This is a genomic window from Luteimonas sp. MC1782, assembly GCF_014164605.1.
GTDB lineage: Bacteria > Pseudomonadota > Gammaproteobacteria > Xanthomonadales > Xanthomonadaceae > Luteimonas.
In genome coordinates this window covers 1,869,272-1,926,942 of sequence record NZ_JACJFT010000001.1, presented here as the reverse complement: position 1 = coordinate 1,926,942, position 57,671 = coordinate 1,869,272, and the positions used below count along the sequence as shown (strand labels likewise).

Here is a 57,671-nt window from a genome sequence, read left to right as displayed (position 1 = left end):
AGAGCCCGTGGTGGCCGTGACGCCTTCGCGGCTCATGTCCCCCGGCATCCGCCTGGCGGCGGATACCTCCTCCTTGACTTCCCCGCGAAGGCCTCACGGCCACTTCGGGGCTCTGCGCTGTGCTGCCAGTAGCGTGACCGTGCGCGAAATTGCGGGCTGTGGCTTTGCTCCTCAAAACCACCGCAGTGCGACGTACCGGGTGCCAATGGCCTTGAGAGCGAAGTAAAGGAGGAGGCGATGGCCGCAAGGCCATCGCCGGGGGACATGAGCACTCAAGGCCATTGGTACCCGGCGCAGGCGCGCGCACAAAAAAAACCCCGACCTTGCGGCCGGGGTCTATGTCGCACAGCGGGGAGAGAGTCCCTGCGCGATTTCCCATGGAACGGTGTTACCAGGTGAAGCGCGGGCCGACGAACCACTCGGTATCGCCGCCGGCGAACTTGACGTCACCGTTGATGCCCCAGTTGGGGTTGAACTTCAGGTTGGCGCCCAGGCGGCCGTAGAAATCGCCGTCGATGCCACCGTCATAGTCTTCGTAGCCGGCCAGCGCGTAGCCGTCGAAGTTGCGCGCAAGCGAGCCGCGCACGCCGACTTCGGTGCTCCAGCCGTCGAATTCCAGATCGGTGCCGAGCACGCGGCCCGCATCGAGCTTCTGGTAGGCGACGCGGGCCAGCAGGTCCGCGCGCGGCGAGATCTCGAGGTTGTAGCCCAGGCCGACCTTCAACTGGTCGACGTCGAGGCTGGTGTCGTCGATTTCCTGGCTGCTGTAGCCGCCGAAGACGTGGAAATTGGGATGGAACGAGAACGAGCCGTTGACACCGACGCCGTCGGCATCGATGTCGCCGTTGGTGGCCTGGTAACCGGCCTCGACGTAGTTGTAGGTGACGCCTTCGGCGGCCGAAGCGGCAAACGGCAGCGCCGCCGCCAGGGTCAGGGCGATCAGGGAACGCTTCATCGGGGGAGGACCTCGTGCTTGCTTGTTGTTATAGGTCCGGCCATGGACGGCAGGGGAGGGGAGAGAACCGATCGGGGAAATCGGACCCGCCCATGGCCGGAGCACGTATTCTCGACATCGCGCGACAACACAGGCTGAATACTGAACTGGACAGTGCAGGAACTTTCGTGCAGTGCACGGGTCGGGATCACGCCGCGCCGTCGAACCCCAGTTGCCGCCAGGCCTCGTAGGCCACGACCGCCACCGCGTTGGACAGGTTGAGGCTGCGGTTGCCGGGGCGCATCGGCAGGAACAGGCGGCGGTCGGCGGCAACGGATTCAAGCACCGCGTCGGGCAAGCCACGCGTCTCGCAGCCGAACAGGAAGGCGTCGCCGGGCGCATAGCGTGGCGCGTCATGGCGCACCCGCCCGCGCGCGCTGAGCGCGAACAGCCTGGCCGGTGCGATCGCGGCCAGCGCCGCGGCCAGGTCGTCGTGCACCGCCACCCGTGCGTACTCGTGGTAGTCCAGCCCCGCACGCTTGAGCTGCCGGTCGTCCATGTCGAAGCCCAGCGGCCGCACCAGGTGCAGGCGTGCGCCGGTGTTCGCGCACAGGCGGATGGCGTTGCCGGTGTTGGGCGGGATTTCCGGCTGGAACAGGATGATGTCGATCATCGCGACGGGGACGCGGCATGTGGCGCCGCAGGATAGCCGCAGCCGCCGGGCGCATGGCTACCAGGCCATCGCCTCGCCGCGCCAGTCGAGGAAGCTGCCGCTCGCCGCCGGCGCAAGCCCGGCGATGACATCGAGCAGGCCACGTGCCGACGCGTCGACAGGCTCGGTCGCCTGCGCGCCGCCCATGTCGGTCTGCACCCAGCCGGGATGGCATGCGACCACCACGATGCCGCGCTCCGCCAGCGCCTGCGCCAGCAGCCGCGTCGCCATGTTCTGCGCGGCCTTGCCGAGCGCGTAGCCCGGCGTGCCGAAGCGCGTGGTGCCGGCGATGGAGCCGAGCTGCGACGACAGGTTGGCAACGCGCGCGCCGTCGGCCAGCAGCGGGGCGAGCGCCTCGGTCACCAGCAGCGGGCCGAGCGCGTTGATGCGCAGGCTGTCCTCGAGCTGCGCCTGGTCGAGGCGACCGAAGCGTTCGCCGGAGTGCAGCACGCCGGCGTTGTTGATCAGCAGGTCGATGCGGCCGTCGTCGCCGAGCACCAGCGGCAGCTCATGCGCCAGGCGCGCGCGCGCCTTGCCGTCCGCCACGTCCAGCGGCAGCACGTGCAGGTGGCCGGGATGCGCGCCGGCCAGCGCATTCAAGGCGCTCGCCTTGCCGGGTTGCCGGCAGGTGGCGACCACGCGGTCGCCGCGTGCCAGCAGCTGGCGGGTGAGTTCCAGGCCGAGGCCACGGTTGGCGCCGGTGACCAGCGCATGCAGCGGAGGAGTGTCCATGCGGCGAGCATGCCCCAGCCCGCGTCGGCGTGCCGTGGCCACCCGGGACCAATGGCCCGGGGGCCGCGGCTGGCGGGGGCGCTACCATTCCCGGTCCGGACCGTACCCAGGATCACCACACCATGCAGATGCCCACGCGCATGCCGCGCCGCGCCACCTTCCTCGCCCTGGCCATGGCCGCTGCACTCGGCACGCTCGCCCCGGCCGGCTACGCGAAGGTGCCGCAGGCGGCCCCGGCCGCGGTGGTCGACATCCCGTATGAAACCTTCACCCTGCCCAACGGCCTGCGCGTGGTCGTGCACACCGACCGCAAGGCGCCGATCGTCGCGGTCAACATCTGGTACCACGTGGGCAGCAAGGACGAGCCGGCCGGGCGCAGCGGCTTTGCGCACCTGTTCGAACACCTGATGTTCCAGGCGTCGGAGAACCACCAGGGCGAGTTCTTCACGCCCTTCAAGCAGATCGGCGTGACCGACCAGAACGGCACCACCAACACCGATCGCACCAACTACTTCCAGAACGTGCCGACCACCGCGCTCGACACCGCGCTGTGGATGGAATCCGACCGCATGGGGCATTTCCTCGGCGCCGTCGACCAGGCCGCGCTCGACGAGCAGCGCGGCGTGGTGCAGAACGAGAAGCGCCAGGGTGAAAACCAGCCCTACGGCCAGGCGTGGGAGAAGCTCAACAAGGCGCTGTATCCGGCGGGCCATCCGTACCACCACAGTGTGATCGGCTCGATGAACGACCTCGATGCCGCGTCGCTGGAAGACGTCAAGACCTGGTTCCGTGCCTGGTACGGCCCGAACAACGCGGTGCTGGTGCTGGCCGGCGACATCGACGTCGCCACCGCGAAGGACAAGGTCGCGAAGTACTTCGGCCACATCCCGGCCGGTCCGACCATGGCGCAGCCGAAGGTGGACGTGGCGCGGCGCACGGCGTCGACCCGCGAGACCATGCACGACAAGGTGCCGCAGCCGCGCGTCTACCGCCTGTGGAACGTGGCCGAAGTGACCGATGCCGACCTCGACCGCCTGCAGCTGCTCGGCCAGGTGCTGGGCGGCAGCAAGTCCTCGCGCCTGGACAAGCGCCTGGTGCACGAGGAGAAGCTGGTCGACAGCATCAGCGCCGGTGCGTACGGCAAGCAGCTGGGCTCCAACTTCATCGTCATGGCGCAGGTCAAGAAGGGCGTCGACCCGGCCCGGGTCGAGGCGATCATCGACGAGGAAATCGAGCGCCTGCTGGCCGAAGGCCCGACCGCCGACGAGCTCGAGCGCGCACGCACGGTGTTCCGCGCCGGCTTCATCCGCGGCATCGAGCGCATCGGCGGCTTCGGCGGCAAGGCCGACGCACTGGCCGAATGCGCGGTGTACACAGGTGACCCGGGCTGCTTCCGCGAATCGCTGGCCGTCATCAACGCCACCTCGGCGAGCGAGGTGCAGGCGGTCGGCCGCACGTGGCTTGGCAGCGGCGACCACACCCTGGTGATCGTGGAGGGCGAGCGCACGCCGCTGGCCGAGGAGCCGGCCGGCACCCCCGCGCCATGGCAGTTGCCGCCGGTGGATGCCGCCTGGTCCACCACGCCTGCGAGCGTCGACCGCAGCCAGGGCGTGCCGATGCCCGACGCGTTCCCCGACCTGGTGTTCCCCGCGCTCGAGCGCGCGCGCCTGTCCAACGGCACCACGGTGATCCTCGCGCGCCGCGCCGGCCTGCCGGTGGTGCAGATGGACTACCAGTTCGCCGGTGGCTACAGCGCCGACGCCGACGGCGCCGCCGGCACGTCCAGCTTCACCATGGGCATGCTCGACGAAGGCGCGGGTGACCTGGGCGCGCTGGCGTTCGCCGACCGCGCCGAATCGCTGGGCGCGCAGATGGGCGCCGCCGCCGGGCTCGACAGCGCCAGCGCCTGGTTCTCGGGCCTCACCGAAAACCTCGATGCATCGCTGGCCCTGTATGCCGACCTGCTGCGCCGCCCGCAGTTCAGCGCCGCCGAGATCGAACGCGTGCGCGCCACCTGGATCGCCAACATCGCCCAGGAGAAGGCACGTCCGCAGACCGCGGCGATGCGCGTGCTGCCGCCGCTGCTGTACGGCGACGGCCACGCCTACGCGATGCCGTTCACCGGCTCCGGCACCGAGGCGTCGATCGCGGCGCTCGACCGCGACGACCTTGTCGCGTTCCACCGCGCCTGGGTGCGCCCCGAGGGCGCGACGCTGGTGGTCGTCGGCGACACCACGCTGGAGCAGGTGGTGCCGCTGCTCGAGAAACACTTCGGCGACTGGCGTGGCACGGGCCCGGCGCCCGCCGCGCAGTCCGTGCCTGCGACGGTCGCGCGCCCGGCGCAGGGCCGCGTGTTCCTGGTCGACCAGCCGGGCGCGGTGCAGGCCAACATCTACGCCGGCCAGCTGGTGCCCTCGACCACCGATGCCGGCGCGGTGCGCTTCGACATCGCCAACGGCGTGATCGGCGGCGACTTCACCGCGCGTCTCAACATGAACCTGCGCGAGGACAAGCACTGGTCGTACGGCGCGCGCAGCGGCGCGTCGGGCGCGCTCGGCCAGCGGCCGTGGCTGGCGTCGGCGCCGGTGCAGATCGACAAGACCGCGGAGGCGATGGCCGAGATGCGCCGCGAGATCGGCGCCTTCGCCAGTGGCGAAACCCCGCCCACCGCGGCCGAGGTCGAACGCATCCGCGCCATCAACACGCTCAGCCTGCCCGGTGCGTACGAGACCGCGGCCTCGGTGGCGTCGACGATCGGCGGCATCGTGCTGTACGGCCGTCCGGACGACTACGTGGTGCGCCGCAAGGCGGAGATCGAGGCGATGACGCCGGCGCAGGTGGCCGAGGCGGCGAAGACGCTCGACGCCGACACCCTGACTTGGGTGGTGGTGGGCGACCTGTCGAAGATCGAGGCGCCGGTGCGCGCGCTCGGCTTCGGGGAGGTGACGGTGATCGACGCCGACGGCAAGCCCGTCGCCAACCGTTAAGCCGCGAGCGATACGCGGTGCCGTGCCATCGGCGAAGATGGCCGGCACCGCCATTCACGGAGCCAGATCCATGCGCAAGTCGTTCGCGTTCGTGCCGTTGCTTGTCCTCGCCCTCGGCGGGTGCACCTGGGTGCACATGGCGCCAGGCGCGTCGGCCGTGCGCGTGGTGGCCTCGGCCCCGACCGGCTGCGAGAAGCGCGGCGAGGTCGAAGTTGCGGTGAAACACAGCGTCGCGTTCATCGAGCGCAACGACCTGCGCGTGCGCGAAGAGCTGGAGACGCTGGCCCGCAACGAGGCGCCGGGCCTTGGCGCCGACACCATCCACCCGCTCGGCGGACCGCTGCGTGGCGCGCAGCGCTGGGCCGCCTGGCGCTGCGGAGGCTGAACGGCGTGGCTCTTCGCAGGCGTGCGGGCCGTCACGTGGCGGCCCGCAAGTGCGCGGGGGGCGCTAAGCCGGTAATCTAGACGGCCTTTTTTGCACATCCCATCGGCGGCCAGCCCATGTTGTTCCAGCACGTAGCCATTGCCGGTCTTGCGCACATCGACGCCCCCCGGCGGCTGTCGTCCGACGAGATCAACGCGCGCCTGAAGCCCACGCTCGACCGCCTCGGCATCAAGACCGACGTGCTCGGCGATGTCGCCGGCATCCACGCCCGCCGCCTGTGGGACGACAACGTGCTGGCGTCCGACGCCGCCACCCTCGCCGGGGTCAAGGCGCTGGCCGATGCCGGCATCGATCCGTCGCGCGTGGGCCTGCTGGTCAACACTTCGGTCAGCCGCGATTTCCTCGAGCCGTCCACGGCGTCCATCGTCAGCGGCAACCTCGGCATGTCCGACACCTGCCAGAACTTCGACCTCGCCAATGCCTGCCTGGCCTTCATCAACGGCATGGACGTGGCCAGCCGCATGATCGAGCGCGGCGAGATCGACTACGCGCTGATCGTCGATGGCGAGACCGCCAACCTCGCCTACGAGCGCACCATCGAACGCCTGCTGCGCCCGGATGCCACCGAGGCCGAGTTCCGCAACGAGATGGCCACGCTCACGCTTGGTTGTGGCGCCGCCGGCATGGTGCTGGCCCGCGCCGAGCTTGCGCCGGGCGCGCCGCGCTACCGCGGTGGCGTGACACGCGCCGCCACCGAGTGGAACGGCCTGTGCCGCGGCAACCTCGACCGCATGGTCACCGACACCCGCACGCTGCTGATCGAGGGCATGAAGCTCGCGCAGAAGACCTTCATCGCCGCGCGCCAGGCGCTGGGCTGGGTGGTGGAGGAGATGGACGAGTTCGTCATCCACCAGGTCAGCAAGGCGCACACCGCGGCGTTCATCAACGCCTTCGGCATCGATCCGAAGAAGGTCATGACGATCTTCGGCGAGCACGGCAACATCGGCCCGGCCTCGGTGCCGATCGTCCTCAGCAAGCTGCGCGAGATGGGCCGCCTGAAGAAGGGCGACCGCGTCGCGCTGCTCGGCATCGGCTCGGGGCTGAACTGCTCGATGGCCGAAGTGGTCTGGTAACCGCTGCAACACAATGGAGTTCGGACTGGACGTGCTGGCGCTGCTGGCACTGGTGGCGTTCGTTGCCGGCATCATCGATGCGATAGCCGGCGGAGGCGGGCTGATCACCATCCCCGCGCTGATGGCGGCCGGCATTCCGCCGGTGCAGGCCATCGCCACCAACAAGCTGCAGTCGAGCTTCGGCACCGCCGGCGCGGTGCTGGCGTTCGCGCGCAAGGGGCGCATCGATTTCCGGCGTTTCCTGTGGCCGGCGGTGGCCGCGTTCGCGGGCTCGGTGGGCGGGGCGATCGCGGTCCAGCGCGTGGATCCGTCGTTCCTGGCCGGGCTGGTGCCAGTGCTGCTGGTGGCGATGGCCGCCTATTTCCTGCTCGGCCCGAAGGCCAGCGAGGCCGGACGCCACGCGCGGCTGGGTCACGCGGCGCTGGTCACGCTCATGTTCGCACTGGGCTTCTACGACGGCTTCTTCGGCCCCGGCACCGGATCGTTCATGGCCACCGCGCTGGTGGCGCTGTTCGGCATGGGCCTGGTGTCGGCCACGGCGCACACCAAGTTCCTGAATCTCGCGAGCAACGTCGCCGCGCTGGCCACGCTCGTCATCGGCGGGCAGGTGCTGTGGCTGGTCGGCCTGGTGATGGCGGTGGCGAGCATCGCCGGCGGGCAGGTCGGCGCGCACCTAGCGCTGCGCGTCGGCGGCCGCGCGATCCGGCCGCTGCTGGTGGTGATGTCGCTGGCGTTGACGGTGAAGTTGCTGGCCGATCCGGGGAACCCGCTGGTGGAGTGGGTGAGGTTGATCTGGTAGCGAGAAGCGCACATTCGCATCAGAATTTTCCTTTCATAGGCGCTTCTGGAAAGTAAAGAAAGAAAGTGGTACTTAGTTTTCCTTGTTCTCACCGCGGGCGTCCGCAAGGAAAGCTGACCATGGCCACCAGAGTCACAGGCCACTATGTCACCGGCTCTTTGGCCGGCAGTCGCTACCAGGCCTTCATCCCCGATCCACTGCCGCCGGAGCCGCCGCTCGACTTTGCCGCAGGGGATCTGATTGCGCGCAAGGAGCGCGCCGATCAGGCGCTTGGGCGTCTGGACGGCATCACTCTGATGCTGCCGGACCCGGAGCTGTTCCTGTATCAGTACGTGCGCAAGGAAGCGCTGCTGTCCTCGCAGATCGAGGGCACCCAGTCCTCCCTGTCCGACCTGCTGTTGTTCGAGGTCGATGCCGCGCCAGGCGTGCCCGTCGACGATGTGGAGGAAGTCTCCAATTACGTGGCCGCGCTCAAGCACGGCCTGCGCCGCCTTCGCGAAGACGACTTCCCGCTTTCCCTGCGCCTGATCCGCGAGATGCATGCCCTGTTGCTGCGCGGCGGGCGTGGCGCCACCAGGCAACCCGGAGAGTTCCGCAAGGGACAGGTGTGGGTCGGCGGCCCGTCGCCGGCATTGGCCCATTTCGTGCCGCCGCCACCGGAGGCCCTGCCCGACGCACTGGCTGCGCTGGAGCGCTTCCTGCATGAGCCGCCAGGCCGGATCCCGCCGCTGGTGAAAGCCGCACTCGCGCACGTGCAGTTCGAGACCATCCATCCCTTCGGTGATGGCAACGGCCGCCTCGGTCGCCTGCTGATCGTGCTGATCCTTTGCAATGAAGGTGTGCTGCGTGATCCCAGCCTGTACCTCAGCCTCTACTTCAAGCGCCATCGTGCCGACTACTACGACCGCCTCAACAGCGTGCGCGTGCGCGGCGACTGGGAGGGCTGGCTGGGCTTCTTCCTCGACGGCGTGGCCGAAACCGCGCAGCAGGCGGTCGACACCGCGCAGCGCCTGCTGGCGCTGCTGGCAAGCGATCGCGCCCGCATCGCGGCGTTGGGGAAGCGTGCCGGCAACATCGGCCTGGTGTTCGACCAGTTTGCCCGTCGCGTGATACTGACCGTACCGCGCGTCGCTCCTGAGCTCCCTCTCACCCCGCCCACCATCCGCGCGGCGGTGCGCGCGCTGGAAGAACTCGAGATCGTGAACGAAGTAACCGGGCAGCAGCGGCATCGCGTGTTCGCCTACAGCCGGTACCTCGACATCCTTAGCGAAGGAGCGCAGCCGCTGTGAGCACAAGCTGCTGATAGCGCCCGAACAGCCGTCCCAAGTGGAACCTGGGCGTTCGCGCATCGCAGGGCCGCTTGAGATGATGGTGCAGACGCCGCCGATTTCCCGAAGCGAGGAGATTGGATGTGAAGAAGTGGGCGAGCGCGACGGCCGGCCGGATCCGGCCTACATCCGCTTTGGGTCGAACGCTGTCCCCCGCGACAACCCTGTTCAATGGCCTGATCCATCAACGCGAGCAAGCTCCCGCAGCAGATCCCGATGAAACCGCTCCGGGTCCTGGACATGTGGCGAATGCCCGAGATCCTCGTACTCGACCAGCACCGCCCCCGGAATCGCTTCCGCAGCCCGCCGACCCAGCGCCCGATAGTCGCCAAGCCTGGCCTGCACCTCCGGCGGCGCCGCAGCCTTGCCGAGCGCGGTCCGGTCATGCACGCCAATGAACAGCGTGGTCGGAACCCGCAACAGCGGCAGCTCGTACACCACCGGTTGCCACATCAGCATGTCGAAGGTCAGCGCCTGGTGCCACGCCACGACATCGCGGCCCGGACCCGCGTACATGCCGGCCTGCATCCGCGCCCAGCGCTCGAACTCGGGCCGCCACTCGCCTGCGTAGTACACGGCGGTCTGGTAGTCGCGGATGCTCTCGTAGGTGGTGCGCAGTTCCGATGCATGGACCTGTTCCACCGGCTGGTAGGGCACGCCCATCGCCTTCCAGTCTTCCAGGCCGATGGGGCCCACGAGGGCCAGGTGCTCGACGGCGTCGGGATACATCAGCGCGTAGCGCATCGCGAGCATCCCGCCCATGGAATGCCCGACCACCACGCTGCGCTCGATCCCGAGGGAGGCCAACAGGCCGCGCGTGTTGTGCGCAAGGCCGGCGAGCGCGTACTGGTAGCCGTCGGGCTTGCTGGACTTGCAGAAGCCCACCTGGTCGGGCGCGATCACGCGGTATCCCGCCTCCGCAAGCGCGGCGATGGTGCGCTCCCAGGTGGCGGCGCAGAAGTTCTTGCCGTGCAGCAGCAGCGCGGTGCGGCCGTTGGCCTCGCCGGTGGGCGGCACGTCCAGGTAAGCCATTTCGACCTGCTGGCGCTGCGATTCGAACGCATGCGTGCGGAGCGGGTGCGGATAGTCGAAGCCTTCCAGTCGCGGGCCGTAGACGGCGCGGTCGTCCGCGGACGCGGCGGCCATCCCCGCAATGCCAAGCAGGCCCGCGAACAGGAGCGCCGCACGGTTCGATCCGCACGGGCGGCCACGCTCCGCGCGCCGAGGTTCGCCGGCATGGGCGGTGATGGGTAGGCGCCGGCTCATGGCTGGTCTCCGGAGCGTGCCGCCGCCGAGCGCTCGATCGCCTCCAGCGTTTCATGCAGCGCGACCGCATCGCCAAACCCCGGCGCAAGGCGCGTGCCTTCGCGGATGTCGCGCGCCACCAGCGCATACGTGCGCGCCACGTTGCGTGCCACCGGCGTATCGGTCCAGCCTGCGTAGGCCTCGGCGGGCGGCATGGGTTCGCTGAGCTCCGTCGCGTCGCCCCTGGGGCCCCGGACCGTCAGCTGTTCGTCGGCCAGGGCCGTGAGCGCCGGCATGTGCGCCATCGCGGCCCAGTGGATGCCGGGGTTGAGGCCGATGATTCCGACGCGGATGGGCTTGGTCATGTCCTGCTCCTGAAAGGGGTCAACACCTGCATGCGGTGGTGGTTGGCGTCGACCATCATCCCCCAGCGGGCGGGGGCCGCGGGCTACCATCGGCGGATGGAGTTTCCCGGTCATCCCGCCACCAGCCCGCGCCGCCCGGGCAATCCGGGCGACATGGGCGACATGGGCGAGCTGCGCAGCAGGTTTTCGACCGCGATCGCGCGGGGGCTCGCCGCTGCGCCGGAAGCCGCGCATGCCACGATGGCACTCGCCGTTGTCGACGACTGGATGCCGTGGCTTCCCGAGGCCGGCCAACTGCTCGACGCACGGGAACGCGGACGCGCCGGACGCATGAAGCGTCCGCGCGATGCCGCCGCGCGGACCCTTGCTTACGCCCTGCACCGCCTGTTCCTCGGCGCCTTGACGGGCATCGATGCACGCGACCTGCCGCTCGGCCGGGATGACCGCGGACGTCCTGTGCTCGGAGGCGATTGGTGCACCAGCCTCAGCCATGCCGACGGGGCGTTCGCATGTGCCGCCCTGCGCGCGGCGCCGGTCGGCATCGACCTCGAGCGTCGCGATCGCGCCGCCGGCATCGCCGACATCGAGTCCGACATCTGCCATCCCGACGAATCCGCCGCGCTGGCCGGCCTGCCGGACCACCTGCGCGCGCACGCGCTGCTGGACGCCTGGGCGAGGAAGGAGGCCTACCTGAAGGCCTCGGGCGTCGGCCTGGCGCATCCGATGGCGGCGTTCGCGTTGCCCGAGGGCGGCATCCTGCCGCTCACCGGCGACAGCGACACCGCGCTCGACGTGCAGACCGGGCTGGTGGCGCTGCACCCCGATTACGTCGTCGCGCTGTCACGACCGCCGGGCACGCCGGTGCACACCATGCGCCTGCTGCCCGACTGAGCGTCACCAGCCGGGCCGGGCCTGCGCGGGCAGGCTGGCGGCGAGCGCGGCGAGCACTTCGGACCTGTGCGTTTCGATGAAGAAGTGACCGCCGGCAAAGGCCTGCAGCGCGAATGCGCCGGTGGTCGCGTTGCGCCACGCGGCGAGCGTGTCGCCCGGCGTGCTGGGGTCGGCGCTGCCGGCGAACACCGTGACCGGGCAGTCCAGTACCGCACCCGGCGCGTAGTGGTAGTCGTCGAGCAGGCACAGGTCGGCGCGCAGCGCGGGCAGCACCACGGCGCGGATATCCGGATGCGACAGGCTGGTGCCGAGGCTGCCGAACCTGCGGTCCATCGCGGCCAGCAACGCGTCGTCGCCCGCGGGCCAGGCGGGTACCGGCGGGTCCGGTGCGCGTCCAGGCCAGGGCCGCGCCGACACGAACAGGTGGTCGACCGGCGACGCCCCGCGCCGCTGCAGCGCGTGCGCCAGGTCGAACCCGATCACGGCACCGAGGCTGTGCCCGAAGATCGCAGTGCGTTGCGGGGGCAGGGCGTCGATCGCGGCCAGCAGCGCATCGCGCATGGCTGCCCAGTCGACCAGCGGCGGATCGGCCAGCCTGTCCTCGCGCGCCGGCAACTGCACGGCGAATGCTTCCACGTGCGCCGGCAACGCGTCGCCCCAGCCGCGGAACACGCCCGCCCCCGCGCCGGCGAACGGCAGGCACAACAGCCGCAGGGTGGCCATGGGCCGCGGTGCCAGGCACTTCAGCCGCACGCTCACGCACACGCACCGGTGAAGCAAACCATGCGCACCTGCTGTGTCCTGTCGCGGCCCGGAACCGCGTTTTCCTGATCATACCTGCAGCTCCGCCGCCAGCCGCGCGCCAGGACGCACCCCCGGTTCCGCACCGCGAAGCGCCGCCGCGGATGGCAGGCGCGTCGCCATCGCCAAGGGGGAAAGATGTCACTGGCGCGACCCGTAATCGCCTTGTCCGGCACCTGGACGCTCGACCCGCTGGCTCCGGTCGTCGGCTACTGGTTCGACCTGCTGCACGTGGATGCCGACGTGCGCCTCGCGCCGTATGCGCAGGTGTTCCAGCAGTTGCTGGATCCCGACAGCACGCTGCGCCGCAACCACGCCGGCGCCAACGTCGTGTGCCTGCGCTGGGAGGACCTGCTGCCGCACGGCAATGCCCCCGGCGCCGACAACACGCCGGCGCTGCTTGCCGCGCGCATCGACGAGCTGCACGCCGCGATCATCGCGCTGCCGCATCACGTGCCCTGCCTGGTGGTTGTCGGCCCGGGCGATGCGGCGAACCGCGTGTTCAACGAGGCGACGCGCGCGCTGTCGGCGCGCCTGGCGGGCATCCCGGAGGTGCACGTGCAGGATGGCGCCGACGCCATGGCGGGCTATCGCGTGGGGCGCGTGCAGGACGCGGCCTCCGACCGCTTCGGCCATGTCCCCTATACCGGCGACGCACTGGTCGCGCTGGGCACCGCCATCGCGCGCTGGTATGCGGCACGCGTGCGCCCGCCGATCAAGCTGTTCGCGGTGGATGCCGACCACACGCTGTGGTCGGGCGTGGTGGGCGAGCAGGGCGTCGACGGGCTCCGCGTCGACCCTGGCCATCTCGCGCTGCAGCGTGCGCTGGCCGCGCAGGCCGGTGCCGGCGCACTGCTGGGCCTGCTCAGCAAGAACGAGGAGGCCGACCTGCGCGCGGTATTCACGCAGCGCCACGACCTCGCGCTGGGTTGGCAGGATTTCATCGCGCATCGCGTCGACTGGAATCCGAAGCCGGACCACCTGCGCGACATCGCCGCCGCGCTCGGGATCGGCCTGGACAGCGTGGTGTTCCTCGACGACAACCCGCTGGAATGCGCCCAGATGCGTGCCGCATCGCCGTCCACGTTGACCGTGCGCGTGCCCGAAGATCCGCAGCGCCTCGAAGCCTTCGTCGAGCACCTGTGGTTGTTTGACCGGCACGCGGTGACCGCCGAGGACCGCGACCGCGCGGCCATGTACCGCGACAACGCCGCGCGCGCCGATGTATTGCGTGGCACGACATCGCTGCAGGCGTTCCTCGACGGGCTCGAGCTGGTCGTCGACATCGACCCGCCGCGTCCGGGCGATCTGCCGCGCCTGTCGCAGCTGACCCGGCGCACCAACCAGTTCAATGCCAGCCTGCTGCGGCTGCAGGAAGGCGAGCTGGCCGCGACCGGCGCGCACGCGTTCCACCGCGGCGTGCGCGCACGGGACCGCTTCGGCGACTACGGCCTGGTCGGACAGCTGCGCGCGTCGCCGCAGGGTGGCTGCCTGCTGGTGGACCTGTTCATGCTCAGCTGCCGGGCGCTTGGCCGCGGCATCGAGCACCGCATGCTGGCGGCCGCGGGCGCGCACGCGCAGGCGCTGGGCCTGGCGGAGGTTGCCGTGCGCTTCACTGCCGGCGAACGCAACACCCCGGTGCGGCGCTTCCTGGAAACGGTCTTCGCCACCGCGGCGGACGGCGACGCCTGCGTGTTCCGCATGCCGGCGGCGCAGGCCGCGGCGGTCGCGTTCGATGCCTCGGCCACCGACAACGGCGATATCGACGACGGCGCGCCGGCGGCCGCGGCACCGCCCGTGCCGGCGGCCAATGCGGCCCGCGACGGCGGGGCGGTCTACGAACACATCGCCCACCACCTGGCCACGGCCGCCGATATCGGGCGTGCCATCGCCGCGCGTTCGCAGCCGCGCCCGGCGCTGGCGACGGGCTTCATCGCGCCCGCGCCGGGCCTGGAACATGCGATCGCGGCGATCTGGCGCGAGGTGTTGCGCATCGACGCGGCCGGCGCGCAGGACCCGTTCCGCGAGCTCGGCGGCAAGTCCATCCATCTCGTCCAGGTGCACCGGCTGCTGCTCGAGCGGCTCGGGGTCGACGTCGACATCACCACGTTGTTCCAGCACCCCACCGTGGCCTCGCTGGCCGCACACCTGTCCACCCGTTCCGCGCCAGCCGGCGTCGACGCCGCGCAGCAGCGCGGCCGGCGCATGCGCGAGGCGCACGCGCGGGCCGCGCTGCTGGCCGCGGCGCGGAAACACCGCCTCGGCAATGGAGAACCCGCATGAGCCATGAAGGCATCGCCATCGTCGGCATGTCCGGGCGTTTCCCGGGCGCGCCCGACGTGGACACGTTCTGGAAGAACATCAAGGACGGCGTGGAGTCGGTGACGCACTTCGATCCGTCGGAACTCGAGATCCCGCTGGCGCCGGATACCGGCGACGACCCCAATGCACGCTACATCTGCGCCAAGGGCATCCTCGACGACGTCGACATGTTCGACGCGCGCTTCTTCGGCTACCTGCCGCGCGAGGCGGAGCTGATGGATCCACAGCACCGCATGTTCCTGGAAATCTGCTGGGAGGCGATGGAGCGCGCGGGCCACGACCCGCAGCGGTATCCCGGTGCCGTCGGTGTCTATGCCGGCTGCTACATGGATACCTACCTGCTGTGGAACCTGTGCTCGGATCCGACCTTCCTGGCGCGGTTCGTGGAATCCATCCAGGTCGGTTCGCTGCAGACCGAACTCGGCAACGACAAGGATTACCTGGCCACGCGCGTGGCCTTCAAGCTCGGCCTGCGCGGCCCGGCGATGACGCTGCAGACCGCGTGCTCGACATCGCTGGTCGCCATCGCAACCGCCTGCCAGGCGCTGGCGTCCTACCAGTGCGACATGGCGCTGGCCGGCGGCGTGACCATCGTGCTGCCGCAGAAGAAGGGCTACTTCTACCGCGAAGGCAGCATGCTGTCGGCGGACGGCCACTGCCGCACGTTCGACGAGCAGGCCGCCGGCACGGTGTTCAGCAACGGCGCGGCGGTGGTGCTGCTGAAGCGCGTCGAGGACGCCATCGCCGACGGCGACCGCATCTACGCCGTGGTCCGTGGCTTCGCCGTCAACAACGACGGTGCCGGCAAGGTCAGCTACACCGCACCCAGTGTCGACGGACAGGCGGACGTGATCTCGATGGCGCTGGCGGCCGGCGACATCGACGCGCGCAGCATCGGCTATGTCGAGGCGCACGGCACGGCCACGCCGATGGGCGACCCGATCGAGATCGCCGGCCTCACTGCCGCCTACCGCGCGCACACCCTGGACCACCAGTACTGCGCGATCGGGTCGCTGAAGGCCAACCTGGGCCATCTCGACGTGTCCTCCGGCGCGATCGGCCTGATCAAGACCGCGCTGTCGGTGGACGAGAACCTGCTGGTGCCGTCGATCAACTTCACCCGGCCCAACCCGAAGATCGATTTCGCGCAGAGCCCGTTCTACGTCAACACCGAACTCAAGCCCTGGCCGCAGGCGCCGTGGCCGCGGCGCGCCGGCATCAGCTCCTTCGGCGTCGGCGGCACCAATGCGCACCTCGTGGTGGAGCAGGCGCCCGAGCCGCCACCCGAAGGAAACCGTCGTTCGCACGCCCTGCTGCTGCTGTCGGCGCGCAGCAAGGAGGCGTTGGCGGCGCAGGCCACGCGCCTCGCGGACTGGTTGGAGGCGAATCCCGCGGCCTCGCTCGACGACGTCGCCTACACGCTGCAGGTCGGGCGCCAGCAGTTCGAGCATCGCCGCATCGTGGTCGCCGCCGAGGTCGCGGAAGCCGCGGTGAAGCTGCGGGCCGCGCCGACACCGGTGGAGGCGGCGAGCCTGAAAGCGTCCGCGAAGGCGATCACCTTCATGTTCCCCGGCCAGGGCGCGCAATATCCCGGCATGGCGCGCGAGCTGTACGGCTGCGAGCCGCTGTTCCGCGAGGTGATCGACCGCTGCGGCGCGGCGCTGTGCGAGGCGGGCGCGGCGGAGCAGGATCCGCGCCCGCTCCTGCTGTGGGATGCGCAGGCGTCGCCCCTGGATGCCGCCCAGGCGACCGCCGCGCTGGCGCAGACCGCGATCGCGCAGCCGGCGATCTTCGCGATGGAAATGGCGCTGGCCACGCTGCTTGGCAGCTGGGGCGTGAAGCCGGATGCGGCGCTCGGACACAGCGTCGGCGAGTTCGCGGCGGCGTGCATGGCCGGGGTATTCGCGCTGGACGACGCGGTGCGGCTGGTCGCGACCCGCGGCCGCCTGATGCAGGCGCAGCCTCGCGGCACGATGCTGGCGATCCGCGCGCCGCGCGAACAGGTCGAGCCGCGGTTGCCACGGGATGTGGCGATCGCCGCGGTCAACGCGCCCGGGCTGGTCGTGGTGAGCGGCCCGGTCGGTGCCGTGGATGGCCTGGCGAAGGCATTGGCGGCCGAGGACATCCAGGCCACCCCGCTGCTCACTTCGCACGCATTCCATTCGCGGATGATGGCGCCGGCACGCGCCCCGCTGGTCGAAGCGGTCGCTGCGGTCCCGTCCCGCGCGGCATCGCTCCCGCTGGTCTCCACCGCGACCGGCGCCACGATCGACGCCGAGGGCTTCCGCGAGCCGGGCTACTGGGGCGATCAGCTGATGCGTCCGGTGCTGTTCGCCGAGGCCAGCGCGACGGCCGCCGCGGACGGGGCGCTGCTGCTGGAGGTGGGGCCGGGCCGCACGCTGACGACGCTCGCCAGGCAATCGCTGGACAAGCCCGGGCCGCTGGCGGTCCTCCCCTGCCTCGGCCCGGTGCAGGCGCCCGGCTCGGATGTGCAGAACCTGCTGCAGGTGGTCGGCCAGCTGTGGCTGGCCGGCGTACAGCCCGACTGGGCGGCGCTGCAGCCCGGCCGCCGCCGCCGGGTGCCGCTGCCGACATACCCGTTCGAGCGCAAACGCTTCTGGGTCCAGCCGATTCCGCCCGGCCCGGCCACGCAGCCCGCGCCCCGGGCGGCTGCCTGTGGCAGCGCCGTTACCGGCGCCCGGTCGGCAGCGGTGGGGGTCCCGAGCGACGTCGAGCAGCTGATCCGCATGCAACTGGCCCTGATTTCCGAGCAGCTGGGCGTGATCGGCGGGCTGGGCGGGACCGGTCGCGGCGACCGATGACGTTGTTGACAGGGATGGAACAGGATCCGGAGAGGTAGGCATGGGGACGATTGGGCAGTTGCGGGTCGCGAAGATCGTCGATCGCCTGCGGGCGGTGGCAGCCGACCTCTCCGGTTACGAGCCGGCCGATCTGGTGGAGACGACCACGTTCCTCGACCTCGGCTTCGACTCGCTGTTCCTGACCCAGCTTGCTTCGGCGTTCCAGGGCGAATACGGCGTCAAGATCACCTTTCGCCAACTGTTCGACGAGCTGCCCACGCTGCATGCGATGGCCGAACACCTCGACCGCACCTTGCCGCCGGATGCCGTGCCTGCGCATGCACCGGGCGCTGCCACGGCCGCACCGGTCGAGGCGATGTCCGGCGAAGGCGTCGTGGCGGAGCGCGTGCCCGCGGTCGAGCCGCCCGCATTGGCGAGGACGGATTTCGCCGCGTCGTTCGCGGCAGTGTCGAATGCCCTGCCTGGTTCCGCAGGCGGGTTGCAGGACGTGATGGCGCAGCAACTGCTGCTCATGTCGCAGCAGATCCAGCTGTTGCAGGCGCTCAAGGGCGGCGCGTTGCCGCATGCAGCGCCAGTGGCCGCACCCGCTGCCGCCGCCGCACCGCAACCCGCGGACGTCGCCGTCGCGCCGCATCCGGCTGCGACACCGCAGGGCGGGACCGCCGCCGCCGCGTCGGCCATGCCCAAGGGCTTCGGGCCGCAGGTCAGCCGCGAAGAGCGCGTGCTCACGCGTCGCCAGCGCGAGCACATCCAGCGCCTCACCGCGCGCTACAACGCGCGCACCATGGGCTCCAAGCGGCACGTGCAGCAGCATCGCCCGCACCATGCCGATCCGCGCACCGCCGCGGGCTTCAACCGGTTGTGGAAGGAAATGGTGTATCCGATCGTCATCGAGGGCTCGCACGGCTGCCGCCTGCGCGACATCGACGGCAACGAGTACATCGACATCCTCAACGGCTTCGGTCCGAACTTCCTTGGCCACAGCCCGTCGTTCATCTCCGACGCGCTGAAGGCGCAGCTCGACAAGGGCATCGAGGTGGGGCCGCAGACGCCGTTGGCCGGCGAGGCCGCCGAGCTGTTCTGCGAGCTCACCGGCATGGACCGCGTCAGCTGGGTCAACACCGGCTCCGAGGCGGTGCAGGCGGCGATCCGCCTGTCGCGCACCTACACCGGGCGCGAGAAGATCGTGGTGTTCTCGGGCGACTACCACGGCAACTTCGACGAAGTGCTGGTGCGCGTGACGAAGAACGCCAGCGGCGCGCGCCGCACGTTCCCGCTGGCGCCGGGCATTCCGTTCCGCGCGGTCGAGAACGTGCTCGTGCTCGATTACGGCGAAGAGGAATCGCTGGAGATCATCCGCCGCAACGCCGGCGACATCGCCGCGGTGCTGGTGGAGCCGGTGCAGAGCCGGCGCCCGGAGTTCCAGCCGCACGAGTTCCTGAAGAAGCTGCGCACGCTGACCGAGGACGAGGGCATCGTGCTGGTGTTCGACGAGGTCATCACCGGCTTCCGCATCCGCCCCGGCGGCGCGCAGGAGTACTACGGCATCAAGGCCGACCTCGCCACCTACGGCAAGATCATCGGCGGCGGCATGCCGATCGGCGTGGTTGCCGGGCGTGCGCGCTTCATGGACACCTTCGATGGCGGCCAGTGGCAGTACGGCGACGACTCGTTCCCGGCGGCCGGCGTGACCTTCTTCGCCGGCACCTTCGTGCGCCATCCGCTGGCGATCGCCGCGGTGCACGCGGCACTCAGGTACATCAAGGCGCAGGGCCCGGCCCTGCAGGACACCGTCAACCGGCGCACCACGTACCTGACCACCGAACTCAACGGCTTCTTCAAGGAGCGCGGGCTGAAGATCCACATCCCGCACTTCGCCTCGCAGATGTTCATCCGCGTGCAGGAGGAGGGCGAACTGGCGACCCTGCTGTTCTTCCACCTGCGCGCCCGCGGCATCCATGTGCTGGAGAACTTCCCCAGCTACATGACCGCCGCGCACGGCGACGATGACGTCGAAGCGATCATCGCCGCGTTCAAGGACAGCATCCTCGAGATGCAGGCTGACGGCCTGCTGCCGGCGCCGCCGGTCGAAGCGCCTGCGCTCGCATGGCGTCGCACGCTGCCGCTCACCGATGCGCAGCGCGAGCTCTGGTTCGCCTCGCAGATGGGCGACATGGCGAGCTGCGCGTTCAACGAATCCGACTCCGTGAGGATCGACGGTCCGCTGGACGCGGCGCGCTTCGTCGCCGCGGTGGAAACCGCGTTGGGCGAGCAGGAGGCGTTCCGCTACCGTTTCGACGACGAGGGTGCCACGCAGTGGGTCGATGACGACGCGACTTTCCAGGTGCCGGTGGTCGACCTGTCCGCCCTTGGCGGAGCCGAACGCCAGCAGCGCATCGACGCCCTGCTCAAGCAGGAGGCGTTGACGCCGTTCGACCTGGCACGCGGTCCGCTGGTGCGTGCGCAGCTGCTGAAACTCGGGCCGGATTCGCACCTGTTCGTGGTGTACTGCCACCACATCGTGTTCGATGGCTATTCCGCCGACGTGCTGCTGGGGCGCATCGCCGAGATCCATGGCGCCGAGCCGGGCAGCGATGTCGATGCCTCCGCCTCGGCCGTCCCGTTCAGCGCCTACATCCACCTGACGACATCGCCTGCCGCGCGCGCGTCGCAGGCGCAGGCGCTCGAGTACTGGCGCGGCGTTTACGCACGGTTGCCGGAGCCGCTCGATCTGCCAGTGGATCACTCCAGGCGCGACACGGGCAACCATCGCGGCGCCACGCTGCATCGCGATCTGGATGCCGCGGTGGTCAGCGAGCTCAAGGACGCGGCCAAGTCGCTCAAGACCAGCCTCAACGTGTTCCTGCTCAGCGGCTTCCAGGCGCTGCTGTCGCGCCTGAGCGCGCAGGAAGACGTGGTGGTGGGCATGCCGGTCGCCGGGCAGGCACATACCGGGCTGAAGACGGTGGGCTACTGTGTCAATGCCTTGCCGTTGCGTGCGGCGACGGGCCAGGACAAGCCGTTCCGCCAGCTTGTCGCCGAAACGCAGCGGTCCATGTTCGACGCCATCGAGCACCAGGACGTCACGCTGGGGCAACTGGTCCGTGCCCTCCAGGTGCCGCGCGAGGCGGGGCGGCAGCCGCTGGTCGACGTGGTGTTCAACTACAGCAGGTTCTTCTCGCGGCTCGACCTGCAGGATTGCACGGTCAGCACGCACGAGAACCCGAGGCAGGCGTTCTACTACGACACGCTGTTCAACATCATCGAACACGATGGGCGCCTGGCGATCGACTGGGACTACAGCGCCGACGTGTTCGACGAACAGACGATCTCGCTGTGGATCGACTGCTACCTTGCGCTGCTGCGCGGGGCCGCACGCGACAACGGCCTTGCCATCGGCGCGCTGCCGTTGACGGACGAGGTCGACCAGGCGGACGCCCGGGTGGCGGAAGCGCGATGACGTGCCGGGCATCCGTTCCCGAGCCAGGAATGCGTATCGACCACTACGTTGCATCGTGGGCGCGGGCGCGGCCGCGGTCCGTCGCCGTAGTGCAGGGCCAGCGCGTGCTCGACTTTGGCGCCCTCGACAACGCCTGCAGTGCGTTGGCGCTGCGGTTGCGACGTGCGGGCGTCGAGCGTGGAACCCGCGTCGGACTCCAGCTGGCCTCGCCGTTGGACGCATTGCTGTCGACGCTGGCGGTGCTGCGCGCCGGTGGCACATGCGTGCCGCTTGCCGCCGGTGGCCCGGTCGATGGGCAGCGCGGCATCGTTGCGCAAGCAGGCATCTCGCTTGTGCTTGCGGATGGCGCGCTGCGCGCCAGCTTCGACGGCGTGGTCCGGATGTCCACGCTCGATGCACTTCCGGCCGTTGCCGCGGATGCCACGTCATTCGTGCAGTCCGAAGACCATGCCGATGACATTGCTTTCATGGTGTGTTCGCCTGGCAGCGACCATGCGCAATGCGCCAGGATCAGCCACGGCAACATGGTCGGGATCGTCCGTGGCATTGCCGGGCAGGTGTTCGGAGCCGACGGCATCCGCATGCTCGTCGCGAGCGCGCCGCATCAGCCGCAGGTCTTGATCGAGTGGTGCTTGCCGTTGGTCACCGGCGGCACCGTGGTACTTGCGGACCACGGCGTGGCTGACGACGTCGATGCCTGCCGACGCACCATCGACGCGGCCAGCGCCAACGCCGTGGTGATGGCGCCGGAAGCACTGCGCCAACTGTTCGACGCACAGTGGAGCGGCGGCAAGGCCGTCAAGATCCTGGCGGACGCCGGCACCGACGCGCCAGGGTTCGCCGAACCCTTGTTCGATCGATGTGCCGCCGTCTGGCGCTTCCACGGCGCGATCGGCGCCACGCCGTGTGCCACGCTGCATCACATGCAGCCCGGCGAGTCACGCGTGCTGCTGGGCCGTCCGCTCCCGGGCGTGACCATAAGTATTCGCGACGGTGCTGGGCGGGAAGTGCCCCGGGGCATTCCCGGCGAGGTTTGCGTATCCGGCGTCGGGACTGCCGGCGAGGGGCCGGCCGGGCTGCGCACGGGCGCGATGGCACGTCTCCTGGCGGATGGGACGCTCGAATACCGCGGGCGCAACAGGGCATCTGCGCCGTCGGCCGTGCAGCCCGTTGCCGGGAAGGGCCAGCCTGCGCGCGATGCAGGTGATGGCGCGCCGGGATCGGCGGTATGGAACGAGACACAGCGCACGTGGGAGCCTGTGCCGTCTCCCTACCTGCATCGCATGATCGAGCAGCACGCGCGGCTGGCGCCGGATGCCGTTGCAGTCGTCGCGCCCGACGGCTCGCTTACCTATGGGCAGCTGGATGCGCGCGCGCAGGACATCGCGCGGCGACTTCGCGCGCTTGGCGTGCGGGCAGGAGATCGTGTCGCACTCTGCGCCGAGCGCGGGCTGGACATGGTGGCCGGCATCCTCGGCGCACTGAAATCGGGTGCCGCGTATGTGCCGATGGATCCGGCGTATCCCCGCGATCGGCTCGTCGAGATCCTGGTCGACAGCGGCGCGAAGGCGCTGCTCCTCGGGCCCGGGCTGGATGGGTCGGGTTTCGCCAGCGCCGACAACTGTGCAGTTGTCACGTTGCATGACGTGCAGAACGCGGCCGCGGATGGGCTGGTGGCGACGTGTGCCGCGGACGGGCTCATGCCCACGAGCCCGGCCTACGTCATCTACACATCGGGCTCCACCGGCAAGCCCAAGGGCGTGGTGGTGCCGCATTGCGCCGTCGTCAACCTCTTCCACGAGGCGAAGGAGCGTCCCGGTCTATCACCCGAAGACATCGTGCTGGCCACCGTCAGCATGGCGTTCGACCCTTCCGTGGCCGACCTGCTGTTTCCACTCGCCGTTGGTGCGCGCGTGGTCATCGCCGACCGCGACACGGTGATGGACGGCGCGGCGCTGGCGCAGGCGCTCACGACGCATCGCGCCACCCTGATGATCGCAACACCATCCGGCTGGCAACTCCTGGCGTCCACGGCGTGGCGTCCGGAGGGACGATTCGTGGCCTGGTGCGGCGGCGAGGCGCTGTCCACGGAACTGGCCTCGCGCCTGCTTGGTCGCGGCATCGAGCTGTGGAACCTGTACGGCCCGACCGAGACGACGGTGTGGTCGACCTCCACGCGCATCGAGGCGAACGCCGGCGGCACGCCGGACATCCACATCGGCAGGCCGATCGCCAACACCACGGTGTGGGTGCTGGACGAGCAGGGCGACCTCTGCCCGGTGGGCGTATCGGGCGAGATCTGCATTGGCGGTGCGGGCGTGGCGCTGGGCTACCTCGGACGGCCCGGGCTGACGGCCGGGACGTTCATCGAAGACCGGATCGCGCCGCGCGACCACGGCACCGGCCTGCCGCCGCGCCTGTACCGCACGGGTGACCGTGGCCGCTGGCGTTCCGATGGCGTCCTGGAGCACCAGGGCCGGATCGACTTCCAGGTGAAGGTGCGCGGCTATCGCATCGAGCCGGGCGAGATCGAGGCGGTGCTGGAGTCGGCGCCGGAGATCTCGCGCGCGGTCGTGGTGGTCCGCGAGGACCAGCCGGGCGACCTGCGGATCGTCGGCTACATGGCGGGCACAGACGTCGACGAGGCGGCGCTGCAGTCGCGCCTGCGCGCGACGTTGCCGGGGTACATGGTGCCGCAGCATCTGGTGCTGCTGGATGCGCTGCCGCTGTTGCCCAACGGCAAGATCGACCGCAAGGCCCTGCCCGCGCCGCAGCCCGGGCACGTGCCCGTGCCCCGGCCCGCAGCCGCAACCCCGGCCGCCCCGCAGCCGGCCACCGCCGCCGCCGCGCAAGCGCCGGGAAGCCCTGTCGACGCAAGCGCCACCCACGAAGATCCGCGGGTGGCGTACCTCGTGGCCGTGTGGACGGAGATCCTTGGCGCCGCGGCATCGCCAGAGGACAATTTCTTCGACCTGGGTGGGCACTCCATGCTCGCGGCGAAGCTGGCCAACCGGGTCGCGCGCGAGACCGGGCATCGCATCAGACTCATGCCCCTCGCAACCCGGACGCTGGCCCAGCTGGCGAGTGACATCCCGGCCTCGGCGCTGCCTTCCCCCGCGGCGGTGGGCGATGCGCCGATCACCCGGCTGCCCGACGCGACGCGCGATGCGGGGGCCGGCGAACGGGCCTTCTTCTTCGGCACCACGGCGCGCCGCATGTTCGGCATGGTGCACCGCGCGTCACCGGCATCCGACAGCGGCGTGCCCATCCTCGTGGCGCCACCGCTGCTGCTGGAGGGCGTGACCTGCCAGCGCGCGTTGTGGACGCTTTGCGAATCGGTGTCCGCGCAGGGCGGCGATGCCATGCGCTTCGACTGGTACGGCACGGGCGACTCGGCCGGGGGCTCCGGCGAGGTCACCCTGCCCGGGCTCCAGGTCGACCTTCGACTGGCCAGCCAGCGGCTGCCGCGCGGCAGCGGGCAGCGGATGCGCGTCGTCGCGTTCCGCAGCGCAAGCCTGCCGGTGCTGGCGGCGGCGGTCGCGGGCGCGCAGGCGGTCGACCTCGTGCTCTGGGATCCGGTCGTGTGCGGCGGTCCACTGGTCGAGGAATGGCGTCGCCAGCACGCTGTGCAGCTGGCAGGCCGGACACGTTTCCGCCGTGCGGTGCGCGTGGCCCGGGCAGACGCCGAGCTGCTCGGCTTCGACGTCGCCCCGGGCTTCATCGATGCGCTGGCGCGGTCCGACTTCCGCCGCAGCGCGTTGCCGCCGGGGAGCCGCCTGTGTGTCGTGGCGTGGCCCGGGCCGAACGACGACGTGGAGGCGTTCATCGCCATCCAGCGCGAAGCGGGCATCACCGTCGAGCAGGTAACCCTGCAGGCCGCTGACCGGCCCGCATGGGACGATGCGCACGGGCTGGAGGACCAGGTGTTTCCGCGGCGCAGCGTCGCCGAAGTGGCGGTCCTGCTGGCGGGTGCACGCGCATGACGACGCTGCCGCTGTCCGCGACCGCGCCGCTGCGCGCGGTGGATCCGCGTCCGGCGAGTGCGGAGGACGGGGTGGAAGAATCCGTCCATGTGTTCGCCGGGAACCTGGTCGGCGTGCTGACGCAACCCCCTGGAGGCACGCGGGCCCGCGCCGCGCTGGTCCTGCTCAATGCCGGGCTGACGCACCGCATGGGGCCTTTCCGCCTGTATGTGCAGATGGCACGCGTGCTGGCCGCGCAGGGCTTCACGGTGTTCCGGTTCGACCAGTCGGGACTTGGCGACAGCGCGCTGTCCACGCAGGTCACCGCCGGGCGGGTGATGGCTGAGACGACGGCCGCGATGGACCTGGTGACCTCACTTACCGGGGTGCGCGAGTTCGTCCTGGGCGGCCTGTGCTCCGGCGCCAACGATGCCTTCAACATCGCGCCGGAGGACGCGCGCGTGGCCGGCTTGCTGCTGCTGGATGGCGTCGGTTATCGCACTCCCGGCTACCACCTCCGCCACTACCTGCCGCGCCTGCTGCGGCCCGCCAGCATCTGGGGCTATTTCAGGAGGCGGCTGGGTCCGCCGAGGGACACGCCCCCGCCGGAGCTCGACGACTTCAGCGATTTCCCGACGCGGGCCGAGGCCGCGCGCAGGCTGGAGGCGCTCGATGCGCGCGGCGTGCAGGCGCTGCTGCTCTACACCGGCGGGGTTGGCGACTACTACAACCATCGCAGCCAGGCCCGCGCGTGCTTCGGCGCGGTGATGCGCTCGCCAGGAATGGCGACGGACTATTGGCCGGAGTGCGACCACACGTTCTACCTCCGTGCGCATCGCGAGAAGCTGTTCCAGGCCGTTTCGCAGTGGATGCTCGCGCGGTTCGGGGCCTGAGCGGGACCGTGCGACGCGTCGCTTGGCCGATAATGGCCTCCCCAGTGACGAGCAAGCACAGCGTGATGGCTGTTTCCACGATGGATTTCCCCGACTATCCCTTCACCCCGAAGCGCTTCCAGGTGCGCCCGGGCATCGCCATGAGCTACCTCGACGAGGGCCCGGGCGACGGCGAAGTGGTGGTGATGGTTCACGGCAATCCGTCGTGGAGCTACTACTGGCGGCACCTGGTGTCGGGGCTGTCGGATCCGGCTTCCGGCAAGGGCTATCGCTGCATCGTGCCCGACCACGTCGGCATGGGCCTGTCGGACAAGCCGGACGACGCGCCCAACGCGCTGCCGCGCTACGACTACACGCTGCAGTCGCGCGTCGACGACCTGGGCGCGCTGCTCGCGCATCTCGGCATCGCGGGGCCGGTGACGCTGGCGGTGCACGACTGGGGCGGGATGATCGGATTCGGCTGGGCGCTGGCGCACCAGCACCAGGTGAAGCGGCTGGTGATCACCAACACCGCCGCGTTCCCGATGCCCGACGCCAAGCCCATGCCCTGGCAGATCGCGCTGGGCCGCGACTACACCGTCGGCGAGCTGGTGATCCGCGGCTTCAACGCGTTTTCCGGCGGTGCCTCATGGCTCGGCGTGGAGCGGAAGATGCCGGCCGACGTGCGCCGCGCCTACGTGGCGCCCTACGACAGCTGGAAGAACCGCATCTCCACGGTGCGCTTCATGCAGGACATCCCGCTGTCGCCGAAGGCCCGCGCGTGGCCCTTGGTGGAGGCCGCGGGCCAGCGGCTGCACGAGTACGCGGCGCTGCCCGCCTTCATCGGCTGGGGGCTGAAGGACTTCGTGTTCGACCGGCATTTCCTGCAGCGCTTCCAGGCGGAGCTGCCGGACGCCGAGGTGCTGGCGTTCGACGACGCCGGTCACTACGTCCTCGAAGACAAGCACGAGGTGCTGGTGCCCGCCGTCCGCGACTTCCTGGCGCGCAACCCGCTGTAGCGGCTCAGGCCGCGATCGGCGGCGGCAGGGCGGGCGGCGGCGAGCCGCCATCGTTCGGTGTGTCGTTGCCGTCGGGGTTGCCGTCGCGGTCATTGGCCGCGGCCTCGCGCCAGGCCCAGTCGGCGCGGGTCAGTGCCGGCAGGCCATGGGCAACGCGCGCGTTGTCGCACTGCCGGCTCGCGGCGCCGAATTCCCAGGATGCCGGCACATCGCGGCAGGCCTGCGGGCGCACCGGGTGGATCGTGCACCGGGAGTAGCGCCCGATGTCGGCATCCAGCGCGACGCAGCGCGGTTCGCTGCCGCCGAAGGTGCCGAGCATGGCCCGCTCATGGCTGCGCAGGGGCATGGTCAGTTCGGGCGGCACCCTGCCACCCAGCGCGGGATCGGCCTCGGACCAGTGGAAGCTGACGCGGTAGAAGGCGCAGCAGGCGCCGCAGCTCAGGCAGGGATGGGGCACGTGGGTGTCGCCGGAGCCGGGCAGCGGATTCTTCGGCCAGCCGCTCCGGGGCGCAAGTGCCGGAGCGGCGCGCGCCGCCTCAGCCCCGTGCCGCGTCCAGGCCCTGCTGCCAGAAGTCGGCTTCCAGTCGCGCCGCCTTGGCAAAGATGTCGACCAGTTCGCCGAAGCGGTTGTCGCTGGCGTAGCGCCGGCCAAGGTCGTCGAGCCAGGCGTGCGCCGCCACCCCGACCTGCTGGAAGGCCTCGCCGGCGTACTCGCCGATCCATTCGCGGTACGGATGCGCGGAATCCAGCGCGCCGACGCCGGCCGGCGCCAGGCGGCGGCCGATCTCCGCGTAGCCGAGCGTGCACGGGATCAGCGCCACCTGCAGGTCGAGGAGGTCGCCGGACATGCCGATGTCGAGCACGAAGCGCGTGTAGGCGACGGTGGCGCGCTGCTCGGGCGCGGCCTCCACGTCGGCCGCCGACAAGCCCCAGCGCTCGCACAGGCGCAGGTGCAGGTTCATTTCCACGTCCACGATCGCCGCCAGCCCGCCCTTGGCCGCGCGCATGTCGGCCATGGTGCGGCTCTTGTACGCGGCCAGCGCATGCGCGCGCGCGAACTGGATCAGGAACAGGTAGTCCTGGACCAGATAGTTGCGGAAGGCGGCCTGGGGAAGCGTGCCGTCGCCGAGGCCGCGCACGAAGGCGTGGTCGACGTAGGCGTTCCAGTCGGTGGCGGCGGCTGATTTGAGGCGATCGAACAGCGACATGGTCGAAGGTGCTCCAGCGGTGTCGGCCGCGGCGAAGGACGCGGGATTGTCGGTGATCGGCGCCGGCGGCGTCCATGCGACGGCGTGGACGCCCTGCGGCGCCGGGCGATAATCGCCGCATGAGCGAACCCTGCAACATCGCGGCGGCGCTGCCGCGGCTGGCGGCCGAGGCGCCCGACCGCATCGCCATGCGCTGCCCCGGCAGCGATGGCCGCTACGCTACCGCACTGACCTATGCGCAGCTGGACGCGCGCAGTGATGCGATCGCCGCCGGTCTCGCCGCGCGCGGCATCGTCCGCGGCACGCGCACGGTGGTGATGGTGCGGCCCACGCCCGAGTTCTTCCTGCTGATGTACGCGCTGTTCAAGGCCGGCGCGGTGCCGGTGCTGGTGGATCCGGGCATCGACCGGCGCGCGCTGAAGCAGTGCCTGGGCGAAGCCGCCGCCGAGGCCTTCGTCGGCATTCCGTTGGCGATGTTGGCGCGCGTGCTGCTCGGCTGGTCGCGCGCCGCGCGGGTGCGCATCACCACAGGTGCGCGGCCGTGGTTCGCCGACGCCACCCTGGCCGCGGTCGAACGCGAAGGCGCGGGCGCCGGACCGCAGCTGGCCGCGACCGCGCCGGATGATATCGCCGCGATCCTGTTCACCAGCGGGTCCACCGGCGTGCCCAAGGGTGTGGTGTACCGCCATCGCCACTTTGCCGCCCAGGTCGCCATGCTGCGCGACGCCTTCGGCCTGGCGCCCGGCGGCGTGGACCTGCCGACCTTCCCGCCATTCGCGCTGTTCGATCCTGCGCTCGGGCTGACCTCGGTCATCCCCGACATGGACCCCACGCGCCCGGCCAGCGCGGACCCGCGCAAGCTGCACGCGGCGATCGCCCGCTTCGGCGTGACCCAGCTGTTCGGCTCGCCGGCGCTGATGCGCGTGCTGGCCGAGCATGGCGTGCCGCTGCCCACGGTGACGCGCGTGACCTCGGCCGGCGCACCGGTGCCGGCGGATGTGGTGGCGAAGATCTGCGCGCTGCTGCCGCCCGACGCGCAGTTCTGGACGCCGTATGGCGCGACCGAATGCCTGCCGGTGGCGGTGATCGAAGGGCGCGAGCTGATGACGCTGCGCGCGCGCACCGAAACCGGCGCCGGTACCTGCGTCGGCCGGCCGGTACCGCCCAACGAGGTGCGCATCATCCGCGTGACCGATGACGCGATTCCGGAATGGTCGGACGACCATCTGGTGAAGCCGGGCCAGGTCGGCGAGATCACCGTCGCCGGGCCGACCGCCACCGACACCTATTTCAAGCGTGATGCGCAGACGCGGCTGGTCAAGATCCATGAGGCCGGCGCCACCGGCGAGCGCATCGTCCATCGCATGGGCGACCTCGGCTACTTCGACGCGGAAGGCCGGCTGTGGTTCTGCGGCCGCAAGTCGCAGCGCGTGGTCACGGCCGCGACGACGCTGTGCACCGAGCAGGTCGAGCCGGTGTTCGACACCCATCCCGACGTGTGGCGCACGGCGCTGGTCGGCCTTGGCGCGCGCGGTGCGCAGCGGCCGCTGCTGTGCGTGGAACTGCACAAGGGCGTGGCGCGCGGCGAACACGCGCGGATCGCCGCCGAGCTGCGCCACCTCGGCGAAGGATTCGTGCACACCGCGCGCGTCGACAGCGTGCTGTTCCACCCCGCATTTCCGGTCGACATCCGCCACAATGCGAAAATCGGCCGCGAGAAGCTGGCCGCGTGGGCCGCGCGCGAAGTGCGCCGCGGCAAGGTCTTCGAGCCGGTGAAGCAGGAGGGTTGAGCGTGAGGGTGCTGGTCACGGGCGGTGGCGGGTTCCTTGGCCAGGCGCTGTGCCGCGGCCTGGTGGCGGCGGGGCATGAGGTCACGAGTTTCAACCGAGGGCACTACCCCGCGCTCGACGCCATGGGCGTGCGCCAGCTGCGTGGCGACCTGGCCGATCGCGACGCGGTGATCGACGCCTGCGCGGGCATGGACGCGGTGCTGCACAACGCCGCCAAGGCCGGCGCCTGGGGCAGCTACGACAGCTACCACCGCGCCAATGTCATGGGCACCGGCAACGTGCTGGCCGGGTGCCGCGAGCACGGCATCAGCCGGCTGGTGTACACGTCCTCGCCCAGCGTGACCCACCGCGCCACGCACCCGGTCGAAGGCGGCACCGCCGACACCGTGCCCTATGGCCAGGACCTCAAGGCGCCGTACGCCGCCACCAAGCTGATCGCCGAGAAGATCGTGCTGGCCGCCAACGACGACGAGCTCGCCACGATCGCATTGCGCCCGCGGCTGATCTGGGGGCCTGGCGACAACCAGCTGCTGCCGCGCCTGGCCGAACGCGCGCGCGCCGGACGCCTGCGCTTCGTCGGCGACGGACTGAACCGCATCGACACCACCTACATCGACAACGCGGCGCAGGCGCACTTCGACGCCCTCGCCGCGCTGGCGCCGGGCGCGGCCTGCGCCGGGCGCGCGTACTTCATCAGCAACGGCGAGCCGATGGCGGTGCGCGACATCGTCAACGCGCTGCTGGCGGCGGTGGGCGCGCCCCAGGTGCGCAAGACGCTGCCGTTCCGCGCCGCGTACGCCATCGGCGCCGCCTGCGAGGCGCTTTGGCCGCTGCTGCGGCTGCGCGGCGAGCCGCCGCTGACGCGCTTCCTGGCCGAGCAGCTCAGCACCACGCACTGGTACGACATGGCGCCGGCGACGCGCGATTTCGGCTACGTGCCGCGGGTGACCATTGCCGAAGGCCTGCGCCGGCTGGCGGCCGACGCGGCGGGATCCGTCACCCGCTGACGACTCCGGCTTGGCGACCATGGCGCTGCGCCGGCCCGACGGCCGGAAGGGAGACCGCCATGCTCAGCTACGCCCTGATCTTCATCGTCATCGCCATCATCGCCGCCGTGCTCGGTTTCAGCGGTATTGCCGGTGCCGCCACCAACATCGCCTGGATCCTGTTCGTGGTGTTCCTGGTGCTCGCCGCGGTGTCGTTCTTCCGCGGCCGCAAGGTCTGACCGGCCGGGCCGGCGCGCGCGCGTTGGCGGCCACCAGCCGTCACCTCGCGTGCGCCGCCGGCCCGCACCATCGCCGCGGCGTCGCGCCCGCACCGGGTGCCGCCGCGATGGCCGATGGCAGGTCGCTACAATGCCGCCATGGCCGACACCACGTTCCCGTTCCCCGCCTGGAAGCCGCTCGCGGGCCGTGCCCTCGAGGCTGCGCTGAACCGCGCGCTGGCGCTCGACGACGACACCCGCCGTGACCTGGCGCGTCTCGCCGGACGCAATGTCGCCCTGCACCTGGCGGCACCGCCGCTGGCGCTGGCGATACGCGTCGATAACGACGCACTGCGGGTGGGGCCGGTGGAGGCCGACGCACCTGCCGACCTGTCGATACGCAGCACCCTGGGTGGACTGCTGGCCCAGTTGCCGGCGCTGCTCGGCCGCAACCGCGATGACCACGCCACTCCCAGCGGCCGCTTGCGCATCGAGGGCGACGCCGAGCTTGCACGCGCGCTGCAGCGCATGGCCTCGCGCTTCGATCCCGATTGGCAGCGGCCGTTCGTGGCGGCGTTCGGCGAGGTCATGGGCGTGCAGGTCGCCAATGCCGTGGCCGCGACGCTGAAGGGCGCGCGCACGGCCGGCAGCAACCTGGCCAGCAGCGCCGCCGAGTACGTGGTCGAGGAATCGCGCGACGTGATCGGCCGCGACGAGCTGGACGCGTTCCACGACGACGTCGACGCGGTCCGCGACGATGTCGAACGCCTGGCCGCGCGCATCGCGCGCCTCGGGCGCGGCGCCGGAGGGCGTGCATGAAGACGGCGGTGCGTGCGCTCGGCATCGGTCGCGTGCTGCTGCGCTATCGCCTCGACGAGATGTTCGCCGGCACGCCGGCCGAACGCTGGCTGCGGCTGATGCGGCCATTCGTGCCGAGTGCCTCGCGCGAGATCGCGGCAATGCCGCGTGGCGCGCGCCTGCGCCTGGTGCTGGAGGAACTCGGCCCGATCTTCGTCAAGTTCGGGCAGATCCTCTCCACCCGCCGCGACCTGGTCCCGGCCGATGTCGCCGACCAGCTGGCGCTGCTGCAGGACCAGGTGGCGCCGTTCGACGGCGAGCTCGCGCGCGGCATCGTCGAGGCCGCACTCGGGCGCAGCATCGTTGAGGCCTACGCCAGCTTCGATACGCGCCCGCTGGCCTCGGCATCGATCGCCCAGGTGCACGCCGCCACCCTGCATGCGGTCGATGGCGCGCCGCCGCGCGAGGTGGTGGTGAAGGTGCTGCGCCCGGGTATCGAAGACCGGATCGCCGGCGACATCGCCCTGCTCAACCGCATCGCCGCGCTGGTCGAGCGCTCGCATCCGCGCGCCGACAAGATCCGTCCGCGCGAGATCGTGGCCGAGATCGAGTCCACGCTTGCCGCCGAGCTCGACCTGCAGCGCGAGGGCGCCAACGCCTCGGTGTTGCGCCGCAACTGGCTCGGTTCGCCCGACCTGTACGTGCCCGAGCCGGTGTGGAGCCACAGCGCGGAGCGCGCGCTGACGCTCGAGCGCGTGCGTGGCATTCCCAGCGACGACATCGCCGCGATCGACGCCGCCGGCATCGACCGCAAGGCGCTCGCCGCCAAGGGCGTGCGCGTGTTCTACACCCAGGTGTTCCGCGACAACTTCTTCCACGCCGATGCCCACGCCGGCAACATCTGGGTCGACACCGACCCGGCGCATCGCGCCAATCCGCGCTTCATCGCGCTGGACTTCGGGATCATGGGGCAGCTGTCGAGCGAGGATCAGTACTACCTCGCCGAGAACTTCATGGCGATCTTCAACCGCGACTACCGGCGCATCGCCGAGCTGCACGTGCAGGCGGGCTGGATGCCGTCGCACCTGCGCATCGACGAACTGGAGGCCGCGGTGCGCGGCGTGTGCGAGCCGTACTTCACCCGCCCGCTGTCGGAGATCTCGCTGGGCGAGGTGCTGCTGAAGCTGTTCCGCACCGCGCAGCGCTTCCAGCTGACCCTGCAGCCGCAGCTGATCCTGCTGCAGAAGACGCTCCTCAACATCGAAGGCGTCGGCCGCCAGCTCGACCCGAAGATCGACATCTGGGCGGTGGCGCGGCCGGTGCTGGAACGCATCCTCGCCGAGCGCTACAGCCCGCAGCGGCTGGCGCGCGAGTTCCGCAAGCGCCTGCCGGAGATGGTCACCCAGGCGCCGGAGATGCCGCGGCTGGTGCATGCCTGGCTGAAGCAGCAGGTCGAAGGCCAGCACCAGCTGTCGATGCGCTCGGACGACATCGGCGAGCTGGTGCAGGTGATGGCGGCGATGCAGCGGCGTACGGTGTCGGCGATCGTCGGCGTCGGCCTGCTGCTGGTCGCCAGCGTGCTGTATGCGCTCGAAGCCGGCGGCCCGGCGCTGTGGTCGGTGCCGGTGGCGGCGTGGGTGGCGGGCGTCGGCGGCTTGGCCGCGCTGCTCGCGGCCTGGCCACGGCGATGACAGTGGGGTACGGCGGCGGTGATCCGCACGCCGCTGCGCCGCCCGCTGACATGGAATCCGCAGCCGCGACGCTGACCGACGCGGAGTGCGCAGACAGCGACACGCCGGCACCGGCTGCGCTCGACGTGCTGTACGAAGAGGCGACCTTCGCCGTCGTCGACAAGCCCGCCGGTCTGATGGTCCACGACAGCAAGCTCGCGCGCGGCGAGAGCGACTTCGCCGCCAACCGCCTGCGCGAGCAGTTCCACAGGCCGATCTTCCTCGTCCACCGCCTCGATCGTGCCACCAGCGGCTGCCTGCTGCTGGCCTTCGACCGCGGGACCGCATCGCTCCTCGGCAAGTCGCTGATGGCCGGCGGGCTCGACAAGGCCTATCTCGCGGTCTGCCGCGGCTGGCCGGCGGAGGCCGCGTTCGAAGTCGACCATGACCTCGACGGCGGCCCCGGCAAGCCGCAAAAGAAGCCGGCGGTCACGCGCTTCGAGCGCCTGGCCACGGCGGAGCTGGCGCTGCCGTCGGCCGGTTTCGAGACCTCGCGCTACGCACTGCTGCGCGCCTGGCCGCAGACCGGGCGCTTTCGCCAGATCCGTCGCCACCTCAAGCATCTCTCGCACCACCTGATCGGCGACACCAGCCACGGCGACGGCCGCCACAACCGCAGCTTCCGCATGCTCGGCATCCACCGCATGCTGCTGCACGCCGAGCAGCTGTCGTTCCCGCACCCGCACGATCCCGCCAGGCACGTAGACGTGGTGGCGCCGCCGGATGCGGAGTTCAGGCGCGCGCTGGCGCTGTTCGATCCACCGTCGGCGTGAGCCTGCGACGGCCGCGTGCCGCCGCCCGCCGTACAATCCGCGCCGACACGCCATGACCAGCACGCCGCCCGCCATCACCATCCCCGAAGACGAGCTCGTCGAACGCTTCGTGCGCGCGTCGGGCCCGGGTGGGCAGAACGTCAACAAGGTCTCGACCGCGGTTGAACTGCGCTTCGACATCGCCAACTCGCCCACGCTGCCCGAACCGGTGCGTGAACGCCTGCTCGCGCGCCGCGACCGCCGCGTCACCACCGAAGGCGTCCTGGTGATCAGCGCGCAGCGCTTCCGCACCCAGGAGCGCAATCGCGAAGACGCGCGCGAGCGCCTGGCGACGTTCGTCGCCGCCGGCCTGCACGTGCCCAAGCCGCGCGTCGCCACGCGCCCAAGCCGCGCGGCCAAGGCCAGGCGGATGGATGACAAGCGCGTGCGTAGTACGATCAAGAAGGGCCGCACGGGGCGCGGCTGGGACTGACAGGGCGCATGCGCGAGACGGCTGCCGGCGGAAACGACATCGTGCCGACACTGCCGCCGAACGCGCCGCGCCTGAAGCCCAATCGGCTGGCCCGCTGGTTCGGGCGCACCGTGCTGCGGATGGGCGGTTGGCGCATCGTCGGCGAGCTCCCCGACGTGCCCCGGCTGGTGCTGATCGCCGCGCCGCATTCGTCGAACTGGGATGGCGTGTGGGGCTTTGCCGCCAAGCTCGCGATGGGGCTCGACATCCGCCTCATCGGCAAGCGCGAGCTGTTCTGGTGGCCGTTGGGGCCGTTGCTGCGCGCGCTCGGCGTGACCGCGATCAACCGCAGCGTGTCGTCCGGCGTGGTGGAACAGGTCGTCACGCTGATCCGCGGCAGCGAGCGCTTCTGGTTCGGGCTGGCGCCCGAGGGCACGCGCAAGCCGGTGGAGCACTGGAAGCGCGGCTTCCTGAAGATCGCCCGCGCCGCCGACGTCCCGGTGCTGCCCGCGTACTTCCACTACCCCGACAGGATCATCGGCTTCGGTCCCCTGTTCCACGTCGGCGACGACGACGACGCCGACATGGCGCGCATCCGCGACTGGTACCGGCCGTGGATGGGGAAGCGGTGCGGAACGGTCTGAGGCACGCATGCACGGCCGCCGCGACCGGTGCGCGGCAAGGCCGGCCCGGTCGCGGACTCGCGCGCGGCTACAGCGGCCCGCCGCCGAACTTGTGCGTGTACTGCAGGTAGAAGCTGCGGCCCTCGGTGTCGAACCAGGAGATGTCGTAGTACGGATACCCGGTGTACGTGGGGTCGTGCGGCGGCGCCTTGTCGAACAGGTTCACCACCGTCAGCGACAGGCGCGAATGGTCGTTGAAGGTGAACTGCACGTTGGCGTTGTAGCGGTAGGTGGCCGCGATCCACGGGCTGTTGCCATCCTCGGGGTCGTAGATCTCGTAGTACGAGTCGTCGTTGGGCAGGCTGCCAAGCCGGCGCCCCTGGATCGATGCCGACAGCGCGTCCTTCTCCCACGACAGGCGCAGGCTGGCCTTGCTGCGCGGGATGTCGTAGCCGCTGTTGATGGCGAACATGTCGACGATGTCGGCGCCGGGGTATTCCTGGATGTCGTGCCCGCGCACCCAGGTGTAGCTGCCGTTGAGCCGGAACGTGCCGGCGCGCGTGTCCCAGCGCAGGTTGGCGCCGACGTCGACGCCGCTGGTGGTCTCGCGCGCGATGTTGATGGGATTGACGTGCACGCCGTAGATGCTGCCGTCGGGCATGCGGGTGATGCGCGCCAGCGTGTCGACGCACAGCGGCGAGTCGATGTCGGCTTCGCCCAGTCGGCAGTCGGCCTCGTTGCGCATCACCTCGTCCGCGCGCAGGTCCTTGACCTGGTTGCGCATGTCGATGTCGAAGTAGTCGACGGACAGGTCGAACCAGCTGGCCGGCGACCAGACCATGCCCGCGGTCCAGGAGCCGCTGGTCTCGGGTGACAGGTCGCGGTTGCCTTCGCGGCTGCGGATGATGCCCTCGCCGCTCCAGCTGCAGTCGTCCAGCGCCTCGTCGGGCTCCTCGGTCGCGCAGCGGTAGTAGTCGTCGACCGAGGTCTCGTCGTTGCCGGGGCCGGAGAAGATGTAGTGCATGTCGGGCGCGCGGAACGCGGTGCCGTAGGAGCCGCGCACCAGCAGGCTGGCCGCGGGCCGCCACTCCATGCCCGCGCTCCAGGTGAACCGGCCCGGGTCGCGCCCGGCAAAGCGGTACTGGTCGTAGCGGCCGGCCACGCTGAGGTTGAGCGTGTCCACCAGCGGCATGCGCAGCTCGCCGGCCAGCGCCCAGCGGTTGCGGCTGCCCTGGCCGTCGGAATCCTTCCAGCTGTAGTAGTAGTACCCGGTGGCGAGCGGGTCGGGCTTGAGGTCGTAGGACTGGTGGCCGAGCTCCGCGGTCGCGGCAAAGCCGACCGGGCCGCCCGGCAGCGTGAACAGGTCGGCCTGCGCCAGGGTGAGCGCCAGCGTCTGCGTGTCGGATTCCGGCTGGTACGTGGTGTGCGCGAAGATGCTGTCGTACTCGGCGCGCGTGAGCGGCGTCCACAGGCGCGCGTGGTCGGCGTTGTAGATCGGGTAGCCGTCCTCGTCATAGCCGAGCTGCGGCCCGAGGAAGAGGTTGTTGGCGCGTTCGGCCACGATCTGCGGCCATCTGATCTGCGCGGTGTACTGCGCGTGGCTGAGCGCCGCCTCGTAGTCCCAGTCGCCCCAGATCGAACCCTTGAATCCGGTGGTCACGCTGAAGGTCTTCTGCACGGTTTCCACCATGCCGGTCTGCAGCCCGCCCATTTCCTCCAGGGTGAACTGGCGCTGCCAGTACTCGAGCTGCTCGGTGTTCTGGTTGTAGAAATAATCCCACTCGGTGCCGTCCGGCGTCATCAGCGCCCAGCTGCGCGGACCGCGGAACAGCGACACCTCGTGGCGCCCGGCCTGGACATCGGCGAACCATTCCGTGTCGTTGTCGAACCGGTAGCTCATCGACGCGTAGCCGTTCACGCCTTCGCGCTTGCTGATCATGGTGCGGTAGGCCACCGAGCGGTCGCTGCCGCAGTAGTTGCCGTAGCGGGGGCGAAACGCGTACCCCATGGTGCCTTCATTGAGGTGCGACATCGCGTTGCAGGTGTCTTCGCCCGGGTCGATGTAGTCGTCCCACCAGTCGGTGATCAGGAAGTTGCGCGGCGGCAGCTGCGAGTTGGCGGTGGGCCCGTCGAACGAGGAATCCTGCTGGGCGCGATCGAAGCCCCACAGCGGTTCCTGGCGGCGATACTCCAGGCCGACCACGCCGCCGAAGTTGCCGCGCTCGAAGCCGCTGGACAGGTTCAAGCGGTGTGACTCGCCGTCGCCTTCGCCGGTCTGGCCGTAGCGATAGTCGATGGTGGTGCCGTCGGCCGTGCGCTTGAGGATGAAGTTGACGACGCCGGAGATCGCGTCCGAGCCGTAGATCGCCGAGGCGCTGCCGGTCAGGATCTCGATGCGTTCGATCATGCCCAGCGGCAGGCTCGACACGTCGGTGAAATTGCTGCGGCCGCCGAACGGCATCGGGAAGTCGGCCATGCGCCGGCCGTTGACCAGCACCAGCGTGTGGTTGGGCCCCAGCGCCCGCAGGTCGACCTGCTGCGCGCCGGGCGAAAAATCGGCGCCGCCCGCGGACTGCTGGCTCTGCGTCTGGCCGCCGTTCTGGGTGAGCGACTGCATCACGTCGGGCACGCTGGTGAACCCGCCGGCCTGGATGTCGGCGGCGGTGATGACGGTGACCGGCGCCGGGCCTTCGATCTGCGCGCGCGGGATGCGCGAGCCGGTGACCTGCACGGCCTCCAGGTTGGCGATCTGCGGCTCCGGCACGGGAGCCGCCGCGGGTTCCGGCGGAGGTGGCGCCGGCGCGGCCTGCGCCGGCGCAGCCGTGGCGCCGGCCTGGGCGACGATCAGCACGGCGCCCGAACTGTCGTGGCGTGCCCCGAAGCCGGTGCCCTGGAGAATGCGGTCCAGCGCCTGCGATGCCGACAGGCTGCCGCTCGCGCCGACAGTCCGCCTGTCACGCAGCTGGTCTGCGCGGTAGACCAGCTGCGTGCCGGATTGCCTGGCCAGGGCATCGAGCGCGGTGGCGAGGTCGCCGGCGGGAATGTCGATGGTCGACGTGGTCGCGCCCTGGGCGTTGGCTGCCAGCGCGGCGGAGCAGGCCAGGGACAGCAGCAGCAGGCGCAGCGGTTTGACTCGTTTCACAAGCATTCTCCCCTGGGGCGTTCGGACGACGCCTTTCGATAACAGGACGAACGAGCCGGCCAAATCCCCCGGGGGCCCGATGTCAGCGCGCGTGCAGCACGATCTCCTCGCGGCCATGGTCGGCGCGCACCGGGAAACCCTGTTCAAGCAGGCGCACGAAACCCTCGGCGTTGGACCAGCGGAAGCTGCCGCCGATGCGCAGCGCGCCGACCGACGCATCGGCCACCACGATCCTGCGCGCGCTGTAGCGGTTGAATTCGGCAACGGCGTCGGACAGCGCGGTATCGCGGAAGACCAGAACCCCGTCCATCCAGCCGACCATGCGTTCGGCTTCGGCCACCGTGCCTGCGGTGACCAGCAGGCCGGCCGGTGTGGTGAGCGCAACGCTGCCGGCCGGGAGCACGGTCGCCGCGCTGCGGTCGGCGGACTCCAGCCGCACGCTGCCTTCGGTGACGACGACGCGCAGGTCGCGGCCGTCCATGCGCACCGAGAAGCGGGTGCCGACCGCCACCACCCGGCGCTCGCCGGCCTGGACCACGAACGGCCGGCGCGGGTCCCGGGCGGCAGCGAAGAACGCCTCGCCCTTGAGCAGCTCGACCTGCCGCTGGCGGCGCGACAGGCGGACATCGATGCGGCTGTCGCTGCCCAGGGTGGTGCGCGATCCGTCCGCCAGCGGCACGGTGCGGATGGCGCCAGGCACGGTCCGGTGCGATGAGGCATCGATCGCCGTGGCGTGCTGCCACGCCATTGGCAATGCGACCGCGAACACCGCCAGCGCCGCCAGGGCCGCCGCGACGGGCCATCGCGCGCGGCGCGCGATCCGCGGCGATGTGAACACCACGCCCGACATGTCCGGCGTGCCGGCTCCGGTGGGCGGGGCATCGGCGTGCACGTGTGGTGCGCCGTGCTCGCCCCAGTGCCCCCGCGCGGGCGGGCCCTCGCGCACCCCGGCGCCCAGCGCCTGCAGGCGCCCGCACTCGTTCCATGCCGCATCCAGCCGCAGGAACGCGACGTGGTGCGCGGTGGCCGCGCTCAGCCACGCCTGCAGCGCGCGGGCGTCGGCGTCGGTCCATGCGTCGCCGTCGCGGCGGGCCAGCCAGTCCGCGGCGATACGCTCGACGTCACGGCTGTCGCCGCCGCCGCTGCCATTACTCGCTGCGTCGCTGGCCATCGCCTGCCCGCGCCTGCGGCGCCATCGCCTCGTGGCGCTCCTCGCCGGCGTAGAACCCGTCGGCCATGAGCCGCATGCCCTTGGCCAGGTGCTTCTCCACGGTCTTTTCAGTGATTCCCATGCGCACGGCCACCTCCTTCTGCGAAAGATCCTCGACCCGCCGCAGCCAGACCACCTCGCGGCACCGGTCCGGGAGCCGGTCGAGCGCATCGGCCAGGCGTTTCAGGACCTGGCGTCCGGCGCACCAGCGTTCGGGCGAGATCTCGTCTATCAAGACGTTCATCGGCTCGAAATCACCCACCGGCTCGATCGACACCACGCGGCCACGACGCACGCGATCAATCAGCAGGTGGCGCGCGGTGGTGAACAGGAAGGCCTTCGGCTGCCGAGGCAGGCCTTTGCCGGCGGCCTCGTAGACGCGGATGTAGACCTCCTGGCGCAGGTCGTGCACCTCGTCCTGGCGCGGCCACGCGCGGCGCAGGTAATGCAGCAGCGCTTCCTCGTGGACGAGGATCTCGCTGGTGAACCATGCATCGAGGGCGGCGGGCATCGCCGCACCATAGCGGATCGGTGCGCCCGCGCGGCAGCGCGCGCTGCGGGGGGAATCGGCGCCGTCGTTCGTCTGGTTCAATGGACCGCGCAATGACGCGGCAACCGCAATCGACAGGGGATACGTGGACATGATGAAAGCCGCCAGCCGGACCTTGCTGCTCCTGGTCGCCGCGTGCCTGTGCCTGGCGTCGCCGCTGCATGCTGCCGACTACCAGCGTCACCTGGTGGGCGATCCGGCACTGCCGACGCCGGGCGCAACTTCGCCGGGCCTGCTGCTGATGGGCGGCGGCGATCGCAACCACGCGGCGCTGCGCTGGTTCCTCGACAAGGCCGGCAACGGGCACGTGGTGGTGTTGCGCGCGTCGTTCGGCGGCGAGATCGGCGAAGAGTTCCACGATGAGGTGGGCGGCGTGGCTTCGGCGGAGACCTTCGTCTTCAGCGGCCGCGCCGCCGCCGATGATCCGGCGCTGCTCGCCAGCCTGGCGCGCGCCGACGGCATCTTCATCGCCGGCGGCGACCAGTCGCGCTACGTGCGTTTCTGGCGGGATACCCCGGTGGCCGCGGCGCTGCAGGCGCACGTGCGCGCCGGCAAGCCGCTCGGCGGCACCAGCGCGGGCCTGGCGATCCTCGGCGAGTTCATCTACGGGGCGATGGACGACGGCAGCCTGCGCAGCCCGGAGGCGCTCGCCGACCCGCTGGGTGCGGCCAACACCATCGAACGCGACCTGCTGGACATCGACCTGCTCGCCGGCGTGGTCACCGATACCCACTTCACCGAGCGCGACCGCCTCGGCCGCCTGGTCGCGTTCGTCGCCAAGGCCGAGTCGATGGCCGATGGCCGCGCCGTCATCGGCCTGGGCGTCGACGAGGACGCTGCGCTTGCCGTCGAGGGCGATGGCCGCGCGCGCGTGTTCGCGACCAGCCCCGGCAGCGGGGCAACGGTGGTGCGCGGCGGTTTTGCAGAGGCGCAGCGCGCCGGCACGCCGCTGCGCCTGGCGCGCGTGGACACGATCGGAGTGGGGACCGCATCCACCCTGCACCTGCCCGAAGGCCGCGTCGACGCGCCCGCGTTCCGCCGCAGCTATCACGCCGACGGCGGCCGGCTGGAGCCGCTCGCCACCGCAGTGCTGGCGATCCATGGCGGCGCCGGCGTGGAACGCGCCGGCATGACCGCCGATGATGTCGCCGCGGCGCGCGCCGCGCTGGAGCGCGCGCTCCGCGCCGGCCATGCGCGGCTGGAGGCGGGCGCGCCGGCGCTGGAGGTCGTGGGTGCCGCGATCACCGTCCTCGAGGACGCTCCGATGTTCAACGCCGGGCGCGGCGCGGTGTTCACCCACGATGGCCGCAACGAGCTCGACGCCTCGCTCATGGATGGCGCCAGCGGCCGCGCGGGCGCGGTGGCCGGTGTGCAGCGCGTGCGCAATCCGATCCTGCTGGCGCGCGCGGTGATGGAGCACTCCCCGCACGTGATGATGGTCGGCGCCGGCGCCGAGGCGTTCGCCGGCGAACAGGGCGTCACGCTGGTCGAGCCCGCGTACTTCCATACCGACAAGCGCTGGGAGCAGCTGCAGCGCGCGCTGCGCGAGGACGCCGCGGGCCAGGCACAGGCCGGCCCCGGCAGCACGATGTACTTCGGCACGGTCGGCGCGGTGGCGCTGGATGGCGCCGGCCACCTCGCGGCCGGCACCTCCACCGGCGGCATGACCAACAAGCGCTACGGGCGCGTGGGTGACTCGCCGATCATCGGTGCCGGCACCTGGGCCGATGCGGCGTGCGCCGTGTCCGGCACCGGCTGGGGCGAGTACTACATCCGCACCGCCGCGGCGCACGAAATCTGCGCGCGTGTGCGCCATGGCGGCGAGGACATCCGCACCGCGGCCGAGGGCGTGATCAACGGCGACGTGGTGCGCGCCGGCGGCGACGGCGGTGCGATCGCGCTGGATGCCGGCGGCACGGTGGCCTTCCCGTTCAACACCGAGGGCATGTTCCGCGGCTGGATCGGCACCGACGGCGTGCCGCACGTGGCGGTCTTCGCCGAAGACGCGCTGCCCGCCGTGGGCGAATGACGCGGCGGCGGGTGCTCAGCGCTCCGAGTGCCCGCCTTCGTCGTGCCCGCGGCGCACGAACAGATCCGGCTTGATCAGGTCCATGAACGCGCGCGCCTGCGGTGACAGCAGCTTGCCCTTGCGCACCACCACGCCGTAGCTGCGCGCCGGGAACCAGGCGTCGAGCGGGCGGATCGCGAGCCGCTCGTGGTCATCGTTGTCCAGGCAGATCGAGCTGACGATGGAGATGCCCATGCCCATCGCCACGTACTGCTTGATCACCTCCCAGCCGCCGACCTCCAGCGACACCGTGTACGGCACGCGCGCCTGGTGGAACACCAGGTCGACCAGCCGCCAGGTGATCTGGCGCTGAGGAGGCAGGATCAGCCCGTACTTCGAGATGTCGGCGAGCGACAGGCGCGGGATGGACGCCAGCGGGTGGTCGCGCGGGGTGATCAGCATCGGTGTGAACTCGTAGACCGGCACGTAGGCGAGGTCCGCGGGCACATCGAGCATCGAGCCCACGACCAGTTCCACCGTGTCCGCGCGCAGCAGGTCGGTGCCGTCGGCGCTGATGGTGTTGTGCAGGCGCAGGCGCACCTCCGGGTGCTGCTGGCGGAACGCTTCGACGATCCGCGGCAGCAGGTAGAGGATGGTCGAGCTGTTGGCGGCGATTTCCAGCTCGCCGGCGTCCATGCCCGCCAGCTGCCGGCGGAACGCGCCGGGCAGGGCATCCAGGCCCTCCACCAGCGGGCGGGCAAGTTCGTACAGGGCCTCGCCCTCGCGGGTGGGCAGCAACCGGCGGCCGCTGCGCTCGAACAGACGCGCGCCGAGGTCACGCTCCAGCGCCTGGAGTTGCTGGGTCACGGCCGGCTGGCTGACGTACAGCGCGTCGGCCGCGCGCGAGACCGAACCCAGGCGGATCACCTGGCAGAAGGCGCGCAGCGGCTTCAGGCGGTCGCCCTTGTAGCTGAAACGGCGCAACGGCGCGGTATCCGGCACCTGCAGTCCCTGTCTATAACGTGAAGTTATAGATGGCATTGCTATTCCTGCTTTGTCAAATACTTCCTGCCGGGCAATGGTTCACCCCCCGCTTCGCAGGAGCCGTCATGTCCGCAGTCCTCCACCCCGTCGAGCCGGCGCCTGCTGTCGTCAGCGCCAGCGCCGCGGCGGCGCCCGATGTCATCGGCAACGACGCGCTGGCCTTCCTCGCGGACCTGCACCGCCGCTTCGAACCGCAACGCCAGGCGCGGCTGGCCGCGCGCCGCGTGCGCCAGGCGGCGTTCGACGGCGGGGCGCTGCCCGACTTCCGCGCCGATACCCGCGCCATCCGCGACGCCGACTGGCGCGTGGCGCCGCTGCCGGCGGCGCTGCTGGACCGGCGCGTGGAGATCACCGGGCCGGTCGACGCGAAGATGGTGATCAATGCGCTGAATTCGGGCGCCAGCTGCTACATGGCGGACTTCGAGGACTCCACCTCGCCGACCTGGGACAACCTGGTGGGCGGCCAGCGCGCGCTGCGCGCCGCGGTCGCGGGCGACCTGGCGTTCACGGCCGACACGGGCAGGGCCTACCGGCTGAAGCCGGAGGCGGAGCGCGCGGTGCTGATGGTGCGCCCGCGCGGCTGGCACCTCGACGAGAAGCACGTGGCGGTCGACGGCGCGCGGATCAGCGCCAGCCTGTTCGATGCCGGGCTGTTCTGCTTCCACAACGCGGCCGCGCTCGCCGCCGCCGACCGTGGCCCCTACCTGTACCTGCCCAAGCTGGAGTCGATGGAAGAGGCGCGGCTGTGGGACGCGGTGCTGGCGCATGTCGAAGGCACGCTCGGCCTGGTGCCGGGGCAGATCAAGGTGACGGTGCTGATCGAGACGCTGCCGGCGGTGTTCGAGATGGACGAGATCCTGCATGCGCTGCGCGGGCGCATCGCCGGCCTCAACTGCGGGCGCTGGGACTACATCTTTTCCTACATCAAGACCTTCCGGCGCCATCGCGACCGGGTGCTGCCCGAGCGCGGCCAGGTGACCATGGTCGCGCCGTTCCTCAAGGCCTATTCGGAGCTGCTGATCCGCACCTGCCACCGTCGCGGCGCGCACGCCATGGGCGGCATGGCGGCGCAGGTGCCGGTGGCCGGAGACCCGGCTGCCAACGACGCGGCCATGGAGCGCGTGCGCGCCGACAAGCTGCGCGAGGCGTCCGCCGGGCATGACGGCACCTGGGTGGCGCACCCGGCGCTGGTGCCGATCGCGCGCGGGATCTTCGACGCGGCGATGCCCGGTGCCAACCAGCACCACGTGCTGCGCGATGACGCCGATGCCGATCGCGACGCGCTGCTGGCGGCGCCGACCGGCACCATCACCCGCAAGGGCTTCGAGGGCAACGTCGAAGTCTGCGTGCGCTACCTCGCGGCGTGGCTCGACGGCAACGGCTGCGTGCCGATCCACTGGCTGATGGAGGACGCGGCGACCGCCGAGATCGCACGCGCGCAGCTGTGGCAGTGGCTGCACCACGGCGACGGTGGTGATTTCGATGGCGTGCGGCCGCTGCTGCACCTGCACGACGGCGAGCCGGTCGACTTCGCGCTGTTCGAGCGCGCGCTGCTCAACCTGCCGTCGTGCCTCGCGGCCGAGCCGATGCCCGGCGCCGGCCGCGTCCAGGAGGCCATCGCGTTGCTCGAGGAACTCACGCGCGCCGACGAGCTGGCCGCCTTCCTGACCCTGCCTGCCTACGAGCGCCTGTCCTGATCGCCCGTCCGTTGTTGTTCCACCCCCACGATCGCCACGCGCGATCCCACGTAAAGGAACTGCCATGACCACCATGCCAACCGCCGACGACCTGCAGCGCGACTGGGACAGCAACCCGCGCTGGGCCGGGATTACCCGCAACTACACCGCCGCCGACGTCGTGCGCCTGCGCGGCACGGTCAGGGTGGAGCATTCGCTCGCGCGCCTGGGCGCGGAGAAGCTGTGGACCTCGCTGCAGGAGAGCGACTTCGTCAACGCGCTGGGCGCACTGACCGGCAACCAGGCCATGCAGCAGGTCAAGGCCGGGCTGAAGGCGATCTACCTCAGCGGCTGGCAGGTGGCGGCCGATGCCAACCTCGCCGGGCAGATGTATCCCGACCAGTCGCTGTACCCGGCCGACTCGGTGCCGTCGGTGGTCAGGCGCATCAACAACGCGCTGCTGCGCGCCGACCAGCTGCACCATGCCGAGGGCAACGACGACATCGACTTCCTGCAGCCGATCGTGGCCGATGCCGAGGCCGGCTTTGGCGGCGTGCTCAACGCTTTCGAGCTGATGAAGGCGATGATCGAGGCGGGCGCCGCCGGCGTGCACTTCGAGGACCAGCTGGCCTCGGTGAAGAAGTGCGGGCACATGGGCGGCAAGGTGCTGGTGCCCACGCGCGAGGCGGTGGAAAAACTCAACGCCGCGCGCCTGGCCGCCGACGTCATGGGCGTGCCGACCCTGATCGTGGCGCGCACCGATGCCGAAGCCGCCGACCTGGTCACCTCCGACATCGACGACAACGATGTGCCGTTCACCACCGGCGAACGCACCGTGGAAGGCTTCTACAAGACGCGCAAGGGCCTGGACCAGGCGATCAGCCGCGGCCTGGCCTACGCACCCTACGCGGACCTGGTGTGGTGCGAGACCGGCAAGCCGGACCTCGAGTTCGCGCGCAGGTTCGCCGAGGCGATCCACGCGAAGTACCCCGGCAAGCTGCTCGCCTACAACTGCTCGCCGAGCTTCAACTGGAAGAAGAACCTCGACGACGCCACCATCGCCACGTTCCAGCACGAGCTCGCGCGGCTTGGCTACAGGTTCCAGTTCATCACCCTGGCCGGCTTCCACGCGCTGAACTACTCGATGTTCAACCTCGCGCACGGCTATGCGCGGCGCAACATGAGCGCATTCGTGGAGCTGCAGGAAGCCGAGTTCGCCGCCGCCGACCGCGGCTTCACCGCGGTCAAGCACCAGCGCGAGGTCGGCACCGGCTACTTCGACGCGGTCACCCAGGCGATCCAGCAGGGCCAGTCGTCGACCACCGCGCTCAGCGGCTCGACCGAGGAAGAGCAGTTCCAGCAGGAGGTGGTCGCGGCCTGAGGCCGCACCGCCGGCCCGGGTCGCGACATCACGCGGCCCGGGCCACGCCGCGATCCACGCGCCGGTAGCCGAGCGCTTCGGCCAGGTGTTCGCTGGCGATGGCAGCGCTCCCGGCGAGGTCGGCGATGGTGCGCGCCACGCGCAGGATGCGGTGCATGGCGCGCGCTGACAGCTGCAGCGCGTCGATTGCCCGCTCCAGCAGCGCCTGGTCGCGCGGTGCCAGCCGGCAGTGCGCGGCGGTGCCGGCCTGGTCGAGGTGGGCGTTGAGGCAACCGGCGCGCTCGAGCTGCAGGTCACGCGCGGCACATACCCGGTCACGGACCGCGGCGCTGCACTCGCCTCCGGCCGCGTCGGGACGCAGTTCCGCGGGTGCGACGCGGGGTACGTCGACATGCAGGTCGATGCGGTCGAGCAGCGGGCCGGAAATACGCATGCGGTAGCGCTGCACGATATCCGCCGTGCACAGGCAGCGGCCGGAGACATCGCCGGCCCAGCCGCAGGGGCAGGGGTTCATGGCCGCGACCAGCTGGAAGCGCGCCGGGAAATCGCTCTTCCGCGCGGCGCGCGACACGGTGACCGTTCCCGATTCCAGCGGCTCGCGCAGGACCTCCAGCGCCTGGCGGCTCCATTCGGGCAGTTCGTCCAGGAACAGCACGCCGTGGTGGGCCAGCGAGATCTCGCCCGGCCGCGGTTCGCTGCCGCCGCCGACCAGCGCGACCGCGCTGGCGGTGTGGTGCGGCGCGCGGAACGGGCGCTGCCGCCAGCGCGCGGGATCGATGCCGCGCCCGCTGACCGAGGCGATGGCCGCGGCCTCGAGCGCTTCGGCTTCGCTGGCCTCGGGCAGCAGCCCGGGCAGGCGCGAGGCCAGCAGGGTCTTGCCACATCCGGGGCTTCCCACCAGCAGGAGGTGATGACCACCGGCCGCGGCGACCTCGAGTGCGCGCCGCGCGTGCAGCTGGCCGCGCACATCGGCGAGGTCTGGCGGCATGGCTGCGACCACCGGCGCGGCGCAGGCACGCGGCAGCGACCGCTCGCCAGTGAGGTGCGCGCAGACTTCGGACAGGGTGCGCGCCACGCGCACGTCCACGTTGCGCGCCAGCGCGGCCTCGGCGCCATTGTCGGCCGGCACCACCAGCACGCGCCCGGCCTCGCCGCAGGCGAGTGCGGCGGGCAGCACGCCGTCGATCGCGCGCAACTCGCCGCTGAGGCCGAGTTCGCCGAGGAACTCGTGCCCGGCCAGCGCGGTGCGTGGCAGCTGGTCGCTGGCGGCGAGGATGCCGAGCGCGATCGGCAGGTCGAAGCGGCCGCCGCCCTTGGGCAGGTCGGCCGGGGCGAGGTTGACGGTGGTGACCCGCGGCGGGAACTCGTACTGCGCGCAGCGGATGGCGGCGCGCACGCGGTCCTTGGATTCGCGCACCGTGGCCTGTGGCAGGCCGACCATGCTCATGCGCGGCAGGCCACCGCTCATGTACACCTCGATGGTGACTTCCGGCGCGCGCACGCCGGCGCGTGCACGCCCGTGCACGATGGCGAGCCCGGCCATGGCGGACGGCTCAGTGCGGGACGTGGGTGCCGGGCAGCGGGCCGCCCGGCGGGGACTGTGCGGCCTCGGCTTCCAGGCGCGCGACCTGGGCCTGCAGCGCGTCGAGCTTCTCGCGCGTGCGCAGCAGCACCGCGCGCTGCACCTCGAACTCCTCGCGGGTCACCAGCTCCAGCCGCGACAGCCCGGCCTGCAGCACCGACTTGAAGTTCTCCTGCATTTCCTCGCGGCCCTCGCGCAGGCCCGGGGGCACCAGGCTGCCAAGGCGGCGGGCGAGGTCGTCGATGTGGCTGAGGTCGATCATGGTGGTCTCCGGTGGTGCCTGCATCCTGCTCCGGACGCCGGCGGCGCGCAGTCGGCCCGGGCCGCGCGGGTGGGTGGGTGAATCCCCGGTCGCGTTATGCTGCGCGCAGCGAAAGGGGAGAGTGCGTGATGAAGATGGTCATGGCGATCATCAAGCCGTTCAAGCTCGACGACGTGCGCGAGGCGCTGTCGGAGGCCGGCGTGGCCGGCATCACGGTGACCGAGGTGAAAGGCTTCGGACGCCAGAAGGGCCACACCGAGCTGTACCGCGGCGCCGAGTACGTGGTCGACTTCTTGCCCAAGATCAAGCTCGAGGTCGCGGTGAGCGACGAGCAGGCGGAGCTTGTCACCGAGGCGATCCTGAAAGCCGCCGGCACCGGCAAGATCGGCGACGGCAAGGTGTTCGTGTACGACCTGGAGCGCGTGGTCCGCATCCGCACCGGCGAGATCGACGGCGACGCGCTCTAGGCGCGAAGCCGCATCACGCCGCGCCGCGGACGCTCAGCCCAGCGCTTCGGCCACGAACGGCGGCAGCACCTGTGCGGCCTTGTGGATGTCGGCGCTGTAGTACTTCGTGGCGAACGCCTTGGCGCGCGCGTCCGCCTCGCGGAAATCGAAGCCGCGGCCGCCCTTGCGCGCCAGCGTGCAGCTCCACCAGCCGGTCGGATAGCACGGCTGCGGGAACGGCAGGGTCTGGAAGCTGTCGAAGCCGGCCTTGCCCATCTCCGCGCGCATGGCCTGGATCAGTTCCAGCAGCACCAATGGGGACTCCGACTGCTGCACCAGGATGCCGTCGTCCTTGAGCGCGCGGAAGCAGCTCTCGAAGAAGCTCTTGTTGAACAGCCCCTCGGCGGGGCCAACCGGGTCGGTCGAATCCACGATCACCACGTCCAGGCTGCCCGGCGCGCAGTTCGCCATGTACGCGATGCCGTCGTCGAACATCACTTCGGCGCGCGGGTCGCCGTTGGATTCGCACAGCTCGGGGAAGTACTTCTCGGCCATGCGCGTGACCTGCTCGTCGATGTCGCACTGCACGGCCTTCCCGACGCCCGGGTGCTTCAGCACCTCGCGCAGCGTGCCGCAGTCGCCGCCGCCGATGATCACCACCTGCTTCGGGTCGGCGTGGGTATACAGCGCCGGGTGCGTCATCATCTCGTGGTAGAGGAAGTTGTCGCGCGTGGTGACCATCATCGCGCCGTCGATCAGCATGACGTTGCCCCAGTCGGTCGACTCGAAGATCTCGATCTTCTGGAACGGCGACTGCACCTCGTCGAGCTTGCGCGTGACGCGGTAGCCGATGGCGGAGCCGGCGGGTTCGAAGTTCTCGTACAACCAGTGCGGGGCGCTCATGGGACGTCCGGGATGCGGGGGCGTGAAGCCGCGCATTGTAGCAACCGCGCCCGGCCCGACCCTCGCCGACCACGCACCCCGTGCTGCCACGTCGACGGGGCGCGCGGCCGCGGGGCGCTAGAATGCGCGCCTCCGCCACGTTTCCGGATTGCGCCCATGACCGCCTGGTCCATCGACCAAGCCCGCAAGACCTATTCGATACCGCACTGGTCCTCGGGCTACTTCGACGCCGACGACGCGGGCCGCGTGGTGGTGCGTCCGCGCGGCGCGGGCGGCCCCACCGTGGTGCTGCCCGACGTCATCGACGCCGCACTCGCCCAGGGCGCCAACCTGCCGATGCTGGTGCGCTTTCCCGACGTGCTTGGCGACCGGCTCGGCAAGCTGCAGGCGGCGTTCGCGCAGGCGCAGGTCGACTGGGAATACGACGGCGGCTACACCGCGGTTTATCCGATCAAGGTCAACCAGCACCAGGGCGTGGCCGGCACGCTGGCGTCGCACGCCGGCGAGGGCTTCGGCCTGGAAGCGGGCAGCAAGCCCGAGCTGATGGCGGTGCTGGCGCTGTCGCGCACGGGTGGCCTGGTGATCTGCAATGGCTACAAGGACCGCGAATACATCCGCCTGGCGCTGATCGGCCGCAAGCTCGGCATCAACACCTTCATCGTGGTGGAGAAGCCCTCCGAGCTGCGCCTGGTGATGGAGGAATCCAGGGCGCTGGGCGTCGCGCCGGTGCTCGGCGTGCGCATGCGCCTGGCTTCGCTGGGCGCGGGCAAGTGGCAGAACTCCGGCGGCGACAAGGCCAAGTTCGGCCTCAGCCCGCGGCAGCTGCTCGACCTGTGGAAGACGCTGCGCGACGCCGGCCACGGCAACGCGCTGAAGCTGCTGCACTTCCACATGGGCTCGCAGATCTCCAACGTGCGCGACATCGCGCGCGGCATGCGCGAGGCGACGCGCTACTTCGTGGAGCTGTCGCAGCTGGGGGCGGTGATCGACTACGTCGACGTCGGCGGCGGCCTCGGCATCGACTACGAGGGCACGCGCTCGCGCAGCTACAACTCGGTCAACTACGGCGTGGCGCAGTACGCGTCCAACATCGTGCAGCCGCTGGCCGACGCCTGCGCCGAAGCCGGGCTCAAGCCGCCGCGCATCGTGACCGAATGCGGCCGCGCCATGACCGCGCACCACGCGGTGCTGGTGGCCAACGTGTCGGAGGTGGAAGCCGCGCCGGAAGGCCGCGTGCCCGACGCCCACGACGACGAGCCGATGGTCATCCGCCACCTGCGCGAGATCCACGCCGAGCTCGACCAGCGCCCGGCGATCGAATTGCTGCAGGAGGCGCAGCATTTCCACGCCGAGGGCCTGTCGCTGTACGCGCTGGGCCAGCTCGACCTGGTGCACCGCGCGCGCATCGACGACCTGTTCTACGCCATCGCGCACGCGGTCAAGGCGCGCCTGACGTACGACGAGAAGAGCCACCGCCCGTTCCTCGACGAGCTGAGCGAGCGCCTGGTGGACAAGTACTTCGTCAACTTCAGCGTGTTCGAGTCGATGCCCGACGTGTGGGCGATCGACCAGGTGTTCCCGATCGTGCCGATCGAGCGCCTGCACGAACGCCCCACGCGGCGCGGCATCATCGCCGACCTGACCTGCGACTCCGACGGCAAGATCGACACCTACGTGCAGAACGAGGACCTCGACACCTCGCTGCCGCTGCACGAGCTGCGCGCGGGCGAGTCGTACCGGCTCGGCTTCTTCCTGGTGGGTGCGTACCAGGAGATCCTGGGCGACATCCACAACCTGTTCGGCGACACCGACGTCATCGCGGTCAAGGTGGACGGCGACGCGTACGCGATCACCCAGCAGCGCCGCGGCGACACGACCGACGTGATGCTCGACTACGTGGGCTACCAGCTCGACGACCTGCGCCGAAGCTATGCCGACAAGGTCGCCGCCGCGGGCCTGCCCGCCGACGAGGCCGCGCGCCTGGCCGCGGACCTGGAAGCCGGCCTTACCGGCTACACCTACCTCGACGACACCCCGCAGGGCTGAGCGCGGGGCCCTAGGCCGGCGCCCGCCACGGCGCCGCGACCAGCAGCACGCCGGCCAGCACCAGGGTGGCGCCGGCGATGCGCGTCCAGTCCGCCGGGCGGGCCGCCTGCAGTACGCCGAAGTGGTCGAGTGCGAGCGACGCGAGCACCTGTCCCAGCACCGCCAGGCAGATCGCGGCCGCGGCACCCACGCGGCCGATCAGCAGCGTGAACACCACCACGTAGATCGCGCCGAGGATGCCGCCCAGCCAGATCCACGGCGGGAAGCGCGCGCCGGGCACCGGGCCGAGCGGCGTGCGCGTGACCAGCAGCCACGCCGCCAGCAGCACCACGCCGACCAGGAACGACACGAACGCCGTGGCCACCACGCCGTGCAGGGCCACCGACAGGCGCGCGTTGATCAGTCCCTGCAGCGGGAGGATCGCGCCGACCAGGACGATGGCCAGCATCGCCAGCCAGGTATTCAAGGCGCGGGGCCGCGATGGATCTGCAGGCCGGCCAGCGACTGGCTCACCGGCATCAGTTCGAGGCGGTTGAGGTTGAGGTGCGGCGGCAGGTTGGCCACCCACCAGACCTGTTCGGCGATGTCGGCCGCGGTGATCGGCTGCGTGCCGGCGTAGAGCGTGTCCGATGCCGCGCGGTCGCCGCCGGTGCGCACGAGTGTGAACTCGGTTTCCGCCAGGCCCGGCTCGACCACGGTGACGCGCACGCCGGTGCCGTGCAGGTCGGAGCGGAGGTTGAGCGAGAACTGGTCGACGAAGGCCTTGGTGGCGCCATAGACGTTGCCGCCGGGATACGCGTACAGGCCGGCGATCGAACCGATGTTGACGACCGCGCCGCGCCGCGCCACCAGCGTCGGCAGCAGGTGGTGGGTCATGGCGACCAGCGCGGTGACGTTGGTGTCGATCATCTGCCGCCACTGGCCGAGGTCGCTCGACTGCGCGGGCGCGGTACCGAGCGCAAGGCCGGCGTTGTTGACCAGCAGGTCGATGTCCCGGAACGGTGCAGGGATGGCGGCGAGTTCCGCCTGCATCGCGTCCAGGTCGCGGATGTCGAAGGCCGCGGCGTGGATGCGGTCGGGGCCGTGGCGGTCGACCAGCGCCTGCAGGCGGTCGGCGCGGCGGCCGGTGGCGATCGCACGCCAGCCGGCGGTGACGAAACGGTCGACGATCGCGGCGCCGAAGCCGGCGGTGGCGCCGGTGACCAGCAGGGTTCTGTCCATCGGCCGATTGTAAGCCTCAGCCCTTTGGCGCCGGCCTGGCTGGCTTGCCTGGTCTGGGAGGTGCGTCGGGCGTGGCCGGTTTTTCGCGGCTCGACGACCGGGCTGCGGGCTTGGCCGCCGCGTCGCCCTTCGTGCTGGCGCCGGTCGCTTTCGCAGGCGCCTTGGCCGCTGCGGGTTTGCGTGCGGGCGCCGGCTTGGCTGGCGCATCCGCGACGGCCGCGGCCGGCTTGCGCCTGCGCCCGGTGGCCGACTTGCCGGCGGTGCGCGCCTTGGTGGCGCGATGCTTCTTCAGCATGTCCTCGGCAAGCACGATGTCTTCGGTGAGGATCCCGGCGGCGCGCGCAATCGCGATCCGCGCCTCGGCGCGGTTCTCGTCGGGATTGGCCATCAGCAGTTCGCGGATCGCCTCGCGGAGCGCGGCCTCGGCGTTGCGCTTGAGCTGGATGTCGCTGCCCTGGCGGAACAGCGCCAGCAGCGCATCGACCACGGGCTTGATGAGTGCGGCTTCGATCGGCATCGCGGGTCCTCCAGGGCCTGCACAGCGTGCGCCCTGCCGGTCTCAGCCGCCGCGATCGCCGGTTATTGCGCGCGGATGGCGAGCGCCGGCAGGCCGCCGTTGCCGAGCTTCTGCTTGGCCTCGGCGAGTTCGGACGCGGTGGCGTAGGGGCCCATGCGCACGCGGTACATGGTGCGGCCGTCGATCTGCGCGGGCTCGACGCGCGCACTGAGGCCGAGCAGGGCGATGCGCGCCTTCAGGGCGTCGGCATCGCTGCTGCTGCCGAAGGAACCGGCCTGGAGGATGTAGCGGGCGCCGTCGGCGGCCACCGCCGGGGCGGCGGGGCTGCGCGCGGCGGGGGCCGCCGGGGTGGCGGCGGGCTTCGGCTGCGCCTCGGCCACCGGCGCGGGATCGGCGGCATCGGGATTGGGCGTGGCGACCGGTTCCGGCTGCTGGCCGGCCTTGCGCGCCTGGTCGAGCAGCACCTGCTGGCGCTGCTGTTCTGCGCGTGCGCTGGCGGCCAGCTCGGCGTCGGTCATGGCGACTTCCTGGCCGGGCAGCAGCGTGTAGAAGTCGTAGGTCGTCTCGGCGGCCTCGGGCTCTGCCGCGGGCGCGGCAGGCCTGACCGCCGGCGCCGGGGTCTCGGCGGCCACGCTGTCGTCGGCACCCGAGGTCGCCGGCGCGGGCCGCGCGTCGGGGTTGGGCCGCGGTCGGAAGAAGCCGTCCTCGCCGTCGGAGCGCAGCAGCTTGGGCGCCGCCACCACCACCACGATGGTCAGCAGCACGCCGATGATCATCCACGCCCAGCCGGGGAGCGACGCGTTGCCGCCCCCGCTGCGCCGGGCCTGGGACTTGCCACGCTTGACTGCCACTTACATCGCCTCCGGGGCCTGCACGCCCAGCACATCGAGTCCGTTCGCCAGCACCTGTCGGGTCGCCAGCGCGAGGGCCAGGCGGCCGTCGCGCAGGTCGCCGTCGTCGACCAGGAACTGATGGTCGTTGTAATACGTCTGGAACGCCTGTGCCAGCTCGAGCAGGTACTGCGCCACCAGGTGCGGCTCGAGCAGCTGCCCGGCCACGGCCAGCAGTTCCGGCCAGCGCGAGATCGCGGTGATGAGCGCGTGGGTGGCGGGGCTGTCGAGCTCCAGCGGCTGCGCCAGGCCGTTGTCGAGGTTGAACGCCAGGCCGCGCTCGTCGAGCTGGCGCAGCAGGCCGCAGATGCGCGCGTGCGAAAGCTGCACGTAGTACACCGGGTTGTCGAGCGACTGGCTGCGCGCCAGGTCGATGTCGAACACCAGCTGCGAATCGGGCTTGCGTGCCACCAGGAACCAGCGCGTGGCATCGCGGCCGGCCTCGTCGATCAGGTCGCGCAGCGTCAGGTAGCTGCCGGCGCGCTTGCTGAGCTTCACTTCCTCGCCGCCGCGCATCACCGTGACCATCTGGTGCAGCACGTATTCCGGATAGCCCTGCGGGATGCCGGCATCGAGCGCCTGCAGGCCGGCCTTCACCCGCGCCAGCGAGCCGTGGTGGTCGGCGCCGAGCTCGGTAATGGCGCGCTCGTAGCCGCGCTGCCACTTGCCGAGGTGGTAGGCGACGTCGGGCACGAAGTAGGTGTAGGTGCCGTCGGACTTGCGCATCACGCGGTCCTTGTCGTCACCGAAGGTGGTGCTGCGCAGCCAAAGAGCGCCACCCTCTTCATAGGTGTGGCCTGCGGCCACCAGCGCGGCCACGGTCTCCTCCACCTTGCCGTCGGCATACAGCGACGACTCCAGGAAATACACGTCGAAGTCGACGCCGAACGCGGCGAGGTCGCCGTGCTGCTCCTTGCGCAGCCAGGCCACGGCGAAGCGGCGGATGGCGTCGAAGTCGTCGGCGTCGCCGCTGCCGGTGACCACGTGGCCTTCGACGTCGACGCTGGCGCCATCGAGGAAGGCGCGCGCGACATCGGCGATGTAGTCGCCGCGGTAGCCGGCGTCGGGCCAGCCCGCGTCATCGGGCGTGAGGCCCCTGGCGCGCGCCTGCACCGAGTGCGCGAGGTTCTCGATCTGCACGCCGGCATCGTTGTAGTAGTACTCGCGCGCCACCTTCCAGCCGTTGGCGTCGAGCACGCGCGCGATGCAGTCGCCGATCACCGCCGCGCGGCCGTGGCCGACGTGCAGCGGGCCGGTGGGATTGGCCGAGACATATTCCACGCCGGCCACGCGGCCCGCGCCGCTGTCATTGCGCCCGTAGGCGGCGCCCTGCGCATGCACCTCGCGCAGCTGGCGCTGCCAGGCGCCGGGCGCCAGGCGGAAGTTGAGGAAGCCGGGGCCGGCGATCTCGACCGTGGCGATGTCGCCGCCGGTGGGGATGGCCTCGGCCAGCGCCTGTGCGATCGCGCGCGGGTTGCTGCGCGCGGGCTTGGCCAGCACCATCGCCGCGTTGCTCGAGAAGTCGCCGTGCGTGCGGTCCTTGGGCCGCTCGATCACGAATGCGGGCGTGGCCAGGTCGGCAGGCAGGGTGCCGCGTTCGCGGAGGATGGCGATGCCCTGGTCGACCAGGGCCTGGAGCTTGGATTTCACGGGGGGCGGGCAGCAGGGCAAGCGGCCGGCCATTGTACGCGAGCCCCCGGGCGCGGCCGGGCCTGCCCGCGCGACGCGACATGGCTGCAGCCGGTGCTCAGACCCAGCCGCGCGCCGCCAGCGACACCGGCGCGCCGTCACCGATCACGAAATGGTCGAGCAGGCGCACGTCGACCAGGCGCAGGGCCTGCTTGAGCTGGGCGGTGACCGCGCGGTCGGCGGCGCTGGGCTCGGCGCTGCCGCTGGGATGGTTGTGGCCCACGATCACCGCCGCCGCGTTGTGCGCCAGCGCGCGGCGCACGACCTCGCGGGGGTGGACCTCGGCGCCGTCGACGGTGCCGCGGAACAGCTCCTCGAACGCCAGCGCGCGGTGCCGTGTGTCCAGGAACAGCGCGGCGAATACTTCGCTGGCATGCCCGCGCAGGCGCTGCGCGAAGTAGCGGCCGGCGGCCTGCGGATCGGTGAGCGCCTCGCCGCGCTCCAGGCCCGCGGCCAGGTAGCGCCCGCAGAGCTCGAGCGCCGCGGCGAGCTGGCAGGCGCTGGCGGGGCCCAGGCCGGGCAGTTTGACCAGCTCGGCGGCCGGGCGCTCAAGCAGCCGACGCAGCGGCCCGTGGCCTGCCAGCAGCTGGCGTGCCGTGGCGACCGCGTCCATGCCGCGCACGCCGGAGCCGAGGAACAGCGCCAGCAGCTCGGCGTCGGAGAGTACCGGCGCGCCGCGGGCCAGCAGTTTCTCGCGCGGGCGTTCGCCGCTGGGCCAGTCGCGGATGTGCATGGGCGTCGCCTCGGAAAGGGTCGTCGGCCGCCGGCGCGGGCGCGGCAGGGGTGGACCGCGGCGGACAGTGACCGGGGGGTCCGTGCCGACGGCCGACGTGGAGCCATTGCACGCCATCGCGCCGCCTGCCGCCGCCGGGCGGCGCTGGCCCTTCGGGTAAGCTGAGCGACCGCTGCCGCGTCAGGACACTCCGAAGGCCGCATGAGCACCGCGCACGCCACTCTCCACGACCAGCGCATCCTGCTGTGCGTCTGCGGCGGGATCGCCGCCTACAAGGCCGCCGACCTCGTGCGCCGCCTGCGCGACGCCGGCGCCACCGTGCGCGTGGCGATGACCGGGAACGCCGCGCACTTCGTCGGCGCCACCACCTTCCAGGCGCTGTCCGGCGAGACCGTGCGTACGTCGCTCTGGGATCCGGCGGCGGAAGCGGCGATGGGGCACATCGAACTCGCGCGCTGGGCGACCCGCGTGCTGGTCGCACCCGCCACTGCCAACACCCTGGCGAAGCTGGCACACGGCTTTGCCGACGATCTGGTGACCACGCTGTGCCTGGCCACCGCCGCGCCGCTGACGCTGGCGCCGGCCATGAACCACCGCATGTGGCTGCACCCGGCCACGCAGGCGAACATGGCGCTGCTGCGCGAACGCGGCGCGCAGGTCGTCGGCCCCGCCGACGGGCCGCTGGCCGAAGGCGAATCCGGCCCCGGGCGGATGAGCGAGCCGCTGGAGATCGTCGCCGCGCTGGCGGCGGCCGACGCGTGAGCGCGGTGTCGCTCCGCGGCCTGCGCATCGTGGTCAGCGCCGGCCCGACGTACGAGGACTTCGACCCGGTGCGCTTCATCGGCAACCGCAGCAGCGGCAAGACCGGCTTCGCGATCGCTGCCGAGGCCGCGCGCCGGGGTGCCGATGTCGTGCTGGTGGCCGGCCCGGGCACGCTGGCGACACCCGATGACGTGACGCGCCAGGACGTGCGTTCGGCCGCGCAGATGCATGCCGCGGTGATGGCCGCGCTGCCGGCCGACGTG

General features: G+C 71.0%; 46 protein-coding genes and 2 pseudogenes (1 of these 48 cut by a window edge). 27 read left to right on the top strand and 21 right to left on the bottom strand.

The window, feature by feature from the left end:
* Window positions 1-388: 388 nt before the first annotated feature.
* The 3 genes from H5368_RS08975 to H5368_RS08965 form a co-directional block, all read right to left on the bottom strand.
* On the bottom strand, window positions 389-955 hold the full coding sequence (locus H5368_RS08975; RefSeq protein WP_182823430.1) for a diffusible signal factor-reguated Ax21 faimly protein: 567 nt from the start codon (window positions 953-955) through the stop codon (window positions 389-391).
* A 187-nt stretch (window positions 956-1,142) separates the two neighbouring features.
* A complete protein-coding gene (locus H5368_RS08970; protein ID WP_182823428.1) occupies window positions 1,143-1,607 on the bottom strand; it encodes a tRNA (cytidine(34)-2'-O)-methyltransferase in 465 nt (154 codons plus the stop codon).
* 57 nt (window positions 1,608-1,664) lie between these two features.
* On the bottom strand, window positions 1,665-2,378 hold the full coding sequence (locus H5368_RS08965) for an SDR family oxidoreductase (RefSeq protein ID WP_182823426.1): 714 nt from the start codon (window positions 2,376-2,378) through the stop codon (window positions 1,665-1,667).
* A gap of 122 nt (window positions 2,379-2,500) precedes the next feature.
* Here H5368_RS08965 and H5368_RS08960 point away from each other — a divergent pair, with 122 nt between their 5' ends.
* The 5 genes from H5368_RS08960 (at window position 2,501) to H5368_RS08940 (ending at window position 8,971) form a co-directional block, all read left to right on the top strand.
* On the top strand, window positions 2,501-5,365 hold the full coding sequence (locus tag H5368_RS08960) for a pitrilysin family protein (protein WP_182823424.1): 2,865 nt from the start codon (window positions 2,501-2,503) through the stop codon (window positions 5,363-5,365).
* Window positions 5,366-5,435: 70 nt separating this feature from the next.
* Window positions 5,436-5,750 carry a DUF4156 domain-containing protein gene (locus H5368_RS08955; RefSeq protein WP_182823422.1) on the top strand — a complete coding sequence of 105 codons (315 nt, stop codon included), beginning with the start codon at window positions 5,436-5,438 and terminating at the stop codon, window positions 5,748-5,750.
* Between the two features lie 116 nt (window positions 5,751-5,866).
* Entirely contained in the window at window positions 5,867-6,883 is a 1,017-nt protein-coding gene (locus H5368_RS08950) for a 3-oxoacyl-ACP synthase III (protein WP_182823420.1), read from the top strand.
* Between the two features lie 13 nt (window positions 6,884-6,896).
* The gene (locus H5368_RS08945; RefSeq protein ID WP_182823419.1) at window positions 6,897-7,682 is read left to right on the top strand and encodes a TSUP family transporter; all 786 of its coding nucleotides are present in this window, start codon (window positions 6,897-6,899) and stop codon (window positions 7,680-7,682) included.
* Between the two features lie 119 nt (window positions 7,683-7,801).
* Window positions 7,802-8,971, top strand: a complete 1,170-nt coding sequence (locus H5368_RS08940; RefSeq protein WP_182823417.1) for a Fic family protein — start codon at window positions 7,802-7,804, stop codon at window positions 8,969-8,971.
* Between the two features lie 207 nt (window positions 8,972-9,178).
* On the opposite strand, the gene H5368_RS08935 is transcribed toward H5368_RS08940, so the two are convergent.
* Together H5368_RS08935 and H5368_RS08930 are read right to left on the bottom strand one after the other, a co-directional pair.
* Complete coding sequence (locus H5368_RS08935) at window positions 9,179-10,156, bottom strand: alpha/beta hydrolase (RefSeq protein ID WP_182823415.1); 978 nt, start codon at window positions 10,154-10,156, stop codon at window positions 9,179-9,181.
* A 116-nt stretch (window positions 10,157-10,272) separates the two neighbouring features.
* Window positions 10,273-10,620, bottom strand: coding sequence for a hypothetical protein (locus H5368_RS08930; protein ID WP_182823413.1), 348 nt, complete (start codon window positions 10,618-10,620; stop codon window positions 10,273-10,275).
* 96 nt (window positions 10,621-10,716) lie between these two features.
* On the opposite strand from H5368_RS08930, the gene H5368_RS08925 reads away from it, so the two are divergent.
* A complete protein-coding gene (locus tag H5368_RS08925; protein ID WP_182823411.1) occupies window positions 10,717-11,511 on the top strand; it encodes a 4'-phosphopantetheinyl transferase superfamily protein in 795 nt (264 codons plus the stop codon).
* A 3-nt stretch (window positions 11,512-11,514) separates the two neighbouring features.
* On the opposite strand, the gene H5368_RS08920 is transcribed toward H5368_RS08925, so the two are convergent.
* Window positions 11,515-12,234 carry a thioesterase domain-containing protein gene (locus H5368_RS08920; protein WP_182823409.1) on the bottom strand — a complete coding sequence of 240 codons (720 nt, stop codon included), beginning with the start codon at window positions 12,232-12,234 and terminating at the stop codon, window positions 11,515-11,517.
* A gap of 243 nt (window positions 12,235-12,477) precedes the next feature.
* Between H5368_RS08920 and H5368_RS08915 the strand changes: the two genes are divergently transcribed.
* The 6 genes from H5368_RS08915 to H5368_RS08890 all read left to right on the top strand — a co-directional run bounded on the left by H5368_RS08915 (window position 12,478) and on the right by H5368_RS08890 (window position 26,769).
* The gene (locus tag H5368_RS08915; protein WP_182823407.1) at window positions 12,478-14,595 is read left to right on the top strand and encodes an HAD-IIIC family phosphatase; all 2,118 of its coding nucleotides are present in this window, start codon (window positions 12,478-12,480) and stop codon (window positions 14,593-14,595) included.
* Window positions 14,592-17,456, top strand: coding sequence for a type I polyketide synthase (locus H5368_RS08910; RefSeq protein WP_182823405.1), 2,865 nt, complete (start codon window positions 14,592-14,594; stop codon window positions 17,454-17,456). Before H5368_RS08915 ends, H5368_RS08910 begins: the two co-directional genes overlap by 4 nt.
* 40 nt (window positions 17,457-17,496) lie before the next feature.
* Entirely contained in the window at window positions 17,497-20,916 is a 3,420-nt protein-coding gene (locus tag H5368_RS08905; protein ID WP_182823403.1) for an aminotransferase class III-fold pyridoxal phosphate-dependent enzyme, read from the top strand.
* A gap of 29 nt (window positions 20,917-20,945) precedes the next feature.
* Entirely contained in the window at window positions 20,946-24,899 is a 3,954-nt protein-coding gene (locus H5368_RS08900; protein WP_182823401.1) for an amino acid adenylation domain-containing protein, read from the top strand.
* Window positions 24,896-25,771 (top strand): alpha/beta hydrolase, encoded by an 876-nt coding sequence (locus tag H5368_RS08895; protein WP_182823399.1) that lies wholly within the window; start codon window positions 24,896-24,898, stop codon window positions 25,769-25,771. The genes H5368_RS08900 and H5368_RS08895 overlap by 4 nt, the downstream gene beginning before the upstream one ends.
* An 80-nt stretch (window positions 25,772-25,851) precedes the next feature.
* Window positions 25,852-26,769 (top strand): alpha/beta fold hydrolase, encoded by a 918-nt coding sequence (locus H5368_RS08890; protein ID WP_182823945.1) that lies wholly within the window; start codon window positions 25,852-25,854, stop codon window positions 26,767-26,769.
* 4 nt (window positions 26,770-26,773) lie between these two features.
* Here H5368_RS08890 and H5368_RS08885 read toward each other — a convergent pair whose 3' ends face one another.
* Entirely contained in the window at window positions 26,774-27,226 is a 453-nt protein-coding gene (locus tag H5368_RS08885) for a YkgJ family cysteine cluster protein (RefSeq protein ID WP_182823396.1), read from the bottom strand.
* 79 nt (window positions 27,227-27,305) lie between these two features.
* Window positions 27,306-27,977: a thiaminase II gene (gene tenA / locus H5368_RS08880; protein WP_182823394.1), complete on the bottom strand. Its 672-nt coding sequence runs from the start codon at window positions 27,975-27,977 to the stop codon at window positions 27,306-27,308.
* Window positions 27,978-28,096: 119 nt separating this feature from the next.
* On the opposite strand from tenA, the gene oleC reads away from it, so the two are divergent.
* The 8 genes from oleC (at window position 28,097) to H5368_RS08840 (ending at window position 35,367) form a co-directional block, all read left to right on the top strand.
* Window positions 28,097-29,767 (top strand): olefin beta-lactone synthetase, encoded by a 1,671-nt coding sequence (gene oleC, locus H5368_RS08875; protein WP_182823392.1) that lies wholly within the window; start codon window positions 28,097-28,099, stop codon window positions 29,765-29,767.
* Between the two features lie 2 nt (window positions 29,768-29,769).
* Complete coding sequence (oleD, locus tag H5368_RS08870; protein WP_182823390.1) at window positions 29,770-30,774, top strand: 2-alkyl-3-oxoalkanoate reductase; 1,005 nt, start codon at window positions 29,770-29,772, stop codon at window positions 30,772-30,774.
* A 59-nt stretch (window positions 30,775-30,833) separates the two neighbouring features.
* Window positions 30,834-30,992 (top strand): DUF1328 domain-containing protein, encoded by a 159-nt coding sequence (locus H5368_RS08865; protein WP_182823388.1) that lies wholly within the window; start codon window positions 30,834-30,836, stop codon window positions 30,990-30,992.
* Window positions 30,993-31,130: 138 nt separating this feature from the next.
* Window positions 31,131-31,790, top strand: coding sequence for an SCP2 sterol-binding domain-containing protein (locus tag H5368_RS08860; RefSeq protein ID WP_182823942.1), 660 nt, complete (start codon window positions 31,131-31,133; stop codon window positions 31,788-31,790).
* Window positions 31,787-33,460, top strand: a complete 1,674-nt coding sequence (gene ubiB / locus H5368_RS08855; RefSeq protein WP_182823386.1) for a ubiquinone biosynthesis regulatory protein kinase UbiB — start codon at window positions 31,787-31,789, stop codon at window positions 33,458-33,460. The genes H5368_RS08860 and ubiB overlap by 4 nt, the downstream gene beginning before the upstream one ends.
* Before the next feature lie 50 nt (window positions 33,461-33,510).
* Entirely contained in the window at window positions 33,511-34,272 is a 762-nt protein-coding gene (locus H5368_RS08850; protein ID WP_255486408.1) for a pseudouridine synthase, read from the top strand.
* Window positions 34,273-34,324: 52 nt separating this feature from the next.
* On the top strand, window positions 34,325-34,744 hold the full coding sequence (gene arfB, locus H5368_RS08845; protein ID WP_182823382.1) for an alternative ribosome rescue aminoacyl-tRNA hydrolase ArfB: 420 nt from the start codon (window positions 34,325-34,327) through the stop codon (window positions 34,742-34,744).
* An 8-nt stretch (window positions 34,745-34,752) separates the two neighbouring features.
* A complete protein-coding gene (locus H5368_RS08840; protein ID WP_182823380.1) occupies window positions 34,753-35,367 on the top strand; it encodes a lysophospholipid acyltransferase family protein in 615 nt (204 codons plus the stop codon).
* A 67-nt stretch (window positions 35,368-35,434) separates the two neighbouring features.
* Here H5368_RS08840 and H5368_RS08835 read toward each other — a convergent pair whose 3' ends face one another.
* The 3 genes from H5368_RS08835 to H5368_RS08825 form a co-directional block, all read right to left on the bottom strand.
* Window positions 35,435-38,488: a TonB-dependent receptor gene (locus tag H5368_RS08835; protein WP_343203897.1), complete on the bottom strand. Its 3,054-nt coding sequence runs from the start codon at window positions 38,486-38,488 to the stop codon at window positions 35,435-35,437.
* Between the two features lie 82 nt (window positions 38,489-38,570).
* Window positions 38,571-39,659, bottom strand: a complete 1,089-nt coding sequence (locus tag H5368_RS08830) for a FecR domain-containing protein (RefSeq protein WP_182823376.1) — start codon at window positions 39,657-39,659, stop codon at window positions 38,571-38,573.
* Window positions 39,637-40,209 (bottom strand): sigma-70 family RNA polymerase sigma factor, encoded by a 573-nt coding sequence (locus tag H5368_RS08825; RefSeq protein WP_182823940.1) that lies wholly within the window; start codon window positions 40,207-40,209, stop codon window positions 39,637-39,639. The genes H5368_RS08830 and H5368_RS08825 overlap by 23 nt, the downstream gene beginning before the upstream one ends.
* A 130-nt stretch (window positions 40,210-40,339) precedes the next feature.
* Between H5368_RS08825 and H5368_RS13520 the strand changes: the two are divergent.
* Together H5368_RS13520 and H5368_RS13515 are read left to right on the top strand one after the other, a co-directional pair.
* Window positions 40,340-41,050: pseudogene (locus H5368_RS13520) on the top strand (cyanophycinase); the annotation flags it as partial.
* 264 nt (window positions 41,051-41,314) lie between these two features.
* Window positions 41,315-42,277: an isoaspartyl peptidase/L-asparaginase gene (locus H5368_RS13515; RefSeq protein ID WP_255486492.1), complete on the top strand. Its 963-nt coding sequence runs from the start codon at window positions 41,315-41,317 to the stop codon at window positions 42,275-42,277.
* 15 nt (window positions 42,278-42,292) lie between these two features.
* Here the strand turns inward: H5368_RS13515 and H5368_RS08815 are convergent, their stop codons facing one another.
* Window positions 42,293-43,297, bottom strand: coding sequence for a LysR family transcriptional regulator (locus tag H5368_RS08815; RefSeq protein WP_182823372.1), 1,005 nt, complete (start codon window positions 43,295-43,297; stop codon window positions 42,293-42,295).
* A 68-nt stretch (window positions 43,298-43,365) separates the two neighbouring features.
* Between H5368_RS08815 and aceB the strand changes: the two genes are divergently transcribed.
* Entirely contained in the window at window positions 43,366-44,997 is a 1,632-nt protein-coding gene (gene aceB, locus H5368_RS08810) for a malate synthase A (protein WP_182823370.1), read from the top strand.
* 64 nt (window positions 44,998-45,061) lie between these two features.
* Window positions 45,062-46,357 carry an isocitrate lyase gene (aceA, locus tag H5368_RS08805; RefSeq protein ID WP_182823368.1) on the top strand — a complete coding sequence of 432 codons (1,296 nt, stop codon included), beginning with the start codon at window positions 45,062-45,064 and terminating at the stop codon, window positions 46,355-46,357.
* Between the two features lie 28 nt (window positions 46,358-46,385).
* Here the strand turns inward: aceA and H5368_RS08800 are convergent, their stop codons facing one another.
* Both H5368_RS08800 and H5368_RS08795 read right to left on the bottom strand, forming a co-directional pair.
* On the bottom strand, window positions 46,386-47,900 hold the full coding sequence (locus tag H5368_RS08800; protein ID WP_182823366.1) for a YifB family Mg chelatase-like AAA ATPase: 1,515 nt from the start codon (window positions 47,898-47,900) through the stop codon (window positions 46,386-46,388).
* A gap of 10 nt (window positions 47,901-47,910) precedes the next feature.
* Window positions 47,911-48,201 carry an accessory factor UbiK family protein gene (locus H5368_RS08795; protein ID WP_182823364.1) on the bottom strand — a complete coding sequence of 97 codons (291 nt, stop codon included), beginning with the start codon at window positions 48,199-48,201 and terminating at the stop codon, window positions 47,911-47,913.
* Between the two features lie 128 nt (window positions 48,202-48,329).
* Between H5368_RS08795 and H5368_RS08790 the strand changes: the two genes are divergently transcribed.
* Window positions 48,330-48,668 carry a P-II family nitrogen regulator gene (locus H5368_RS08790; RefSeq protein ID WP_182823362.1) on the top strand — a complete coding sequence of 113 codons (339 nt, stop codon included), beginning with the start codon at window positions 48,330-48,332 and terminating at the stop codon, window positions 48,666-48,668.
* A 33-nt stretch (window positions 48,669-48,701) separates the two neighbouring features.
* Here the strand turns inward: H5368_RS08790 and speE are convergent, their stop codons facing one another.
* Window positions 48,702-49,550, bottom strand: a complete 849-nt coding sequence (gene speE, locus H5368_RS08785) for a polyamine aminopropyltransferase (protein ID WP_182823360.1) — start codon at window positions 49,548-49,550, stop codon at window positions 48,702-48,704.
* A 156-nt stretch (window positions 49,551-49,706) separates the two neighbouring features.
* Here speE and speA point away from each other — a divergent pair, with 156 nt between their 5' ends.
* On the top strand, window positions 49,707-51,596 hold the full coding sequence (gene speA / locus H5368_RS08780; protein ID WP_182823358.1) for an arginine decarboxylase: 1,890 nt from the start codon (window positions 49,707-49,709) through the stop codon (window positions 51,594-51,596).
* A gap of 10 nt (window positions 51,597-51,606) precedes the next feature.
* On the opposite strand, the gene H5368_RS08775 is transcribed toward speA, so the two are convergent.
* From H5368_RS08775 to radC, 6 genes are all read right to left on the bottom strand, one after another.
* Window positions 51,607-52,062 carry a DMT family transporter gene (locus tag H5368_RS08775; RefSeq protein ID WP_182823356.1) on the bottom strand — a complete coding sequence of 152 codons (456 nt, stop codon included), beginning with the start codon at window positions 52,060-52,062 and terminating at the stop codon, window positions 51,607-51,609.
* Entirely contained in the window at window positions 52,059-52,817 is a 759-nt protein-coding gene (locus H5368_RS08770; RefSeq protein WP_182823354.1) for an SDR family NAD(P)-dependent oxidoreductase, read from the bottom strand. The genes H5368_RS08775 and H5368_RS08770 overlap by 4 nt, the downstream gene beginning before the upstream one ends.
* A 16-nt stretch (window positions 52,818-52,833) precedes the next feature.
* Window positions 52,834-53,334, bottom strand: a complete 501-nt coding sequence (locus H5368_RS08765; RefSeq protein WP_182823352.1) for a hypothetical protein — start codon at window positions 53,332-53,334, stop codon at window positions 52,834-52,836.
* 62 nt (window positions 53,335-53,396) lie between these two features.
* Window positions 53,397-54,185, bottom strand: a complete 789-nt coding sequence (locus tag H5368_RS08760; RefSeq protein WP_182823350.1) for an SPOR domain-containing protein — start codon at window positions 54,183-54,185, stop codon at window positions 53,397-53,399.
* Window positions 54,186-55,874 carry an arginine--tRNA ligase gene (gene argS / locus H5368_RS08755; RefSeq protein WP_182823347.1) on the bottom strand — a complete coding sequence of 563 codons (1,689 nt, stop codon included), beginning with the start codon at window positions 55,872-55,874 and terminating at the stop codon, window positions 54,186-54,188. It abuts the gene before it with no gap.
* Window positions 55,875-55,971: 97 nt separating this feature from the next.
* On the bottom strand, window positions 55,972-56,646 hold the full coding sequence (gene radC / locus H5368_RS08750; RefSeq protein ID WP_182823345.1) for a DNA repair protein RadC: 675 nt from the start codon (window positions 56,644-56,646) through the stop codon (window positions 55,972-55,974).
* 201 nt (window positions 56,647-56,847) lie between these two features.
* Between radC and coaBC the strand changes: the two are divergent.
* A pseudogene (gene coaBC, locus H5368_RS08745) lies at window positions 56,848-57,671 on the top strand (bifunctional phosphopantothenoylcysteine decarboxylase/phosphopantothenate--cysteine ligase CoaBC) (it continues 393 nt past the right edge of the window).

Coding starts and splice junctions, on each gene's coding strand:
- H5368_RS08765 (WP_182823352.1), bottom strand. CDS start 53,334: ATGCCGATCGAAGCCGCACTCATCAAGCCCGTGGTCGATGCGCTGCTG.
- radC (WP_182823345.1), bottom strand. CDS start 56,646: ATGCACATCCGCGACTGGCCCAGCGGCGAACGCCCGCGCGAGAAACTG.
- arfB (WP_182823382.1), top strand. CDS start 34,325: ATGACCAGCACGCCGCCCGCCATCACCATCCCCGAAGACGAGCTCGTC.
- tenA (WP_182823394.1), bottom strand. CDS start 27,977: ATGTCGCTGTTCGATCGCCTCAAATCAGCCGCCGCCACCGACTGGAAC.
- H5368_RS08800 (WP_182823366.1), bottom strand. CDS start 47,900: ATGGCCGGGCTCGCCATCGTGCACGGGCGTGCACGCGCCGGCGTGCGC.
- H5368_RS08930 (WP_182823413.1), bottom strand. CDS start 10,620: ATGACCAAGCCCATCCGCGTCGGAATCATCGGCCTCAACCCCGGCATC.
- H5368_RS08975 (WP_182823430.1), bottom strand. CDS start 955: ATGAAGCGTTCCCTGATCGCCCTGACCCTGGCGGCGGCGCTGCCGTTT.
- aceA (WP_182823368.1), top strand. CDS start 45,062: ATGACCACCATGCCAACCGCCGACGACCTGCAGCGCGACTGGGACAGC.
- H5368_RS08925 (WP_182823411.1), top strand. CDS start 10,717: ATGGAGTTTCCCGGTCATCCCGCCACCAGCCCGCGCCGCCCGGGCAAT.
- H5368_RS08965 (WP_182823426.1), bottom strand. CDS start 2,378: ATGGACACTCCTCCGCTGCATGCGCTGGTCACCGGCGCCAACCGTGGC.
- ubiB (WP_182823386.1), top strand. CDS start 31,787: ATGAAGACGGCGGTGCGTGCGCTCGGCATCGGTCGCGTGCTGCTGCGC.
- H5368_RS08825 (WP_182823940.1), bottom strand. CDS start 40,209: ATGCCCGCCGCCCTCGATGCATGGTTCACCAGCGAGATCCTCGTCCAC.
- H5368_RS08865 (WP_182823388.1), top strand. CDS start 30,834: ATGCTCAGCTACGCCCTGATCTTCATCGTCATCGCCATCATCGCCGCC.
- H5368_RS08790 (WP_182823362.1), top strand. CDS start 48,330: ATGAAGATGGTCATGGCGATCATCAAGCCGTTCAAGCTCGACGACGTG.
- H5368_RS08890 (WP_182823945.1), top strand. CDS start 25,852: ATGGATTTCCCCGACTATCCCTTCACCCCGAAGCGCTTCCAGGTGCGC.
- H5368_RS08905 (WP_182823403.1), top strand. CDS start 17,497: ATGGGGACGATTGGGCAGTTGCGGGTCGCGAAGATCGTCGATCGCCTG.
- H5368_RS08945 (WP_182823419.1), top strand. CDS start 6,897: ATGGAGTTCGGACTGGACGTGCTGGCGCTGCTGGCACTGGTGGCGTTC.
- H5368_RS08840 (WP_182823380.1), top strand. CDS start 34,753: ATGCGCGAGACGGCTGCCGGCGGAAACGACATCGTGCCGACACTGCCG.
- H5368_RS08950 (WP_182823420.1), top strand. CDS start 5,867: ATGTTGTTCCAGCACGTAGCCATTGCCGGTCTTGCGCACATCGACGCC.
- H5368_RS08815 (WP_182823372.1), bottom strand. CDS start 43,297: ATGCCATCTATAACTTCACGTTATAGACAGGGACTGCAGGTGCCGGAT.
- H5368_RS08955 (WP_182823422.1), top strand. CDS start 5,436: ATGCGCAAGTCGTTCGCGTTCGTGCCGTTGCTTGTCCTCGCCCTCGGC.
- speA (WP_182823358.1), top strand. CDS start 49,707: ATGACCGCCTGGTCCATCGACCAAGCCCGCAAGACCTATTCGATACCG.
- H5368_RS08860 (WP_182823942.1), top strand. CDS start 31,131: ATGGCCGACACCACGTTCCCGTTCCCCGCCTGGAAGCCGCTCGCGGGC.
- aceB (WP_182823370.1), top strand. CDS start 43,366: ATGTCCGCAGTCCTCCACCCCGTCGAGCCGGCGCCTGCTGTCGTCAGC.
- speE (WP_182823360.1), bottom strand. CDS start 49,550: ATGAGCGCCCCGCACTGGTTGTACGAGAACTTCGAACCCGCCGGCTCC.
- H5368_RS08850 (WP_255486408.1), top strand. CDS start 33,511: ATGGAATCCGCAGCCGCGACGCTGACCGACGCGGAGTGCGCAGACAGC.
- H5368_RS08960 (WP_182823424.1), top strand. CDS start 2,501: ATGCAGATGCCCACGCGCATGCCGCGCCGCGCCACCTTCCTCGCCCTG.
- H5368_RS08900 (WP_182823401.1), top strand. CDS start 20,946: ATGCGTATCGACCACTACGTTGCATCGTGGGCGCGGGCGCGGCCGCGG.
- H5368_RS08795 (WP_182823364.1), bottom strand. CDS start 48,201: ATGATCGACCTCAGCCACATCGACGACCTCGCCCGCCGCCTTGGCAGC.
- H5368_RS08935 (WP_182823415.1), bottom strand. CDS start 10,156: ATGGCCGCCGCGTCCGCGGACGACCGCGCCGTCTACGGCCCGCGACTG.
- H5368_RS08970 (WP_182823428.1), bottom strand. CDS start 1,607: ATGATCGACATCATCCTGTTCCAGCCGGAAATCCCGCCCAACACCGGC.
- H5368_RS08920 (WP_182823409.1), bottom strand. CDS start 12,234: ATGGCCACCCTGCGGCTGTTGTGCCTGCCGTTCGCCGGCGCGGGGGCG.
- H5368_RS08940 (WP_182823417.1), top strand. CDS start 7,802: ATGGCCACCAGAGTCACAGGCCACTATGTCACCGGCTCTTTGGCCGGC.
- H5368_RS08910 (WP_182823405.1), top strand. CDS start 14,592: ATGAGCCATGAAGGCATCGCCATCGTCGGCATGTCCGGGCGTTTCCCG.
- oleC (WP_182823392.1), top strand. CDS start 28,097: ATGAGCGAACCCTGCAACATCGCGGCGGCGCTGCCGCGGCTGGCGGCC.
- H5368_RS08770 (WP_182823354.1), bottom strand. CDS start 52,817: ATGGACAGAACCCTGCTGGTCACCGGCGCCACCGCCGGCTTCGGCGCC.
- H5368_RS08895 (WP_182823399.1), top strand. CDS start 24,896: ATGACGACGCTGCCGCTGTCCGCGACCGCGCCGCTGCGCGCGGTGGAT.
- H5368_RS08830 (WP_182823376.1), bottom strand. CDS start 39,659: ATGGCCAGCGACGCAGCGAGTAATGGCAGCGGCGGCGGCGACAGCCGT.